The following is a 49,503-nucleotide window of genomic DNA, read 5'->3' as shown; positions in this document are numbered from 1 at the left end:
TTTGCACGGTACACGCCGGAGGAAAGGCGCATTTCGTGCGCCAGCGCGGCACTGCCTGCGCCTCCGGCACTGAAGACGAAAATATCGTCCCAGGTGCCCGACCAGGTCTGTACGTTTTTTTGCAGCACAACGGTCAAACGTACACTTTGCACAGCATTATACAGCTTGACGTGGGCGGTGATGGTATACTGTGCGGCGGCAAGGCGCGCGATGGGCACGCGGAAGGGGGAGCAGCTCACATAGTCCAAGCCCACGCGGTGGCAGAACTCGACGCTCGTCGGGTCGCCGCCGTGCTCGCCGCAGATGCCGAGGCCCAGCTCCGGACGGGTCTGGCGGCCCAGCTTCGCAGCCATCTCCACCAGTTTGCCTACGCCGTTTTGGTCCAGGTGCGCGAACGGGTCGCTCTCGTAGACCTTGTTGTCGTAGTAATAGCTGAGGAACTTGCCCGCGTCGTCGCGGCTGAAGCCGAAAGTCATCTGCGTCAGGTCATTGGTGCCGAAGGAGAAGAATTCGGCTTCCTTGGCGATCTCGTCGGCCGTCAGGGCGGCGCGCGGGATCTCGATCATGGTGCCGACCTCATATTTCATGTCCACACCGGCCTCAGCAATCAGCTTGTCCGCGGTTGCAACAACAACGTCTTTCACGAACTTCAGCTCTTTCACTTCGCCAACCAGCGGGATCATGATGTGGGGCACGATGTTGTAGCCGCACTCCTTGATGACGTTGATGGCCGCGTTGATGACGGCGGTCGTCTGCATCTCGGCAATTTCCGGATAAGAAACGGCCAGGCGGCAGCCGCGGTGACCCATCATCGGGTTGAACTCATGCAGGCTGTCGATGACATTGCGCAGATGCTCCACGGTGATGCCCAGATCCTTTGCCAGCTCAACGATGTCCTCTTCCTTGGTGGGCAGGAACTCGTGGAGGGGCGGGTCCAGGTAGCGGATGGTCATCGGGCGCTCACCCATGACCTTGTACATGGCCTCGAAATCGCTCTGCTGATACGGCAGAACCTTGGCCAAAGCGGCCTTGCGGGCCTCTACGTCGCGGGCTACGATCATCTCGCGCACAGCCTTGATGCGGTCGGCTTCAAAGAACATATGCTCGGTGCGGCACAGGCCGATGCCTTCCGCGCCGAACTCGACGGCCTGCTTGGCATCGCGGGGGTTGTCCGCGTTGGCAAACACTTCCAGCTTGCGCGCGGCGTCGGCCCAGCCCATGAAGCGGCCAAAATCGCCGGAGATGGAGGCTTCCACCGTGGGCACGGCCTCGCCGTAGATGTTGCCCGTGGAGCCGTCGATGGAGATCCAGTCGCCCTCGTTGTAGGTCTTGCCGGAAAGCGTGAAGCATTTTTTGTCGTAATCTACGACGATGTCGCCGCAGCCGGACACGCAGCAGGTACCCATACCGCGGGCCACAACGGCCGCGTGGCTGGTCATGCCGCCGCGCACCGTCAGGATGCCCTGCGCCACGGCCATGCCTTCGATGTCCTCGGGGCTGGTCTCCAGACGGACCAGAACGACCTTCTTCATCTTGCCGCTTTCAACAGCCTCTTTGGCTTCGTCGGCGGTGAACACCACCTGGCCGCAGGCGGCGCCCGGAGAGGCGGCCAGGCCCTTGCCGATGACGGCGGCGGCCTTCAGCGCGGCCGGGTCAAACTGCGGATGCAACAGGCTGTCCAGCTGCTTGGGCTCCACGCGCAGCACGGCTTCCTTTTCGGTGATCATGCCCTCGTCCACCAGGTCCACGGCGATCTTCAGCGCGGCGGCGGCGGTGCGCTTGCCGTTGCGCGTCTGCAGCATATACAGCTTGCCATCCTCAATGGTGAACTCCATGTCCTGCATGTCGCGATAGTGGTTCTCAAGCTTGGTGGCGATGGTCACGAACTGGTCGTAGACCTCAGGCATCTGGTCTTTCAGGTGGCTGATGGGGGACGGCGTACGGATGCCGGCCACCACGTCCTCGCCCTGGGCGTTGATGAGGTATTCGCCGAACAGGGCCTTCTCGCCGGTGGCGGGGTTGCGGGTGAACGCCACGCCCGTGCCGGAGTTCTCGCCGGAGTTGCCGAACACCATGGCCTGTACGTTGACGGCGGTGCCCCAGTCGTAGGGAATCTCGTTCATGCGGCGGTAGGTGTTGGCGCGGGGGTTGTCCCAGCTGCGGAACACGGCCTTAACGGCCTCGATGAGCTGCGTCTTCGGGTCGGTGGGGAAGTCCGCGCCCATTTTTTCCTTGTAGAGAGATTTGAATTTGGCAACAAGAGCCTTCATGTCGTCGGCGTCCAGCTCCACGTCCTGGGTGACGCCCTTGGCTTCCTTCATCTCATCGATGATTTTTTCGAATTCGCTTTTGTTCATCTCCATGACAACGTCGCTGAACATCTGCACAAAGCGGCGATAGCTGTCATAGGCGAAGCGGGGGTTGCCCGTCTTTTTGGCCAGACCCTCAACAACTTCGTCGTTCAGGCCCAGGTTGAGGATGGTATCCATCATACCGGGCATGGAAGCGCGCGCGCCCGAACGGACGGAAACCAGCAGGGGGTTGGCGGGGTCGCCGAACTTCTTGCCGACGATCTCCTCCATCTTGCCGATATACTCGTAGATGTCGGCCATGATGCCTTCGTTGATCTGGCGGCCGTCGTTGTAATACTGGGTGCAGGCCTCGGTGCTGATGGTGAAGCCCTGGGGAACAGGCATGCCGGCATTGGTCATCTCGGCAAGGTTAGCGCCCTTGCCGCCGAGGATCTCACGCATGTCCTTGTTCCCTTCACTGAACAGGTACAGGTATTTTTTGTCACTCAAATTTCTCTACCTCCAAATTTTTTTGTGCGCGGGAAAACCCAAAACCCATTCCCGTGCACGAATGAACAAAAAACTTGTCCATTTGCACACATCATTATAACAAAAAGCGGCGGGCAATGCTACTGTTATTTCCCTGTTTTTTATTGTATTTTAACGCGCAATTTTGAATTTTTGGTGCAATTTTGCCGATGCCCTTGCAAAACGCCTGGAATATCGTAAAATAGAAGTGTATAGATAGGCGTTATCGAACTCTGCGGACGGGCCTTGCGCGCGCCGCACATCAAACCAGAAACGGGGGCGTTTGTCCATGGAGAACGAAGCAATAACAGCATACCGGCAGCGCCGGGCGGCATTTGAGGCAACGTTTGAGCGGCACCTGGCCGCGGGCGTTGTTTTTTATTCCGCCGACGGCATCCTCATCGACGACACGGTAGAGATCGCGCCGGGCGCGGTCATCCTGCCGGGCACCATCCTGCGGGGGGAGACAAAAATCGGCGCGGGCAGCGTCATCGGCCCGAACAGCCTGCTGGAAAACGTGACGGTGGGCGAGAACGTGAAATTCAACGCCAGCCAGGGTTATGACAGCGTCATCGAGAGCGGCGCGGCTATCGGCCCGTTTGCACATATTCGGCCGGACAGCCGTGTGTGCGAAAATGTGCACATCGGCGATTTTGTGGAGATCAAGAATTCCACTGTGGGCAAGGGCACCAGCGTTTCGCACCTGACCTATGTGGGCGATTCCGACGTGGGCAAATACTGCAATTTCGGCTGCGGCGTGGTCACCGTCAATTACGACGGCGCGGCCAAGCACCGCAACACCATCGGGGATTATGCGTTCATCGGCTGCAATACGAACCTGGTGGCGCCCGTGAGCGTGGGCGACGGCGCGTACACCGCGGCGGGCAGCACCATTACCGACGACGTGCCCGCGGGCGCGCTGGGCATTGCCCGGGCGCGGCAGGTGAACAAGCCGCAGTGGGCGAAGGGCAAGCTGGAAAAGTTCATCGCAAAGCAGCAGGCAAAGGAAGAAGCCGGCTCGAAATAAACTTTGAAAACAGAATAAGGACAGAATGACGGATGATGCGGAAAGGACGTGCGCGGGTATGAATCTTCACGGCAAGGATATCAAGATCTTCGCGGGGAATTCCAACAAGCCACTGGCGGCGGCAATGGCGGAGTGCCTCGGCATCACGCTGGGACGCAGCGAAGTGGGACGCTTCAGCGACGGCGAGATACAGGTCTCCATCCAGGAATCGGTGCGCGGCAGCGACGTTTATGTGGTGCAGAGCACCTCAAGCCCTGTCAACTGCAACCTGATGGAGCTGCTCATCATGATGGACGCTTTCCGGCGCGCGTCGGCCGGGCGCATCACAGCCGTCATTCCGTATTACGGCTACGCCCGGCAGGATCGGAAATCCCGCGCGCGGGACCCCATTACGGCCAAGCTGGTGGCGGACCTGATCGTAACGGCGGGAGCCGACCGCGTGCTGACCATGGACCTGCACGCGTCGCAGATCCAGGGCTTTTTCGACGTACCGGTGGACCATATGTACGGCGCGCCCATTCTGACGCCCTATTTCGCACGCAAAACGGAGCCTTACCATGACAACGTGACGGTCGTCAGCCCGGACCTGGGCAGCGTGGCCCGCGCCCGTGCCTTTGCCGAACGGCTGGACGTTCCTCTGGCCATTGTGGATAAGCGGCGTCCAAGGGCAAATGTTTCTGAGGTGATGAACATCATCGGCGAGGTGGAAGGCCGGGACGTGGTCATCGTGGACGATATGATCGACACCGCGGGCACGCTGTGCAATGCGGCCGGCGCCATTAAGGCGCGCGGAGCCAAGAGCGTGACGGCCTGCGCCACCCACGGCGTGCTCTCCGGTCCGGCCATCGGGCGCATCCGGGACAGCGCGCTGGATGAGGTCGTGCTGCTGGACACCATCGCCCTGCCGCCGGAAAAACAAATTGAAAAGATCAAGGTGCTCAGCGTCGCGCCCGTGCTGGCCGAGGCAGTGGCGCGCATCTATTCCGACAAGCCCGTCTCCACGCTGTTTGTGTGAGCGGCGCGGCTGAAATAATACAATACAAATGCAGCGGCACGGCGCGGTGCGCCGTGCCGCCGTGTTGTGCATTCCACAGGAGAGACCATGTTTTTCAAAAAGCAGACAAGCATTGATGCGATCATCGTGGGCCTGGGCAACCCGGGCAAAAAATATGAAGGCACGCGCCATAACGCGGGCTTCGCCGCGCTGGACCATGTGGCGGAAAAATGGGGCGTGAGGGTGACGAAGGCGAAGTTCGACGCGCTGACGGGCACGGGCACGGCGGCGGGCGTGAAGGTGCTGCTGATGAAGCCGCAGACCTTTATGAACCTTTCCGGCGATGCCGTGCGCAAGGCGGCGGATTTTTACAAGGTCCCGCCGGAGCGCATCATCGTTCTGTTCGACGATATCTCGCTGGCGCCGGGACGCCTGCGCATCCGGAAAACGGGCTCGGCGGGCGGGCACAACGGCATCAAAAGCATCATTGGGAACATCGGGCAGGATTTCCCGCGGGTAAAGATCGGCGTGGGGGAAAAGCCGCGTCCGGAGTATGACCTGGCGGACTGGGTGCTGAGCCGACTGACGCAGGCTGAGAAAAAGGCCGTGGAGGCGCGTTACGACGATATCTGCGGCGCGCTGGAGCTTATGATGAAAGGGCAGTTTGACACTGCGATGTCGAGGTACAATGGATAAGAAAAAAGAGAAAATGACGCCGGAGCGCCGGTATGAGCTTGCTTGCCTGATTTTGGGCGGCGTGGTGCTGGGTGGTGCGCTGGGCTGCATTTTGCGGCCCAACGAATGGACGTTTGCCGTTATCCCGCTGCTGGGCGTGTGCCTGACGGCGCTTTTGTGGTGCGCGGCGGCGCGGTTGTGGCTGTGCCGCGACAAGCAGCGCCTGCTGGCAAAAAGCTTTACGCGGCCCGTGCGGTTCGCGCTGGCGGTGCCTGCCTGGGCAGGCGCTACATGGCTTTTGTATCTGCTGCCGGGCAATGTGACGGGTCTGGACGACGTGCTGGCGGAGAGCGTTATCATCTTGACGCTTCTGGCCGGCACCGTGTTCGTGCCCGCGGCTGCGCTGGGCCTGGGTGTGGCTTCCGTTCTGGCGGCCGTGGTGCATCTGCGCCGTACGCCTGCCGCTGAGACGCGGGCCTACCGCGAGGGGCCGTTGGCGCTGGCACTCGTTTTGTGCGTGGGCGTGGCGGCGCTGTGCGTATGTTTTTTTCTTTATTTGACGATATAGCCGCCTTTGGCGCAGAGAGGTTTTTTCATGCTGACTGCTCTCCTGAAACAAACACCTGAATACAAACGGCTGCTGGCGGGCATGGCGGGCGCGAAGCCCGCTGTGGTGGCCCTGTTCGGTATGCCGCCCACGGCCCGCGCCCAGATGCTGGCCGCACTGTGCGAGGATACGGGCCGTTCCGCGCTGGTGGTGTGCGCGGGCGAGGCCGATGCCACGCGCTTTGCGGAGGACGCCGCCGTGTTCGGCCGGCGGGCCGAGGTATTCCCCGCACGGGATTATGTGCTGCGCCCCGTGGAAGGCCAGAGCCATGAATACGAGTACCGGCGCCTTGCCGTGCTGGGCAACCTGGTGGGCGGCCGCACGAGCGTCGCGTGCGCGCCCGTGGAGGCCGTGCTGCAATATACAACGCCCAAACAGGAATTCTGCGGCAACACTCTCACGGTGAAGCAGGGAATGGCTATCTCCATGGACGTGCTCATCGAGCGGCTGTTCGGCGCGGGGTATCTGCGCCGCTTCCAGGTGGACGGCCCGGGCCAGTTTTCGGTGCGCGGCGGTATTGTGGATATTTACGCGCCCGACATGCAGAAGCCCCACCGCCTGGAGTTTTGGGGCGACGAGGTGGACAGCATCCACAGCTTTGACCTTGTTTCCCAGCGGCGGGAAGGGGCGGTGAAAAAAATTTATCTTTCCCCGGCCCGGGAAGTGCTGTTCGGAGACACCGAGGCCGCCGCAAGGCTGCTGCGCACGGCGCTTTCCAAGGCAAAGCCCGCCTACGCGGAAGCTTTGGCCGACGCCATGGACGGCGACCTCAAGGCGCTGGACGCGGGTACGATGCCCGCCGCCATGGACAAATATCTGGCGCTGCGGTACGAAAAGCCGGCGACGATCTTTGAATATTTCGACGCGCCCATCGTGTTCCTCAACGAGCCAAGCGCCGTGCGCGAGGCCGCCAAAGGCGTGGAGTTCCGCTTCGGAGAGGCGTTCAAGGGCCTGTTGGAAGAGGGTGTGCTGGCCCCCGGGCTGGACCGTTTCTACGAGGACACCGCGTATCTGCTGCACGAGACGGAGAAGCGGCATGCCGTGGTGTGTGAAAATTTTGCCCGCACCATCCCGGACCTGAAACTGGCGGATACCGTCAACGCCCAGACCCACAGCCTGCCGCCCTGGGGCGGCGAGGTGAGCGCGCTGGCCGACGACCTGCGCCCGCTCACGGCACAAAAGTATGCCGTGGCAGTGCTGGCGGGCACGCAGCGCGCGGCCGCCGCGCTTGCGCGGGACCTTGCCGCCGCGGGCTTTTCCGCCCAGGCGTATCATAAGGAACCGCCGTCCCTTGCGCCGGGCAGCGTGGGTGTGTTTGAAGGCCACCTGAACGCGGGCGCGGATTACCCCTTCGCCAAGTTCGCCGTGTTCACCAGCCGCCGCCACAACGCGGCCGCGCCGCAGAAGGCCAGGGCAAAGAGCAAGGGCCTTTCCAGCCTGTCGGACATCACGCCCGGCGATTATGTGGTGCACCAGAACCACGGCATCGGGGTATATGCGGGCATCCAGAGGCTGGACCTGCAGGGCGTGGTGAAGGATTACATCAAAATCAACTACGACAAAGCGGACACGCTGTATGTGCCCGTTACCCAACTGGACCTTATCAGCCGCTATACAGCTCCCGGCGACGGCGAGCGCGTCAAGCTCTCGAAGCTGGGCGGCGACGCGTGGAACAAAACCAAAAGCCGCGTGCGCAAGGCCACGCAGGAGATGGCAAAAGAGCTGATCGCTTTGTATGCCCGGCGCCAGCAGGCCCAGGGCTATGCGTTCCCCGAGGACAACGAGTGGCAGCGGGATTTTGAAACGCGTTTTGAATACGACGAAACGGCCGACCAGCTCACCAGCGCGGCCGAAATAAAAAAAGACATGGAAAAGCCCCACCCGATGGACCGCCTGCTGTGCGGCGACGTGGGCGTGGGCAAAACGGAGGTGGCGCTGCGCGCCGCGTTCAAGTGCATCATGGGCGGCAAGCAGGTGGCCGTGCTGGTGCCTACCACGATCCTGGCGTGGCAGCACTACACCACCATTCTCTCCCGCATGGAGGCGTTCCCCGTCAAAGCGGGGCTGCTCTCCCGCTTTGCCAGCGCCCGCCAGCAGAAAGAGACCATTAAGGGCCTTGCCGCGGGTACTGTGGATGTGGTGGTGGGCACCCACCGTATGCTGCAGAAGGATGTGAAATTTCACGATCTGGGCCTTGTCATCATCGACGAGGAGCAGCGCTTCGGCGTCAAGCACAAGGAAAAGCTGAAGGAAAATTTCATCGGCGTGGACATGCTGACGCTTTCGGCTACGCCCATCCCGCGCACGCTGAACATGGCGATGAGCGGCCTGCGGGACATGAGCGCCATCGAAGAGCCGCCCTTTGAGCGCCGCCCCATCGAGACCTATGTGATGGAATACGACGCGGGCGTGGTGGCCGAGGCCCTGCGGCGCGAGCTGGACCGCGGCGGCCAGGCGTATTATATCCACAACCGCATCGATACCATCGACCAGTGTGCGGCAAAGCTGGCGGAGCTTTTGCCCGGCGCGCGCATCGCCACGGCCCACGGCCGTATGGACGAGGCCACGCTTTCGGGGGTATGGCAGAAGCTGCTGGACGGCGAGATCGATGTCCTGGTGTGCACCACGCTCATCGAGACAGGTGTGGACGTGCGCAACTGCAACACGCTCATCATAGAGGACGCGGACCGCATGGGTCTTGCCCAGCTGTACCAGATCCGCGGCCGCGTGGGCCGCTCGGGCCGCAAGGCCTACGCCTATTTCACGTTCCGGCGGGATAAAGTGCTCACGGACATTGCAGCCAAGCGTCTTTCCGCCATCCGGGAGTTCACAAGCTTCGGCTCCGGCTTCCGCATCGCCATGCGCGATCTGCAGATCCGCGGCGCGGGCAACCTGTTGGGGCAGAGCCAGCACGGCCACATGGAGGCTGTGGGCTATGAGATGTATGTCAAGCTGCTGAACCAGGCCATCGCCGCCGAAAAGGGAGAGGCTGTTCAGGCGGATAAGAGCGATTGCCTCATTGACATCACCGTGGACGCCTACATCCCTGAAAAATACATCCCGGACGCCGCCGGACGCATTGAGGCGTACAAGCGCATTGCCGCCATCGACGACCGCCCCGGCGCGGACGACGTGCTGGACGAGCTGGCGGACCGTTACGGTCCTGTGCCCAAAAGCGTGCAGGGGCTTATCGACATCAGCCTGGTGCGGGTGGTGGCTGCAAAGCTTGGCATCTACGAGATCACACAAAACCGGGATACGCTCATTCTGTATTCCGATAAGCTGGACCTCGCCACGCTCAAGCCCCTGCTCAAGGATATGGGCCGCCGCCTGCTGGTGAACGCTTCCGGCAAGCCGTACCTTTCGGTGCGCATCCTGCCCGGCGAAAAGCCGCTGGACGTGATGAATGCCGTGTTCGACAAAATGGCGGAGCTGGAGCGGCCGCAGTAACGCGCTCCGGGGCCGAAAGTTTTGCCCGGCACTTGCCAACGGCCGCGCAACGCGGTATAATTTGTTGTATCATTGCGGGTGAAGGCCGCGGCCGAAGCGGCGCCCGCGCGGAGGGAAACACATTGAAGCTGAAAAAATTCACCGGCCTGCTGCTGTGCGCGGCGTTGGCCCTTTCCATGGCTGCCTGTAAGTTCACCACGCCCGCCGTCGTGATGACGGTGGAGGGCGAGGATATCCCCGCGGGCCTGTACCTGATGTACCAGTATCAGGCGTATTCCAGCGCAAAAAGCAAGCTGGAGGATAAAAGCGCCAAGGTACTGAAAAGCGAGATCGAGGGCGTGAAAGCTGAGGAATGGATCCACAACGAGACGGTGGCCTCCGCAAAACGTTATGTCTGGGTGGAAAAAGCCTTTGCGGAAGCGGGCCTTACCTTCACCGAGGAGGAGCAGGCGTCCATCGACAGCCAGCTCGATGCCATCTGGGCCAACAACGAAGCCCTGCTGGCGGCCAACGGCATTGGGCGGGAAAACTACCGCCGCTTCTATGAATGCGAAGCGAAGTATGAAAAGCTGCTGGCTGAGTATCAGGACGGCGAATCGGACAAGATCACCGACGCCGAGGCCAAAAAGTACATGGACGAGACCTATTCCCGCATCCAGACGCTGGTGCTGCCAACTACGGATGCGGATTCCGCCGCGCTGCCTGACGAAAAGCTGGAAGAGCTGAACGCACTGGCGGCCCAGCTTGCCGACGACCTGAACGCGGGCGGTTCCATGGATGAGCTTGGCCCCGAAACGCTGGAAAAGGCGTTTGAGATCTGCGGCCGCGAGTATGCCGAGGACACCGCTTCGTCGTATATGTCCAAAAGCTTCCTCACCGCGGAATCCACCAGCTATTCCGAGGAATTCGTGCAGGGGGTCGTCGCCGCTGAGGTGGGCGCCGCCGGCGTGTACGACGGTTACAGTGTTCCGATGATCTATCAGAAAATCGCCAACTACGAGGACAATGACGATTTCACCGCGAATTACAAAACGACCATCCTCAGCGAGATCACTTCGGCCGCGTTCTCGGACAAAGTGGAGGAGGAGACTGCGGCCTATGCCGTGACGGAGGATGCCTCCGCCGTCAAGACATACAGCCCGTCCAAGATTCGGGAATCCGTTTAAACCGCGTTTATCAGCAAAGCCTGTGCGAAGAAGCCGGCGGCAGCCGGCTTCTTTTTTGCGCATATATGTTTTACCACCCCAACGAAACAGGAGGACAAAAACCTATGGCACAATTTAGCATCCGCCCCGCCCGGCCCGAGGACTGCGGCACCATTCTGGAGCTGATCCGCGGCATTGCGGAATACGAAAAGATGAGCGACGAAGTCGTTGCTACCGAAGAGACCATCCGGCATGCGATGTTCGACGAACACGTCACCCGCTGCCTGCTGGCAGAGCTGGACGGCAAGGTCATTGGATACGCGCTGTACTTTTACAACTATTCCACGTTTATCGGTACAAAAGGCCTCTATCTGGAGGATCTTTTCCTGTATCCCGAATACCGTAAGGCCGGTTACGGCAAGCGGCTCATCCGCGAGCTGTTCAAGATCGCCGCGGCGGAAAACTGCGGCCGCATGGAGTGGTGCTGCCTGAACTGGAACACCCCCAGCCAGGAGTTCTATAAGAGCCTTGGCGCAAAGCCGATGGATGAATGGACAACATGGAGACTGACGAAAGAGGACCTTGCCCGTCTGGCGGCGGAGTAAGGCCGTTCGTCCAAAGCGTAAAGCAAAGCGGCCCGCACCGGTACACCCCGGCGCGGGCCGCTGCATTTCAGCTGTTATGGACGTACATCGTTGGGGTCGTAGGGCGGCTCCGGCATAATGAGCGCGGCTACGATATAGGCCAGCAGGCCCGAGCCCCAGCCGAAGCACAGCAGCACGAACGCCAGCCGTACGATGGTTGGGTCTACGCCGAAATATTCCGCGATGCCGCCGCACACGCCGCATACCATACGGTGGCCGCGGGCTTTATACAAACGTTTCTGGTCCATCAGTCATTTCCTCCTGTTATCAGTTGAATGTGATCGTTACTTCGCCCATGCCGCATTCGATGTCATAAAATGTGGCCGCGCTGCGGTTTACTTCCAGCTCGACGCCCATGCCGGAATGAGAATAGTCGTCGATGGTCACGGAACCCATGCCGCTCTCCAGCGCGTAGCCGTAGTCCGCCGGCCGGGAGACGGCCACCTCGGCGACGCCCATGCCGCAGGATACCTCGTTTTTGCCGTCCAGGCTGCCGCCGTCGATGGTCAGCTTACCCATGCCGACATCCAGGCTGCTCTCCTGTGTGCAGGTGAGATTTTTTACGGTCATCTCGCCCGCGCCCACCTCAAGGTCGGCTGTGCGGCAGGCCAAGCCGTCCGCCTTCAGCGTGCCCGCGCCGATGGAAAGCTCCACCTCGTCAAACACGGTGTCCCGGGGAACCGTGATGAAAAATTTTACGTTTTCCCAGTTGCGCAGCTGCCAGTCGCCAGTCGTCTTAATCGTCCACACCCCGCCTGAGACCCTGGACTCATAACGCGGGCTGCCGGAGACCTGCAGGTCATACGCGTCACCCGGCTGAATGACGACCTCTGCCGTGGAGATATCGATTTCCAGTTCCCGCACGCTGCCGGTGGGGACGGAGCCGGAGCTGGAGGGGGAGGGCGCACCAGGGGCGGAGGGAGCGCCGGAGGCGTCTGCCCGGAACATGCCGAATTCACCGTCGGTAAAAGCGTCGGTGTAATAGACACGGGGGCCGTTGTCCCAGCCGACGCGGATACTGGTAAGCCGTCCGCCCAGGCACAGGCCCACGATAGAGAGTATGATGCCCAATACAAGGCAGCCGCCCGCAATGCTCAGCAGTGTTTTTATGAATTTTGTCATTGCCGTCTTACCTCACTTTCCCAAACAGGGTGCGGCACAGCGAACCGACGGCACGGAAGAGCGCCGGACCGGCCTTGGCCACGACCCATACCGTACCCGCGCCCAGCAGCGCGCCGATGGAGATGCACAGCAGGCTGAGACCCATCGTCAGGATACCACTGGGAACGGATGTGAACAGCAGCCCAACGCCGCCGCCGAAAGCCGCCACGCCCGCGATCATTGTGGCAAAGCCCGCGAACGCAATGCCGCACAGCCCGCCGACGATGCCCACTACGCCGCCGAACAGGCCGCCGATGAGGCCGATCCAGATGGGACAGGTGAGAATGAGCAGGATGACCCAGAGCGTGCGGTTGGAGGCGGAGCGTCCGCCGTTTTCGCGTTGCGCGCCGTCTTGGCGATAGCTGTATGCATAGGCAGGGCCGTGCTGCGCGCCGTCCGCCGCCTGCGCATTCGGGAAACCGTCCGGAGCTTCCTCGTCCGCGCGCTGGCCTTCGGCCCAAGAGCGTTCTGTTTCCTGCGCCGAGACCTGGGACGCCTGCCAGTCCGGGCCGTCCAGTGTAAGCTCCGGAACGGGCGCCTGTTCCGGCTTTTCCGGAGCGGTGCTTTTTTCCGCTGCATCACGCACGGCGGGTACGCCGAAGCCGCAGTTTGCGCGAATGATGCAGGCCACCTTTTGGGGGCTGCCCAGCTCGGCCAGCACAGCGGCCTCGTTCTCCGGGCCTGCTTCATCCAGATATTCGTTGTAGAATTTCAGCGCTTCGTCGCGCTCCTCTGTGGTGATATCGCGCAGTTGGGCTTCCAGGGCCGCCATAAACTCCGCTCTATTCATTACTGATTCCTCCGAACAATACGTTGTCGATCTTCGCTTTATACTCCGTCCACTCACGGCGGTACGTTTCCAACTGCTCGCACCCCTTTTCCGTGATGCTGTAATAGCGGCGGTTACGGCCTGCAAATTCACGGTCGTAGGTCTCCAGGCACTCGCTCTTCTGCAGACGCCGCAGCACCGGGTAGAGGGTGCTCTCGGACACCTCCATCACACTGCGCACATCCTGCGTGATCTTGTAGCCGTATGTGCTTTCACTGGCCACGACGCTCAGCACCAGGGCATCCATCAGGGCTGCTCCTGTGTTAAAAGCCATATCGTCTTTCACTCCGTTTCTGTTGCGTGGGCGGCCGGGGTTGCACGGCCCCGGCCGCCCGGCATTCCGGATGATTTATTCCGTTGACAATATTATATTGTGTATAATATTGTTTGTCAACACATTATTGAAAATAAATAATTATTATTGGGTGAATTGTTTGAAAAGCGGACGTGCGTTTTGGCTGCATGATAAAAAACACCGGTCTTTGCGACCGGTGTTTTTTTGAATGTATAGAAGGGCGCCGCGCCCTGCGGCAAATTCAGATTTTTTCGCTGCTGCGGTGCGTCGGGCTTTGCCCGGTGGAACTGCGTACGATGAGCTGCGGCGTGTATTCGATTTTATTCACGAAGGGAGTGGGGATGCGCGAAGGCGTGCTCTGTGTGATGACCATATCCACCGCCGCCTGGCAGCGGGTGCGAAGATGATGGTCAATGGTGGTGAGGCCCGGCGTGGTGATGCTGGAAGAAAAAATGTTGTCGAAGCCACACACCGAAAAATCACGCGGTACGCGCAGACCTTGGGCTGCAAGCTCGCTCAGAATGCCGAGCGCCGTCATATCATTCACGCCGATGAGGGCTGTGGCCATGCTCTCACGCCGGATCAGCTCCGCCGTGAGCTGCCGCCCAACCGAATATTCGTAGGGCAGGCCGTCATCCTGGCTGTCTGCCTCGGCCTGGCGGTCGGCCACCAGCACCTCCAGTCCATCCGTCACACCGTGCAGCTCCAACTGCTTGCGGATTCCCTCCAGGCGCTGCTCACGCGCCAGTGTCAGTTGGTTGAACGGCGTGGAGATGAACACCAGCTTGCGGTGGCCCAGCTGATACAAATGCTCGGCCAGCATGGCGCCTGCGTTCACGTTGCTCAGCTCGATGGAGCAGATGGACAGGTCGTCCAGCTTTTCCCCGATGATGACCGTGGGTGTGGACGAGGAGATCTGCTCCACCAGGCGCGGGAAGCTGGGCAGAAAAGTATAGATGATACCGTCCACATGCGCGCCGACAAAAGTGTCGAGATAGAACTTTTCCAGATCCGGCTTGCGGAAGGTGTTGCAGACGATGACGCGGTAATCCAGCGTGTCGGCATAGTCCTCGATGGCCTGGATCAGCTCGGCATAGTACTGGTTGGTGAGCGTGGGCGTCAGAACGAGAAGCATGTTGCTGGCCTTTTTTTCGCGCTGTTTTTTGCGCTGAGGCAGGCGGTAGTTCAGCTTTTGAGCTGCTGCGAGCACGCGCTCCTTGGTCTCGTTGCTGAAGGTGATCTTATCGCTGTTGTTTAAAATAAGAGACACGGTCGCCTGCGAAACGCCCGCAAGTTCCGCAACATCCTGCGAGGTGGCCTTTTTCATGGTCCAGACGCTCCTTTTTAATAATATCTTACTAATATTATAGCAGAAAAATTCTTCAAGTCAAACATAGTGACCAAAAGCAGGGAAAATCTTTTGGCGCTTTGAGGGCTTGATATCTCTTGACATTGGACTGCAGGTCGGATATACTGAAAGTGCAAAATATTATTTATATTGAAATATTATTACTAATATTTTACACAGGCAAAAGAAAGCGGTGCAGTAGGAATGGAAAAGGGCGGAAACAGCGGAAATATAGGAGCGCGCAAGCCGATCCTGGCTTTGGGGGAGCTGCTTGTGGACCTTGTACCCGGGCGTGAGGGCATGCGCATCGAGGACGCGGGCCCTGTTGTAAAAACGGCCAGCGGCTCGGCGGGCATTTTCGCCTGCGCCGCCACGCTGCTGGGCGGACGGGGCGGCTTCATCGGCAAAGTGGGGCGCGACAGCCTCAGCCGGATGGTAGCAGGCACACTGCGCGGCCAGGGGGTGGATCTCTCCCGTCTCATCGTCTCGGACGAGGGACAGATGGGCCTTGCGTTTTTGGAATATCTGCCGGAAGGGCGGAATTATCAGTATTACCGTAAAAATTCAGTGGGCAGCCTGCTGCGGGCCAGTGAGCTGGACGCGGAGTACATCAGCGGCGCCTATGCGGTGCATTTCCCCGGCATGCTGCTGGAGCTGACGGAAGAAATGCGCGGTGCATGTGAACGTCTGGTGGAAATCGCGCGGGAGAAGGGGATTCTGGTTTCGTTCGACCCAAACATCCGCCGCGAGCTTTCAGCGGATGCGGCCGCACGGGCGCGCCTGCTGTGGGCGGTGCGCCATGCGGACGTAGTGGCGCCCACATTGAGCGAGGGGCAGATGATTACGGGTGAAACGAGTATCGGCGACGTGCTGCGCGCGCTGCATGCAATGGGGCCGCGGGTCGTGGCGCTCACGCGTGACAAAGACGGCGCCGTGCTGAGCCGCGGCGGTGAGGTGGCTGTTGCGGCGGGCATCGACGAAGAGCCGGTCGACCCCACGGGCGCGGGCGATACGCTTGCCGCGGCACTGTGCGTAGGCCTGCAGGAGGATATGTCCCTGGCACGGCTGGCGGCGTTCTGCAACTGTGCGGGCACGCTGGTCATCAAGAAAAAAGGCGCCATCGGGATGGCGCTGCCCGAACGCGGACAGGTGGACGCGATGGTGGCCTCCGGCGTGTGCCGTGTGGAATGCATGCCGCTGGAAAGCCTGGTATGACGGCAAGGGAATCTGAGCCCGCCGCGTACCGGCGAAAGGCATACCGCGCCCGCGGCGGGGGCGGCGGGCGCGGTATGCCGGTGCGCTGAACGGAGGCCCCGCATAGGAGAGAACGCGCGCCGCACGGCGCGCTGCTGAAAAAAGGAGAAGAGAGACATGGCATTGTTAAAAGAACGCCTGAAAAACGGCGAGCAGGTACTGGGGACCATGGTGACGACATTTGCAAGCCCGGATATTGCGAAAATACTGCAGAGCTGTGGGTTTGACTTCTTCATCGTGGACTGCGAGCACGGCGCGTTCACCACGCGCGAGGCGGCGAACATCATTGCGGTGGCGCGCGGCATCGGTATGCCCGCGTTGGTGCGTATCCCGGAGATGCGCCGGGAGCACGCGCTCAAATTCATGGAGATGGGGGCGTCCGGGCTGCTTCTGCCCAATACGGAAACAGCCGAACAGGCGCGTATGCTGGTGGACTGCACCAAATACGCGCCCATGGGACACCGGGGCGTTTCGCTTTCGCGTCCGCATACGGATTTTAAAAGAGTAGACGGACGGGAATATATGCGCCGGGCCAATGAAGAAACCATCCTGATGTGCCAGATCGAATCCCGCAAGGGCGTGGAGAACATCGGCGAGATCATGGCGGTGGAAGGTATCGACGTGGGCTTCATCGGCCCGAACGATATGACGCAGGATTACGGTATCCTGAACCAGTTCGGCCATCCTGATATCGTGGCGGCGTTTGAAAAGGTCATCGCGGCGGCCGAGGAAAACGGAAAGTGGGCCGGCGTACATTTCGGCGCGGCGGAGCCGCTGAAACCGTGGCTTGCCCGCGGGATGCAGATGAATATGTGGAACAGCGACAATGGGCTTTTGGCCCTGGGCGCCTCGGAAATAGCCGGGCTGCGCGGGAAGGAGCAGGCATGAAAATCGTAATTCTGGACGGATACACGGAAAACCCCGGAGATTTGAGCTGGAACGGCTTTGAGGCGCTGGGAGAGGTAACGGTATACGACCGCACACCCTTTGCCGACGGCAGCGGCGAGATCGTGCGGCGGGCGAAGGGGGCGGATATCCTCATCGTGAACAAAACGCCGCTTTCCGCTGAAACGCTGGCGGAACTTGCGCCGGAACTGCGGTATATCGGCGTACTGGCCACAGGCTACAATGTGGTGGATACCGCCGCGGCCAAAGCGCAGGGCGTGCCCGTGTGCAATATCCCAACCTACGGCACTGCGGCGGTGGCCCAGTTTGTGATGGCGTTGCTGCTGGAGCTGTGCCACCATGTGGGGGACCACAGCCGCTCGGTAAAAGAGGGCGGCTGGAGCAGCTGTCCGGACTTTTGCTACTGGAATACGCCTCTCATCGAGCTGGCGGGCAAGACGTTCGGCGTTATCGGCTACGGGCGCATCGGCAGGGCGGCGGCGAAGCTGGCCGCGGCCTTCGGCATGGAGGTGCTTGCTTTCGATAAGTTCGCGCAGGACGACGGCGTGGCGCGCATGGTGACACTGGACGAACTGCTGGCGCAAAGCGATGTGATCAGCCTGCACTGCCCGCTGTTTCCGGACACGCAGGGCATCATCAACCGGGAGAGCATTGCAAAGATGAAGGATGGCGTACTGCTCATCAATACCTCCCGCGGGCCCCTGATCGTGGAGGAGGACCTGGCTGCGGCGCTGCAAAGCGGCAAGGTGGCGGGCGCGGGCCTGGATGTTCTGGCTGTGGAGCCTGCGCGCATGGATAACCCGCTGCTGAAGGAAGAAAACTGCCTGGTGACGCCGCACATTGCCTGGGCACCGAAGGAAAGCCGCCAGCGGCTGATGGACATTGCGGTGGAAAACCTGAAAGCTTTTTTGGCGGGCGCGCCGCAGAATGTGGTGAATGCCTGAATCGTAGACATCATAAGAAAAGCGGGAACCCGCCTGTTGCGGGTTCCCGCTTTCTGCCTATTTGCTGGAATTGCCGCGGCTTTCTTTTTGCGCCTCGATGTGGAGGTGCAAATCGGCATAACAGTCTGCGCCGCATAGAATTTTTGTATCGAATTTCAGTGCGGGGCAGGCGCCGCAAAAAGCGCGAGTCTTTTGGTATTCTTTGAAAATTAGCTGTCTGTCCTGCCAATGCACAAACGATAAAGAACCGGCGTCAAAGCCGGGGATTTTACATATTTCTTTGGGAATCACAATGCGTCCTGGAGAATCCGCTTTACGAATAAATCCAACATTTTTCATTTGCACACCTGCTGTATTTTCATTATGCGTCATATTGACGCGCATGACGATGCGTCGATATGAAACAATTTATAACGGAAAGGGTGGTGATGCCAATGGAATATCCGAATGTTTGCGCGTTGTGTGAGGAGGGGGGATTTAAGCCGGCAGGAACTTGCGGGCTATCTGCAAATTTCGCGCGGCAGCTATACAAACTATGAAATTGGAGCACGCGGCATCCCGGCTGAAGTTTTTATCAAGCTGGCGGACTATTATAACGTTAGCGTTGATTATTTGATGGGAAGAACAAAAAATCCAAAAAAGGAATAAGTAAAACCGGACAGGGGTAAAACCTGTCCGGTTTAGGCTATCGAAAAAGTAGAAACGCAAAAGATATCGCCAGGAAAAGCTTGAAAAAGGGGTGGTGAACTCCTTTTTTCATTTAAAATAACCCCGCGACACCCCGCAGGGCTAGTGCCGAGGCGTGTAGAGCGAAGCGCCCGCCGAAGGCCGCCGTGCGTGGCGACCAGGGCCTTGGCACTGGTCGTAAGCAGCTTGTCGAAAAAGCTGTGCTTTTCCGACAAGCTGAACCGGACAGGAGTAAAATCTGTCCGGTCTTTGTTTTATTCCAGCGTCACCACGCGCTTTTGCGTGTAGGATTCCAGGGCTGCCGTGAGCACGCGATGGCTCAGATGCGCCTCGGCCGGGGTGAAGCAGCCGAAGGAGCAGGGAAGGCCGCGCAGCTCGCTGACGAACGCCGCGAACATTTGCAGCAGGGAATCGGAAAAGCCGAATTCAAAAATAGAGCCGGTGATAACGGGATACAGCGTTTTCTGGCCGATGACCAGCCGCGCCCATGCCTGTTCACGGCCAACGGCCTGTGTATAATGGATGGCGTTGGGATCGTCGGTGGTGAACCGGGCCGACAGGTTGAGACCGTAAATTTCATACTCCACGGTGTTGGTGCAGCCGGGGGCCATACGCTTCATTTCAAGCTGCATGGGGAACGTATCCCCCGCTGTGTTTTGCGCTTCGCACATCAGGATGGCGTTGTCCCAGGTTTCACAGGGAACGGGCACGCCGTTTTCGTCCGGCCGTGTTTTGGCGATATTGGCAAGCTGCGCGCTGACGGTGCGGGGCGAAAAACCAAGCCGGAAGGGCAGGTGCTGCGTGTGGATGCCCAGGTCTCCCATACAGCCGTATTCTCCGTTGGCTGCACGCATGCGCTTCCAGTTGATGGGTTTTGCCAGATCCATGTCGGAGGAATGCTTGATGGCGAAGCGTGCCTCGATGATCTGCCCGAATGCGCCCTCGCGGTACCATTTTACCATCTGCTGTACGGCGGGATAGAATGGAAATTCGCTGGCGCACCGCACAAATACCTCGGGGCGACCGGCCATGGCGGCCTCCACCTCCTCGCAGGCCGCAAGGTCCATGCCGAAAGGTTTTTCCCCGATGAGGTGTTTTCCCGCGCGGATGACGTCGCCGTACACCTGTGCGTGCAGGTGGTGGGGCACCGCGCAGTATACGGCCTCCACCTCGGGATTGGCCAGCAGCTCGTGGTAATCGCTGTAAAAGTACTTTGTGTCCGGCACCTGGCGGAACCAGTCGAGATTTTTTGGCGAGAGGTCGCACGCAGCAACAATGACGGGGCGGGGCAGCTCGCATGCCAGATGCAGCCAGCGCATGGAGACGCTGGCGAATTCGCGGCCCATCAGGCCGCAGCCGATCACACCGAAGCGCACGGGTTCCATATTCATAGGGCCGCTCCCTTCTGCGCGGCTGTCTCGGCCAGCGCGCTGTCAAACAGGGCGACGAGCCTTCCGGCCATCGTCTCTGTGGTAATGAGCGGCAGCTTTGTAAGAGCTACCGGCGGACAATTGGGCTTATAGGTCTGTGCACTGATGTCCACGCAGCGGTCCCGGTTCATGCGGGTACAGAAATCCACCGCATCGTCCACGCTGTCGAAGCACAGCGCCGTCATGTGGGCGTCACCTTCCACGCCTGTGCATACCTGCGGGTATTTTTGCGCCAGTGCACGTACCTGTTCGTGGTAATACCGGCCCGCGGCTTCGATGTGCGCGCCGTTGGCCCCGATGAATTCCATTGTCACAAGATAAGCCAGGCTGGCCAGTTCTTCCTGTCCGTTGGTCACAAGCGCACCGAACTGGCTCAGGCTGTCGAAAGCGGCGCTCGTCAGGATCTTGCTGGCGGGGTAAACGCCCCCGGGGAAGCCCTTGCCTACGGAGACAAAGTCCGGCGTAAGGCCGTATTTGCGGAACAGGAACAGTCCGTCATACCATGCACAGGACTGGATCTCGTCGCACAGTACGGGCGTGTCGGTGGCGCGGCACACTTTGTACGCTGCCTGCAGATATTCCTCGGAAAGGCGGATGCCGCCGTAATTCATGAGGACGATCTCGTGACAGAAGCCCGCCGTTTTGTATTTGCCCTCGTTCCAGCGGCGCATGGTCTCGGCAAAGGCGCCGGAGTCGTTGATGGGGACGGACACCACCTTGTACAGCTCGTTTTTCTGCGCGGCTGTGTAGAAGTCCGGCCACAGGCCGCGCAGCGTCTGCGCCAGCACCGTAGTGCCGTGATAGTTTCCGGTCACGCCGCCGGCATTGTCTGCCATGACAACGAACACGGGTACGCGGCCTGCATACTGTGCGGGCGCGCCGTCGATGGTGTAAAAGCGGGAGAGCATCATTTTGAGCGCGGCCTCCACGGCCAGGGAGCCGGTCTCCAGATTGATGACGGTATTCAGCACGCCCGGCTCCTTTTGGGACAGAATGCGGTCCAGCGCCGGGTCTGTGGGCTGGAGGCCGTTGGCGGCGGCGATGAGGCGGCGCTCCAGCGTGCGGGTGATAAAGCCGCGGGTGTTGTTGTGCGTAGCATTGGGGATTCCGAGACGCTTGGCGTTTTCAATAAGCGAGTAGCCTGGAAAGTCGTGTCCCAGGGGAATCTGGTAATGCTCGCTTTTGCCCGCGAAATACAGGCGGCCGTCCTCGCCGATGCGGAATGCGCCCAGCCCGCCCAGCGGAGCTGCAAAGCTGTGCTGGGCGGCACGGTATGAATGGGTGGGCGCGCCGTTCTCAGTGTCTGCAAAAGCGGGCGCAAGGGAGTGGCCGATGTTGCCCATCAGCTCCTCCTGGCGGCGGGCAAAAGCCTCGGGATAAAAATCGACCTTCTCATCGGCCACGGCGCGCAGAGCTTCGGGGCTTTCGCCTGTGAGTGCCGCGCGCGCGCGGCACACGGCCGCGGTGTATTCCGCGCCAAGCAAGTCGGTAAGGGAACGCCGGATGTTCTGGATCATATCAATTCTCCTTTTCTGCCATTGCGGCGTATTGTTTATACTTCGACGAACTCAATGCCCAGCAGGCGGCACAGCAGACGGACGCGCGCAGCATAGTCGCCGGGGACGATGACCTCATGGTGAGTGCCGCCCTGCTCCAGCCATGCCTTGATGCAGGCGCGTACGCCGGATGCGGGCCGGAAGAACATATACGGCATGTCGATCTTGCGCAGGCTGCATTCGTCCAGTATCTCGCCCGGGGCATATACGAGGCGGAAGCGTTCGCCGCCCACATGCACCAGGCTCATCACGCCTGCGGGGCCGGGTTCCGGCGTGAAGATGGGTGTGGGCGGGTTGGAAAGGCCGCCTTCATTGAATACCCGGTCCATCAGGAAAGGCTTTTTGTCCCTGCGGCACATGGCCCAGTTGCCCTCGCCCGCGTGGCACAGCAGGATGGCCTCCCGCGCAAAATCCATCATATACATCTCGCTGAAACCGGCCTGCCCGCACAGGCGCAACATAGCCGCCATGAGCATGGCGGCAGTGGCGTCGCCCTCGGCTGCATAGCCGTAGCCGTCGGCCATCAGGCTGGAGGCGGCCAGGAAGGGAAGATGCTCGAACCGTCCGTCTGCTCCGAATTCCTCGAAGTGAACGGTATACCCCGCATATCCGTTTTCCTCCAGATAACGCTTGAGGCCCAGATACATGCGCACGGACTCCGCATGGCGTTCGGGCGGCAGCTTGGGGTCGATCTCAAAAACAGTGTGCTCGTACGCCACGCGCGCGGAGATATCCTCCGGCGTGACCCCGGCGCAGGCACGCTGCACGGCGCCGATGGAATCGTATACGAATTCCGGCCCCAGCTTGCGGTAAACGGCCATATCATCGGTGATAACGTCGCCCATGCCGGCCAGCTTTCCGATGATTCCGATCTTCATCCGCCGCAGCGCGCATGCCGTGTGCGCCGCCGCGCCGAAATCCGCTGCAAAGGCTGCAAGCTCGCCGTTTTTGCGGCTGCCCGCGAAGAATGCGCAGGGGATGCCGGCCCGCATCAGGCAGTTGGCGTTGTCCTGTGAGCCGTGGATGCCCTGATTCACTGTGAGCTCCCATTCCTCGAAATCGTCGCCCACGGTCTCATCCGGCTGCACCAGTGCCAGCGCCAACGGAAGCGTATTGCGCTGCATGGCGTGTACCAGGTACTGCCCCTGAGAATAGCTGAGCATCAGGATGAGGATGCCGTCCAGTCCCTCGGCGTTGTATTGTGCGGTGAGGGCTTCTATGGCCTCCCGGCTGGCGGCGATTCGCGGAAAGACAAAATCGGCTGTACCGGAGAGTGAGGCGATGACCTCCTCGACATATTTGTGCTGGCTGGCCATGATGCCCGGAAACAAAGGCTCGTAGCCCTCCAGCATCAGCGCCAGGATACCCAGACGCGGCTTGTGTTGTAACTCCATATCCTTTTCCTCCTTTTTGACAATGGGAAGGTTTTTCGTGCGGCAAACGCCGTGAATCTGTGGACGATGCCGGGCTCGCGGCGGCGTACGGTACGTCGTATTCGCGGGCCGCCCGGGCGCGCGTCGCTTTCGGCAAGGTGCCAAAAGCGGCGCGCGGTGCGGTTTGTTCACGGGCAGCCCCTTTAAAACGCGTTGTACAGCGGTTTGACGGCGGCATAAAGCTTTTTGTACAGGCTGTATGCCGTGTCATAAGCGGGCGCGCGGGCGTTGTCTGGAAGATAGACGGCGCTTTCACCGCGGCAAGGGAAAACGCCGGGGGCGATGAGTCCGCTGCCCCACCCGGCCAAAAGGGCGGCACCCATGGCGGTGGCCTCGCTGCACGCGGGCACGCGGAACGTGCGCCCGCAGGCATCGGCTTTGATCTGCTGCCACACAGCGCTGCGTGCGCCGCCGCCCAGCGAGTACACGGTGTCGGCGGGACAACCCAGAGCGTTCAGCATGCCGAAAAAGTCCCGCAGCAGAAACGCGACGGATTCCATCACGCTGCGGGCGAAATGGGCCCGCGTGGTGGAAAGCCGCGCGCCGAAGAATACGGCGCGGGCTTCGGGACAGGCGTCGGGATCCACGCTGCCGGATAAAAACGGCAGGAACGCCAGCCCGTCGCACCCGCAGGGGACGCTTTGCACCAGCGCGTCCAGCGCTGCATATCCCGCTGCTCCTGCGGGAAGGTCGCGGCAGAATTCGTCCCGGAACCAGCGCAACGCCATGCCCGCCGTGTTGCCGATGGGCAGGTACAGGTACTTGCCCGGCAATGCGTGGCGGTAGACGGTTACGTGGTGCCCGCTGCGAAACATGGGAGCGTCTGTGCAGGCGGCCATTACCAGCGCGGTACCCGTGGTTTCGGTGACGGTGCCCGGGCGCGTGCAGCCTGCGGCAAGCGCGGCGGCGGTCTGGTCCATTGCGCCCGCAACGACGGGGATGTTCGGTGGCAGGCCCAGCTCGGCGGCAGGGCCGGGCAGCAGAGAGCCTGCGGGCGCGCCGCATTCCAGCAGTTCGGGCAGCAGTTCCGCAGACGCGCCGGCGGCGGCAAGGCCGCTGTGCCACAACCCGTCGCTGTGCAGGTCGAACCAGCCGGTGGAGGTCTGCAGGGATTTTTCACTTACGAACCGGCCGGTCAGCCAATGGAGCAGATAGTCCTCCAGCAGCAGAAGCTTATGCGCGCGGGCAAAGGTATCCGGTTCGTGTTTGCGCAGCCAAAGCAGCTTTGCCAGCGGAAGCGCGCCGGTGACCTCCGGCAGGCCGGTGGTTTTGTAAAATGTCTCGTTGTCCAGCACACTGCGCAGAGCCTGGGCCTCATTTTCCGCGCGGCTGTCCAGCCACACCAGAAAGGGGCGAAGCGGCTCGCCCGAACGGTCCGCGAGCGTGAGTGTTTCGCCTTGTGTGGTGATGCTTACGGCTGCGGGAATACAGCCGGGCGCCTGGGACAGCGCGTCGGCAAGCCCGGCCCGCGCGGCGGCTTTGTACTGCGCCGCGTCGGCCTCCACGCGTTCGCCCTGTGTGCGCAGGGCATATTCCTGCACGCTGCACGCCAGAAGTTCCAGCGAGGGGGAGAAAAGGCAAGCTTTCACGGCGGTGGTGCCCACGTCCAGCACCGCGATACAGCGGCTGACGGCTTCGTGTGCCTGTATCTGTGTGCCGCCCATCTCTTACGCCTTTCCGTCGCTGCCGAATACGCGCATATGATGCATCGTTTCGTGCTTGACGGCCTCGGTGATGAACGGCATCAGTTCAAATGCACCAACAGATTCCGTGAAATGGGTGTGAGCGGCACGGGCGGCTGTCAGGTTATTGTGAGTGAAAATGTTGATTTTGGAGATGCCTCCCGCAACACAGGCGCGGAAATCGTCGTCCGAAAGCCCGCTGCCCCCATGCAGCACCAGCGGCGTTGAGCATGCTCCCGCAATACTGGCGAGGCAGTCCAGATTAAGCACGGGCTTTTCCGCGTATACGCCGTGGGCCGTACCAATGGCAACAGCCAGCGCGTCGCAGCCGCTTTCGGCAGCAAAGCGCAGCGCGTCCTGCGGCTGGGTATAAATGGTTTTGGCGACGGCTTCTTCGGCGGAGCCGTTGGAACCGACATGACCGATCTCTGCTTCCAGTGAGCAGCCCGCGGCGTGCGCCTTGGCGGTCATTTCACGGGTGCGGCGCACATTTTCTTCAAAGGGCAGCATGCTGCAGTCGTACATAACGGAGGAAAAGCCCAGGCGGATGGCTTCTTCCACCAGCTCCGGCGTGAAGCCGTGGTCAAAGTGCAGCGCAACGGGCACACCGGCACGGCGGGCCATGCCCAGCATCATGTCGGCATATTCCGCAAGCGAAGCGCCGGGCAAAAGGCTTTCGGCGGGCCCGATGATGACGGGGGAGTGCAATTCCTCCGCTGCCGCAAGGATGCCTTTCGTCATTTCCAGTGTGACGCAGTTGAACAGCCCAACGGCATAGTGCTTTTCACGGGTGTCCGCGAGAATGGTTTTCAAATCGACTAACATAGCAGTCGTCCTCCTTTTTTAACAATGGGAAACTTGGCCGGATGCCGGCCGCCTCGAATCTCCCTGCGCGGCCGGTATAACAAAGAGCTTTTGACAATGAAGAATCCGGCCCGATGCCGTCCGTGGCTCTCCCTGCGCGGCAGGCGTGCCGGCCCGGGCGGGATGCCGGTGAAAAAGCTTTCCTGTGCGGAGCTTTTGCAGGTGAAAGGGGATGGATATTTGCGCGGTCCGCGTCAATACTCGATGGAAAGGAAGCGCCCCTCTGCGTCCGCCTGCCGGGCGGCGAGGCAGCTTGCGGCGCTCACAAGCCCGGCTGAAAGGTCGGAGCGTGCTTCTCCGCCGTCCAGCACGCGCAGAAAATCCAGTGCCAGCATCTCGTCTCCGCCGAAATGCATGCCTGCGGGAAAGTTGAATTTGTGGGTGACTGTCTGGGGGGATAAGTAACGGTCCACACGGATCTCGGCGGTGTAAAAATCAAATTCCGCGCTGCCCTCGGTACCGATAAGCCGTGCGCCGCGCCGCCCGGCGCTCTTTTTTACAACAAAATTCTGGTTGTAGCTGATCAGCATGCCGCTTTCCGTTGTGAAAATGACGCTGGCGCCGTCCTCGTTGCCGGTGTCTGAGGCAAAGCAGCAGGCGTCGCCCTGGACATCTTCCTTCAAAATGTTTTTTACCACGTAGCTGCTTTCGGGGCAGGTGCGGTAATCCGGGCAATCCGGACAGTGCAGGCCCGCCGGACGGTCCCCTTTGAAATGCAGCTTGGCGGTCTTAGCGCACACGGAAACGGGGCGCTCGCCTGTGAGGAAGTGGATGTAGTCGATATCATGGGTGGCCTTTTGCAGGAACAGGCCGCCGGTCTCGGCCGGGTCGCGGTACCAGCTGTGATAATAAACGCTGCCGTAGGGGACATTGTTGACGGCCTGCACCATCGTAAGCCTGCCCAGCACGCCGCTATCCACAATGCGCTTCATCTCCAATGTGATGGAGGAAAGGCGCAGCGGGAATGAAACGACCACTTGCTTCTCCTTGCCTGCGGCCGCGCGGCGCAGCTGCTCATACTGGGGGCGTGTGATGCACACGGGCTTTTCCAAAAACAGGGGCAATCCCATATCCAGCACCCGGCAGGCGTAGGGGGTGTGCAGCGAGCAGCGTGTGCCGATGAACACCCCGTCCAGCGCTTCCCCGGCAAGCAGCTCGTCCGCGTCTGCATACCAGCGGGTATGGGCGAAATAAGGGTCGCCTGCCAGACCGGGGGCGATCTCGGCATGGCGCGGGTCTGCTACGGCGGCTACGGTGATGTCTGCCTCCAGCGAACGGAAGGATTTCATCATTGTTTCCGAGCGCAGGCCATATCCGATGAACCCGATGCGTTTCATAATTCCATTCCTCCATTTTTTGTGCGGGGCCGCTTTTCTTTATATTACATATAAAAGGCGGGCAAATGGCTTTGCAGTGCGCCTGCGCCGCTTTTTATACGCTTGCCGTGCTAATAATTATTTGATTATTAGCAAATTTTAAGAGAAAATATTGTAGATTTTTACTAAAGAAAGGCCCTACTTTTTGAAAGGTGATTTGCTTGACAACCCCGATAAATGCTGATATAGTTTAATTGAAATCAAGGATTGCAAGGTTATTGTGCCACAGGTGACATCTAAAAGTCAAGTAGGTGAAAGCAAATAACTTTGCACAGAAAAGACAAAATTATTAAAAATTTATTACTAATAATTTTGAATCATCCGGGAGGTTTTCAAATGTCCGAGGAATCAAGGGCCATGCGGGCCCCCAATGCGCTGCGGCGGCCAAACAAATTTATTGCGTATATGCGCAAATACTGGTTTGTTTACATGCTGGTGCTTCCGGGGCTTGTCTTCATGCTTGTGTTCGATTACGGTCCCATGTACGGTATTCTGCTTGCATTCAAGGATTATTCCCCCCGCTTGGGCGTGTGGGGCAGCCCGTGGGCGGGCCTGTCTCATTTCCGGGAAATGCTGGTAGACCCAAACTTCATCCGCGCATTTAAAAACACGGTGCTCATCAACCTGTATAATCTGGCGTTCGGCTTTACATTCAACGTGTTTCTGGCGCTGATGATCAACGAGCTGAAGATCAAGAAGGTTAAACCCGTGGTGCAGACCTGTGTGTATCTGCCGTACTTCCTCTCATGGGTCATCTTTGCCGGCCTGGTGCAGGTGTTTCTGGAGTATCCGTCCTCGGCCGATATCGGCGGAGTGGTGAACCAGGTCATCTCTGCATTGGGCGGCCAGCCGGTGGACTTTTTGAAAAACCCGGCCATGTTCCGCACCATCCTTGTCATCACGAATATCATCAAAACGGCGGGCTATTCCACCATCGTGTATCTGGCGGCGATCTCGGGCATCGACCCTGCTTTGTACGAAAGCGCCGCCATCGACGGCGCCAACCGTAAGGATATGCTGCTGCACATCACCATTCCGCGCATCCTTCCCAGCGTGATGATCATGCTGATCCTGCAATTGGCGAGCCTGTTCATCTCCAACTTTGACCAGGTATACAACCTGTACAACAACTATGTGCTCAGCACCGGCGACGTGCTTTCCACATATATCTACCGCATCAGCCTGGGCGGCTCCGGCACGAATTTCGAGCTTTCCACAGCCATGAACCTTGTGCTCAATACCATGGGCCTTATCGTGGTGCTGGGTGCGAACAAATTTGTGGAAAAGCTGGATGTCCAGGGCATATTCTAAGCCGGAAGGAGGGCCTTATCGATGCGTTCAAACAACAGCTTGCGCAGAAACGGCAAATATCGCCGCAGCATGCGCCAGATACTGGGATTTAACTTCTACGATGTATTCGTATTTCTTTTCTGCATCGTCTTTGCGCTGGTATGCGTGTATCCGATGTGGTATGTTCTGGTGGCGTCCGTCACGCCGTATGAGGAGTATATCAAGGGCGGGCTGATGCTGTGGCCCACCGGCGGTGTGGACCTGCAGTATTACAAAGCAATCTTCAGTACCAAAAGCTTTACCAACAGCATGTGGATCTCAGTGAGCAAGACGGTCATCGCCACTGTGCTCAGCGTGCTCGTCACGGCCAGCATGGCTTACGGCGTCAGCAAGGTGCACGTAAAGGGCATGAAGGTCATCAACGCGCTGGTTGTGTTCAACCTGTTCTTTACGGGCGGCCTGATCCCTCAGTATATCCTCTATCAGAACCTGGGGCTTCTGCGCAATTACTGGGTCATGGTCATTCCCGGAGCGCTGAATATCACTTATTTCATCATCATGCGCAACTATTATTCTTATTCTGTGCCAAAGTCTTTGGAGGAAGCGGCACTGCTGGACGGCTGTACGGATATCGGCGTGTTCTTCCGCATCGTCATCCCTGTGAGCCGCAGCATGCTGGCGGCCATTGCGCTGTTCATCGCAGTCATCAACTGGAACGATTATTACAACTACATGATGTTTATTTCCAATAAGACGAATCTGCAGCCTTTCGCCTGGATTCTGCGCCGCATGCTGGTGGACCAGACCATGATGAACCAGGTGCGCAACGGGGCCGTGGGCATGGGCCTGCAGCTTCCGCCGCCCATGGCGCTGCGCATGGCGACCATTATCTGCGCCATGGTGCCCATCATGTGCGTGTATCCGTTCCTGCAGAAATATTTTACCAGCGGCATCACGCTGGGAGCCGTTAAGGAATGATGTTATTGCCCCACGCTGCGGGGTAGAACATATAGAACCATAATCAACAAGGAGGATTAACCATGAAAAAGCATTTACACGTTTTGGCACTGCTTCTGGTGGCCGTGATGCTTGTGTCCGCGCTGGCGGGCTGCGGCGGCTCAGGCAGTTCCACCCCCGCGAGCGGGTCTGGCTCTACCTCGGCGGGCGAGCCTGCCGACGCTAACCCCAACGCCGGCCGCGAGACGGTCAACATCCGCTTCGCTCAGTTCGGCAACAGCGTCGACGACGTGGACGGCATGGAGAACGACCCTATTAAAAAAGCGATTGAAGAAGCCGTGAACGTCACGCTGGAGTACGATACCGGCACAGATGGGTTTGACGAGCGCATGCAGACCGAGCTGTTCACGGGCGGCGCCGCCGACCTGTTCCCCACCTGGGGCGAGAGCGAGAAGATCAGCAAATGGGCTGAAGAGGACCTCGTTGTCAATATCGCCGAGATCGTCAATGCTGAGCCTGACCGCTACCCCACGCTGTACAAAATCATCAACAGCGACGAGTACAAGGCTTACAACAAGCTGTACACAGGCGATGAAAACGCCGCCTATGCCATTTATTCCGTGGCCGCGTTTGCGGACCCCAGCTTTGCCGGTGTGCCCGTGTACAATACTGCGATTCTGAACGAAGTGAACGAGGGAAAAACGCCCGCTACCGTGGAGGAATTCATTGATTTCACCAAGGCGTGCGGCGCGGCCGGTTATGTTGGCTGGTGGCCCCGCAACGACAAACTGACCAACTGGCAGCAGATTGACAAGACTCTGGCTGCCCCGCAGGGTACGAGCATTCTGCCTCCGACGGGCGACGTCTGGAGCGGGTTTGTGCCCAGCGGCGAAATCGGTACCGACAGCGAGCACTGGACGCTGGCCACTGTCAGCGATGAAGCAAAGGAAGTTGTGAAACAGCTTGCCGAAATGTATGCGGCGGGCGGCCTGGATTCCGGTATCGGCGTCAAGGGCGATTTCGATGACGCATACTCTGATTTCGGCGCGGGCAAGATCGCTTCTGCGGACTTCGGCTTTGGTTATCCGGGCCAGTTCCGCGACTTTTATAAAACAGCCTGGGCCGCTGCCAATGACGGCGCGCAGATGAGCGACCTGACGCTGGGCACGTCTCTCACGTCCGACGGAAATTATGGTAAAACATATACCACAGGCACGTGGATCGGTGCGCATTACTTTATTCCCACTACCTGCGAAAACCCTGACCGCGTGCTCGACCTGGTGGAGTATCTGGCAAGCACAGAGGGACAGGACCTGCTGCACAACACCACAAATTACGAGTTCCGCAACGATCAGGGCTCTGATTTCTGGCAGCCCATCAACAAAGCTTACGGTTATGACGACAACCGCTGCAAATATGTCTGGTTCAGCTACCTGCTCAGCGGCACGGAATATGAAGTGAACTTTGCAGACAACGATTGGTGGACGGCCGTGTCCCACCCCATCGACAACAGCAACGAGTGGGCCACTGAAGAGGACGCCGCGCTTGTGGATTATGCCAAGGGGATCGTCTCCGGCTTCGTGGATGAAGCCGTGGAGTATCTGCCGGCGTACTACAATCTGATCAGCCTGCCCTCTGAGGCCGCTGATATCCGCACGAAGCTGCAGGATATCTCCAACCAGTATCTGACGCAGATGATCGGCGGCCAGATGGACGTCGAGACGGCATGGCCGAATTATGTGGCCGAGTATGAGGCTGCCGGTGCAGCCGAACTGGAAACGATGGTCAACGAGGCCATTGCCACAGCCCGCGCCGCCGCGTAAACTTTATTCGGCACTGCCCGCAGCAGCCGCGCCCCTTTGGGGCGCGGCACCATGTCCGGAGCCCCGGCATGACGGGATTCCGGGCCAAACAGAAAAATATGAGCCGCGCGCCGCGCGGCGCAGAACAAAACGATTCAGGAGGGTATGAATATGCCACAGGCAAAGCTGTCCGATCCTTCCGGCCGCGGCAAGGCCGAGGGGTTTAAGGTGATTTTTCCCATGATGCAGCACCCGTACACAGAGGCCGAGATCCAGGCTGTTGTAGATGTGATGCGCAATGCGGAGGGCCAGACGCAGGGCAAATATCTTGAAAAGTTCGAGAAGGACTTCGCCGCATTCGTGGGTGCGAAGTATGCCTTCGGCGTAAACAACTGTACCAACGCGCTGAAGCTGGCGGCTATCTTCTGCCACATTCAGCCCGGCGACGAGGTCATCGTGCCCGCGTATACTTACTGTGCGTCGGCCATTCCCTTCGGCGATCTTGGCGCACATATCGTCTGGGCAGACATCAATAAGGATACCTGGACCATCGACCCCGATGATTTCGAGCGTAAGATCACGCCCAAGACCAAGGCTGTGGTGGCCGTTCACCTGCTGGGCATCCCCTGCGACATGAAGCGCATCGTGGCCATCGCCCGGCGTCACGGGATCAAGGTGGTGGAGGACTGCGCACAGGCGTTGGACTGCCGCATCGACGGCCAGCATGTGGGGACCTTCGGAGATTTTGGCTGCTTCAGCTTCCATGCGGCCAAGACGATGACGACTCTGGGCGAGGGCGGCATGTTTGTGTGCAGTGACGACCAGGTGGCTCACAACGTGCCGGGCATCCGTCACAACGGCCTGTGCGCGTTCCAGGGGGAACGTGAGCGCTACTGGGTTCCCGCCATGAGCAACGTGGACGAATTCCTGGAAGACCGCTGGCCGCAGAACTTCTGCCTGGGCGAAGCGCAATGTGCGCTTGGCTCCGAGCAGCTCAAGAGCGTGATCGCCAATAACGAGATCCTCATCGAACAGGACCGCAAGATCCGCGAATGGCTCAAGGATGTGCCGGAGATCACTTTCCCCGGCATCGTTGAGGGAGGGCGCTATGTCGTCCACCAGTACATCATGCACTACGACGGAAGCAAATACGGAAAAAACCGCAACGACCTGCTGGACCTGCTGACACAGAAATACGGCGTACGCGCCATCGTGCAGTATTATCCGCTGTATCGCTACCCGCTGTTCCAGAAAAAGGGCTGCGGCGCGTACGACTGCCCGGTGCTGGACGCCTGGTGGGACAACAGTTTCTCGTTCCCGTGGTGGTGCGGTATCGACGACGAGAGCATGCGCATCATGTGCGAAGGCCTCATCCATGCGGTGAAGGACCTGCGCGGTTGAGCGCGGGCAAAAACGGAACGGTACCCTGACAAGCGAAAATGAACAGGGAAACGGCCGAAAAGGCAGCGGGCCCGATGGCGTCCTCGGCGGAGCATCGGACGCCGGCCTTTTCGGTTTCGTTTTGCCATTACGGCGGAGAGGATAAAGAATATGGCATTCGACAAGACACGTTTCGGGGGCGTGGTGGCTCCCATCGTGAACCCCTGCGGTGAGGACGACAGCCTGGACCGCGGCGCACTGGAGGCAAACCTCACCCGGCTGCTGGCAACGGATGTTGCAGGGCTGTACATCAACGGCGGCACGGGCGACGCGGCCAATCTGACGCAGGACGAGCGGCTGGAAACGGCGGCGCTTCTGGTGCCGCGCCTGCTTGCCGCGGGCAAGCTGGCCATTGTGCATGTAGGCCAGACAAACCAGCGCCAGGCCGTGGAGCTGGCGCGGCAGGCCGCTGCGCTGGGCGCGCATGCGGTGGCGAGCATCCCCCCGAAAAAACCGTGGCCGCAGATCGTAGAATATTACAAGGCGCTGGCCGCCGCCGGTGCGCCGGTGATCGTGTATTATATCCCCGGCGTCACAGGCATGACGGCAGGCATGCCGGAGCTGCGCATGCTGCTGGACATCCCGGGCGTGGCGGGCATCAAAATGAGCGACTGGAATATTTTCCTTCTGCGCAGTGTGGTGCTGGAATATCCGGAAAAAGTGGTGTATTCTGGATTTGACGAGATGCTGGTGCCAGGCCTTTTGTACGGCGCGGACGGATGCATCGGCACCTGGGCGAATCTGCTGCCCGATTTATATGCAAAGGTATACGCGCGCGTGCGCGCGGGCGGGGCGGACGCCGTGAAGCCGGTGATGGATGAGTTCACCGCATTTCTGGCCGTGGGCTGGAACTACGGCATTATCGATACATTTGAAGAGCTGATGCGGGCCAGGGGCTATGCCGGGCGGTGCTTCCGCAGGCCCAGCGCATGGGAGCCGGGCAAGGTGGAGCCGGCCGTATTGGCCGACCTGCTGGCGCGGCTGCAAAGGCTGGAGGATATGGCGGCGGCGTTATGAGCCGCGGAAAGGAGCGACCCTATGCAGTATACGACGATTCCCGGCACAGACATGCAGGCAAGCAGGATATGCCTGGGCACCATGACTTTCGGCAGCCCGGTGGCCGGACCTGACGCGGCGCGGCTGGTGCGGTACGCGCTGGAGGAGCATGGCGTCAATTTCATCGATACGGCCAATATGTACGAGGGCTACAACCGTTATGCGGGCAGCGCAGGCGGCGTGGCGGAGGAGATCGTGGGCGAGGCCGTGGCGCACCGCCGCGGGGATTATATCCTGGCCACAAAGGTGGGCATGAAGGTGGGGGAGGCCCCGGAGGACGAAAATACCAGCCCCGAGGCCATCCGCATTCAGCTGCGCCGCAGCCTGACGCGTATGCGCACAGACTATGTGGATGTTTATTACCTGCACCGGTACGACCCCGATACGGAGCCGCATGCCGTCGCCCGCGCAATGGGGGAAGAGCTGCGCGCGGGCACCATACGCGCCTGGGGCGTCAGCAATTACACAGCGGCTCAGCTGGCCGCGCTGCTGGCGGCGGCGGCGGACGAGGGCGTTCCGGCTCCGGCTTTGTGCCAGCCTGCCCTGAGTATGCTGAATACCGGCGCGCTGGAGGAGCTGCTGCCGCTGTGTGAAAAAGAGGGCGTGGGCGTGGTGCCGTACCAGCTCCTGCAGGGCGGGATGCTGACGGGCAAATACCGCCGGGGACAGGAAGCGCCCGCGGGCAGCCGCCTGGCGGAAAAGCCGGAGTGGATGAAGCCTTTCACCGACGAAACCTATGATGTGATAGAGCGCTGCGCGGCCGAAGCCGCGGCAGAGGGTGTGACGATGACACAGCACGCGCTGCGCTGGGCGCTGGCACAGCCCGGCGTGGTGAGCGCTCTGGTGGGCGTCAAGCGTGAAGAACAGATCGACGAGGCGGCGGGCGCGGTGCGGTGACGCCGGCCCCCAAAAAAATGCGGCGCGCACAGGCGCGCAAAAGGAGAGTGTGAGAGATGGCGTGTTTGACCGACAGCATCCCCTGGCGCGGGGACTTTGAGCAAAAGCTCGTTTATGCGCCGGAAAAACGGCCCGGGTTTGTGGCTTGGGTGACGGCGTTTCCCTACGGAGACGGTTCCATCGGTATTTCGTTCGACGAAACGCTGGAAGCTGAAAATCCGGATTTCATCCCGCCCCGGCTGGAATTTGCCGAGGCGGCGGGCGTGCCGGTTTCTTATTGCTCCGTGGAGGGCGGCAGCGCGCGGCAGCGCTCGTACCGGGTGTATATGCGTTCTGCGGACGGTGTGAATTTTACCGAAACGGGCCGCTGCGGGCGGCGGGAGGGTTCGCTGTGCAACGCAGGCTTTCCCGATGGGCGCATCGTGGGCTTCGACGTGCCGCGATACAACGATGAGCGCACGGGCTGGAGCGACTGCATCCGCGTGCGGGAGAGCCGGGACGGCGGCAGCACATGGACGGATGTGCGCCGGCTGCTGGAAGGCACTGCGCCCTACCTGTGGCGCGTGCGCTGTCTGCGGGACGGTACGCTCGTGGTGCTGGCCAGCCTGTACGGAACGCCCTGGGGCCCGGGCAGGGAGCGCGCCACACGCAACACCATGCTGCCCGGCGAGACCTACCAGAGCAAGATACAGCCGTTTTTTCTCACCAGCAGGGATGGCCGCGAGTTCAGCGCGCCGAATTACATCCTGCCCGGTATCGGCGCCCATGAATTTGATTTTGTGGAACTGCCCGACGGACGGCTTCTCTTCATCGCGGGAGACGTGCAGGGCACGCCTGTGGGGCGCCAGTTCGTCACGCCCTCTCCGGACGGCTGGCTGAACGGCACGCTGTACCCCATCTGCACGGGCGCGCCCGGGGACCCGGTGCGTGACCCCCAGGGGGGGTATGTGCCCGAGACCATTGCATGGGACGCACAGCGGGGCTGCATCGTGGGTTACCGGCGCAACAAATGCTTTTCACTCTCCAACGATTACGGTGAAAATTGGACGCGCATCGAGCCGGACGTCCCGTTCGATTTCCTCTACCAGCCCTATCTGCTGGCGCTGGACGGCGGGCGGCTTGGCCTGTATGGCCATGTGGGCGGCGACAACGCTTTTGGCGAGAATGACATGACCATCCAGGCGCAGGTGTTTGCACCGGAGTGCGCCCGCGATATGCCGCGCGCCGCGCAGCTCTCGCTGGAGCGGATGCTTGCGCCGGACGGGAGCGGATATATCAATTCGTTCCGCGCACGCCTGACGGCGGGCGGCCGCCCGCTGGCCGGGCAGGAGGTGGAGTTCCGCTTCAACACCTATTGGAACGAAGACGGCAGTGTAAACACCACGGCGCAGGAGGATGCGCCGGATAAAGAACAGGTATGCACGGACGCGGAAGGCTGGGCTGTTGCTTCGGCAGTGCGCTACAACGGCATTGGAGACATACACCTGGCCTACAATGTGGACGTAGTGTGCCATGGCTCGCAGGATGTGCGCGCCTGCACAGGCCCGATGATGACGATCCTGGCGCTGACGCCGAGGCGTGAGGCTGGTTATCCCTACGACGCTTACTTTGCGGGCGGAACACTGTACCTTGCGCCGCAGTTTCTGCGGGATTTCCCGCAGGCGGAGGAGGCCCTGCGCGGGGCGGCGGACGGCTCCGGCGTTCTGCCGCAAGGCGCGCTGTGTGAAGAAGCCGTGGAACGGCTTCTGGGGTGCGGCGTGCTGCGGCGCGGGCAGGACGGGGCGCTGCGGTGGATCCACAGCGTGCATGCGCCGCGCCCGCTGGACGACGTGCGGCCCATGGCGAGCGCGGACTGGTATGTCTGACGGCAGAGCCGGTGACTTGGATAAAAAGAAAAAGAGGGGATACAGGATGGACTATGGCGTGACCATTACGCGGGGCGCGGCCCCGTGGCAGATCTTTCAGCAGGGGCCGGACGGTACGGCGTGCATTCGGCTGGAGGGAAAATATCATCTGGTGCATCTGTCGCAGGAGCTGCCGCTGCAATTTTCGGCCGTGCCGCATGCGAAAACGACCGTGAAGGCCCGTGTAGCGCTGGAGAGCACAGGGGAATCCGTCGTTCCGTGGACGGAATGTACGGTGCTGGACAGCGAAAACTGGACGATAACCTTTCCGCGGGTACCGGCGGGCGGGCTGTACCGCATTGAGACGTATATGGATTACGAGGGCTGGGACGGCCTCTCCTGCACACGCGGCGATATGGTGCACAATGTGGGCGTGGGCGATGTGTTCGTCATCGCGGGGCAGAGCAATGCGGCGGGCCGCGCAAAAAACCCGGTAGCGGACGACCCTGAGCTGGGCGTGCACGTGCTGCGCACGAGCGCCCGGTGGGAGCTTGCAACTCATCCGCTGGGCGAGACGACGAACGCCCTGCACGTCGGCCATTATGAGAACCACAACCCGGGCCACAGCCCGTGGCTGCATTTCGCAAAGCGGCTCAAGCGAGAGCTGGGGTATCCCATCGGCCTTGTTCCATGCGCTTACGGCGGCGCGCCGCTGCGCTGGTGGAACCCGGAGGAAAACGGCGCGCTTTTCACCAATATGCTGGAGATGCTGGCAGATTACGACATCCATCCCAGGGCGGTGCTGTGGTATCAGGGCGAGGCCGAGGGCTACGAGGACAGCGCGCAGACATATCTGGAGCGGTTTGCGGCTTTCGTGCGGCACACACGCGCGGCGCTGGGCCAGCCGGAGCTGCCGTTCCTCACTGTGCAGCTCAACCGCTGCATGGAGGGCCCGAGTGAAAAGCTGGACCGCCAGTGGGGCATGGTGCGTGAGGCGCAGCGCCAGGCGTGGCACACGCTGGAGCATGTGACCGTGGTGCCGGCCGCGGACCTTGCGCTGTATGACTTCATCCACAATGCTTCAGAGGGCAATCTTGTGGTGGGGGAACGGTGCGCCCGCGCCGCGCTGGCCGAATGCTACGGGCGCGATGTGGACTGGATGGCGCCGGAGCCGGAATCCGTGGTTCAGACTGCCCCGGACACGGTGACGGTTCGCTTTTCGCGTATCCGCAACTGGCTCAATCCCTTTGGCGTGCCCGCGGCCCTGCTGCCCTTTGAAGCCGAGGACGCGCAGGGCCTTGCCGCCCCGAAAGCGTATGAGACGGGCGCGGACAGCCTGACCATCACTTTTGAACGCCCGCTTGGCGCGGATGCGCGCCTGCATGGCGCATGGCGCATGAACCCGGGCGCGGCCATCCCAAGCGATTGCATGCGCATGCCCATGCTCTCGTTCTACGGCGTGCCCGTAGAACAGGGCTGACTCTTTTTGCCGCGCGCGGCGCGGCCGCATTTCACAGACAGGAGGGCTGCCGCCCTATGAAAAAAGATCCATTTCAATATATTTTCCGCTTCTGCTGCGACCCCGGCTTCAACGATGCCGAGGAGATCCCGGCGCTGCTGCGCTATGTGGACGAGGCGGATATCGACGACGTGGCTGTATTCGCCAACGTGGAGGAGATCAACACCGGCCATATGAGCTTTGACGAGCAGGACGTGTATCTTGCAATGATGCGCAAAATCAGCGCGCTGCTGGCTGAAAAAGGTGTTACGATGTCTGTTAACCAGTGGCACAGCGTCATGCACGCGGACCTTGGCAAAACGCTGCGGCCGGAGCAGAACTTTCGCCCCATGGTGGATGTGGAGGGAAATGAAGCGAAGCTGTGCGTCTGCCCGCTGTGCGGCGAATGGCAGAAATACATCGCCCGGCTGTACGCGCGCTATGCGGAGCTGGAGCCCTCCATCCTTTGGGTGGAGGACGACTTCCGTCTGCATAACCACGAGCCTCTTGCGTGGGGAGGCTGCTTTTGTGACGAGCATATGAAGCTGTACAGCGCCCGCGCGGGCAAGCCGCTGACGCGGGAAGAATTTCTGGCAGGCGTGCTGCGTCCCGGCGAGCCGCATCCTTATCGGAAGATATGGCTGGATGTAAGCCGCGAGACGATGCTCAGCGCCGCCGGCGCCATCGGACAGGCGGTGCGCGCTGCGTCAAAGCAGGCGAAGGTGGGCCTCATGAGCTCGGCTCCGCACATCCACGCCGCCGAGGGGCGCGACTGGCATGCGTTGCTGCACACGCTTGCGGCTGGACGCCCGCCTGTGGACCGTGTGCATCTGCCCGGATATCAGGAAAATTCCCCGTCGAACTATCTGCACGGATTCAATATGGTGTCTATGCTCACCCGTGCAATGCTCCCATCGGAGACCGAGGTATACCCGGAGCTGGAAAACTTTCCGTTCTCATTGTTTTCGAAATCCCGCCGGTTCACGCGTTTCCAGCTGCTGAGCGCACTGCCGCTGGATCTGGCGGGCATCACCATCGACTTGTATGACCTCAACGGCAACGGCATCGTTTGGGAGGATGGCTATCAGCAGATGCTGCACCGTACAAAGCCCTATCTGAATGCCCTGACCCGCAGCGGTGTGTTCAAAGAGGAGCGCTTGGGGGTGCACGTACTGTACAGCCCCTGTTCTTCGTACACGCTGCACACGCGGGAAGGTTCTTCCATGGAGGAGCTGTATCCGCAGGAGGCGTTTTTTGCCGGCTTGCTGCCCGCCATGGGCGTGCCCTATGCTTACACCGGCAGCCCCGAACTGACGGGTCAGATAGTGGCGGCATCCGGCCAGGTGCTGCGCAATTGGGATGCGGGAACGCTGGCGCGGCTGTTCGCTAATAATTTCGTTATTTTGAACGGAGACGCGGCCTGGACATTGTGCGAAATGGGACTTGGCCGCCTTGCGGGCATTGAGAGCGTGCGCTGGCTGCGCCAAAACGACGGCGGCTACGCCTATGAGCAGGTGACGAACGGCAAGACCTACTGCGGGCGTAAAAACGCACGGGCCTCGGCCATCGTCTCGTGCAGCGACGCGCTGGATGTGACCTATGCGCAGGGCGCACAGGTGAACGAATATACTGCGCTGTACGATTCCTTCCGCCGCCGTACCGCCCACGGCCAGGCGGTGGTGGACGGCCGCGTACTCGTCTATCCCTTCGGGAATTTTGAAAGCTCTGTATCCATCCCGCCCATGCTGCTGAACAGCATGCGCCAGGCTGTGCTTCACGACGTGCTGCGCACAGCGGGCGCGCCGTTTCCGCTGGTGTGCGGCGCGCCGTATCTGGAGCCGTACTGCTTTGTACAGGACGGGGGATTGGATGTCTACCTTGTAAACGGCAGCACGGATGATGCCGACGCTGTGGAGCTGGCGTTTTCTGCGGGAACTGCGCCGGAAAGCGCGGAGGTCTGGCGTTCGTACGTGGAACAGGCCGCGCCGCAGGCCGCTGTGTGTGAAGCGGTGGGAACAGGCGTTCGGGTGCCGGTAGATGTGCCCAGCATGGAAGCTGTTCTGCTGCGCATGCCCGCGCCGGGGGCGGAAGGGGAGACCCCGGCATGAGCAAAAAAATAAGGGCATTTATTGGCTATCTGAAGGTGCTGGTGAACGGCGAGACGCTGGGCGGCGGATTTTACCGTTTTTTGTCGGTGCATGCGTGTTTTCTGGTGTTTTACGGCCTGCCCCATGTATTTATCAATACGATGCTGTTGGGGCAGACGGGCGACGTAAAGGTCGTGGTGATGTATAACGCTACGTTTTTCCTGGGCAGCGCGGCGGCCATGCTGCTGGCGGCAGGGCTTTTGCAGCGCACGGATTCCGGCGTGACAGCGGTGCTGGGTATTTTGGGCTACAATGTGCTGTATCTGCTGCTGATCGTGCTGGGGGACAACGCCTCGCGCTGGCACTTGTGGCTTGGGCTTCTGGCGGGTCTTGCGGACGGCTGCTACTGGCTGAGCTACGGCCATCTGCTGTCGGATTCCACAGACCTTTCCAACCGGGACAGCGGCCTTGCCATTGTAAACATCTGTGCCAACGTCGTCAACCTCACCATCCCGCTGCTGGCGGGTTTCATCATCGACGCAGTGGGTGGTACGCGGGGCTATATGGCGGTGTTCGGGCTGTCGTTTGCTGTGTCCGCCGTCACCTGTGCGCTGGCGCTGCGGCTGCCCAAGCGCCGTATGGCGGGCGCGCATAAGGTGGACTATCCCCGCACGCTGCGCGCCATTGGACGCAACCGGCATCTGCTGTACAGCCTGGCTGCGCAGGGCTGCAAAGGGGTGAGAGAAGGTGCGTTCACGTTCATCCTCAGTATCGTTTTGTACCAGATGGTGAAAAATGAGCTGCTGGTGGGCTTCAATACCTTCCTTTCAGCCGCGGCGGCCATCGCTTCCTACGTCATCGCCAGCCGCATCCTTTCACTGGCGAACCGGGTGCGGTATATGGGTATCGCGGTAGCGGTGCTCACAGGCATTGCCGCACTTTGCATCTTGCATCTCAGCCCGATGACGGTTATTCTATATACAGTGGTCAATTCGTTTTTTGCGGGCTTTCTGGAGAATTCCACATACAGCACTTTTCTGGATATGATGCAGCTGGTGCCCGAGATGGACGACCACCGGCCCGAGCTGCTGGCTGTCAACGATACCGTTCTGGAGCTTGGGCGCTGTGTGGGGCTTTCCATCATCATCGTTATGAACGTATATGTGGGCGAGGATGTGGGCGTGCAGGTGTGGAGCCTGCTTGTGCTGACGCTCACCCAGGTGGGCACGGTGCTGCTGTGCCGCGGGGCCATGCGCTCCGCGAAGCAGGCCGCGCCGGGGGCTTGAACGCGGGTGTTTTTCCGCATAAACAAAAATATATTTGCCAAAAACGGAAGAGCCGTTGGCCGCAAAGCACTTTCCGTTGTTAAAAAACTGCGGAAAGAAAACCCTGCCGGCCCGGCAACGCAAAGAAATTCAGGGCGGCTGCTGCCCCAGCAAGCTTCCCATTGTTAAAAAAGGAGAAATATGATGCAGGCAAAGATCATAGACAGAAAGTGGGTCGTCGAGTGGTTCGACGAGCGCCAGTGCTATCATATGCCCAGCCTGACGCTGGCGGACAACGGCAATCTGCTGGCCGTATGGAACGGTGGCTTTTTGCAGTGGAACGGCGACCCCATGGGCCGCGACGCCAAAGACTGGGTGTCTGTGCTGGAGCCGGGCGCAAAAGAATGGTCGAACCCGGACGCCGTGGGCTGTGACATCCGTTATTGCTGCCATGACCCGGTGTTTCTCAAAAACAAAAAGGGGGAGATCATTCTCCTGTTCGCAAAATTTTTGGACACCGAGGTGAACTTCACCACCTGGTGCAACGGCCGGGACGAGCTGTGGACACGCAAAACGAAGGACGGCGGCCGCACATGGGAGCCGGCGCAGCCCGCAGGCATCCAGAGCGGCCACGCCTCCAACGACAGCGTCCTGCTGGATGACGGCACCATCGTGTTCGCCTCCACAAGCAGTGAGCTTCCGGATAAATACTTCGGCGCAGTTCGCATCTATCTTTCCCACGACGACGGCGAGACATGGGAAAAAGGCCCCATCCTCTCTGCGGACGACGGCAATCTCATCCGGGAGCCGGCGCTTTGCCTTCGGCCGGACGGCACCATCCGTATGTTCACGCGTACCTGTCCGGGCAGTACGGGCTGGGGCGCGGGCGTGAAATCACTGGTGTCGTATACAGCCGAAAGCCGGGACGGCGGCAAAACCTGGACGCAGCCTGTGCCCACCACCATCCTCAATAACGAATCGAAGATCGATGTCATCAGCTGGGACAAAGACACCATCCTGATGGCCTACAACGACACGCCTGTGGCAGACTGGCACGAGCGCAGCCCGCTGACGCTGGCCTATTCGAAGGATGAGGGAAAAACCTGGAAAAACCTTATCGAACTGGCCGCCGCGCCGGGAAATAAATGCCAGCCCGCCATGTGCAGGGACAGGGACGGCCGTCTGAATGTGGTATATATGAACCGGCATACGGCCATTGAACACCTGGTGCTGGAGATCACGGAGTAAAAACAGAAAGCGCGGCACGCTGTGCCGCGCTTTGTGTGGTTCACGCGGGCCCCGCGCCCGCGGATGCCGCCGGAAAAATTGTGGATTTTGCGGAGGGGAAACGCATGGCACAGGGACAGGCCGCCGCGCCGCCGGGCGCGGCGGAAACGCAGGACGGCGCGCTTTTGGCGTGCATTCTGGACATGGGTGAACTGCTCTTGACCAGCGGTGCCGAGGTGATGCGCGTGGAGGATACCCTCACCCGATTGTGTATGGTGTATGGTTTTGCGCAGGCGGACGTTTTTACCATCACGTCCAGCATCGTGCTGACGGTGCGCACACCGGAGGGGCGCGCACTTACACAAACGCGGCGCATCCGCGCGCGGGATACGGACCTGGGCCGTGTGGAACGGGTGAACGCGCTCTCGCGCAGACTGTGTGCAGGCCCGCTGCCGCCGGAAAAATTCCGGCAGGCGGTGGAGGAGGTACGCAATGCCCCGGCTTACCCGGACGCCGCCCAGTGCGCCATGTACGCCGTTATCTCAGCGGCGTTCTCCGCCTTTTTCGGCGGCACGTTACGCGACGCTGCGACGGCGGCCGTTTCGGGCATGCTGCTGTTCGGCGCGCTGCGCTTTTGCCAGCGGCTGCGGCTCAACGGTATTTTGCAGAGTATGCTGGCCAGCGCGCTGGCAGCACTGGCCGTCATGCTGATGGTGGGCTTCGGCCTGGGCCAGAACCCGGATAAGATCATCATCGGCAACATCATGCTGCTCATTCCGGGCATTGCGCTGACGACCTCGCTGCGGGACATGATTAACGGCGATACCATTTCCGGCCTTCTGGGACTCAGCGAGGCCGTGCTCAAGGCTCTGGCCATTGCCATCGGCTTTGCAGCCGTGCTGATGCGGATGGGGGGATGAAAATGGCTTGGTATTTTGTACAGACGCTTATGGGCTGCATCGGCTCGGTTGGGTTTGCCGTGCTGTTCAATATCCGCGGGCGCAAGCTGCTGCTGGCCGCCGGAGGCGGCGCGTTGGCGTGGGCGGTGTATCTGGCCTGCACCTGTAACGGCCTGGATATTTTTGCGGGCCTGTTTTTCGCCACGCTGGCGGCGGCGTTGGCCAGCGAGCTGCTGGCGCGCGCCGTCAAGGCGCCGGTCATCATGCTGCTGGTTCCCATGCTCATTCCGCTGATTCCAGGCGGCGACCTATATTATATGATGAGCTTTCTTGTGCGCGGGCAGTATGAGGCGTTCGGCCAGTATGCCCAGCGGGTGCTCACCGAGGCCGGTGCAATTGCGTTGGGCATTATCTGTGTGGCGTCGCTCATGAATATCATCGCGGGCCTGCGTGTGCGGGCGCGGGGCGGCAAATAGAGCGCTTCAGGGTGTGCCGCAGCTTGAAAAAACCATCCGTATCCTGTATGATAAAAGGTATATTCCGCATGAGATACAAGCATGCAGGAAGGGAGAATGCAATGAAGATCATGGCAGTGGATTACGGCGATGCCCGAACGGGCCTTGCTGTGTGTGACCGCACCGAGTTCCTGGCCAGTCCCATCGGCATCATCGAGGAGAAGAGTCTGGCCAAGGTGGCGGAAAAAATCGTGTACGCCAGCCGCGAATATGAGGTGGGGATGATCGTCATCGGCCTGCCGAAAAACATGGACGGCAGTGAGGGCCCGCGCGCCCAGAAGAGCCATAAGCTGGCCGATACGCTGCGGGCCATTGTGCCCATTCCCGTGGAGCTGTGGGACGAGCGGCAGACGACCGTAAGCGCGGCGAACATCCTTTCGGAAAACGGCACTTACGGCAAAAGGCGTAAGGATGTGCTGGACGCGGTGGCGGCGACGGTGATTTTGGAAAGTTACATGGCATACCGCCGCAATACGGGAAAAAGCTGAACAGACGGATACAGGCAGGGCCGCCGCATTTGCGGCGGCCCTGCCTGTTTTCCAGCCGGAGCAGCATGAAGCCATAGGTGAGAAAGAAGGGGAAAGGATGGAGCCCGCCGGGTTATCTTCGAGGTATGGCGCCAGAAGGCTGTGTGACAGCGATGTCGGCGCAGTGTACCGCCTTTCGGCGGGAAATCCCATATTTTACAAATATTGTCCGCCGTGTGTAACGTTGGAAAGCATCCGGGAGGATATGAAAGTTCTGCCGCCGGGGAAAAGCGGAGAAGATAAATTTTACGTTGGATTTTTTGACGGCAGTATGCTGACAGCCGTTATGGACCTGATCCTCAAATATCCCAATGATGAGACTGCGTTCATCGGCCTTTTCATGGTGGATTCCGCCAGCCAGGGAAAAGGGACGGGAACGGCGATCATCGAAGAGTGCCTCTGCTTTTTGAAACGGCAGGGTCTGAGGCGTGCCAGGCTGGGCTTTGCCAAAGGAAACTGCCAAAGCGAGGCATTCTGGACCAAGAATGGTTTTGTGCGCACAGGCGAGGAAGTGAACAACGGAAGCTATACGGCTGTGGTGATGGAAAGGGTGCTGTAACGCGGGCGAAGGCTGGCGGGTATAAAAAAACGGAGCGCACGGCCGGAAAGTGGAAAAATAAAATCGGGGATGTATCATACATCCCCGATTTTCAATTCAAAGCGGACAGACGGTCATTCAGGCCTGTCCGCAGATCCCGCGGCCGGTCGGGCCGGAGCCTCATTGTATAGGATGTCGTGTGTGCGCTCATCCACATGGTCCAGTTCATAATAGGCCTGTGTTTCCTCCGGCATGCCCCTGCGGCGCAGCGAATGGCACACCAGCCCGGAGAGGATGCTGTACAGCACCGCAAACAGCGGCACGCCGACGACCATGCCGACAAACCCGAACAGCCCGCCGGCCAGCAGAATGGCGAACATCACCCAAAAGCTGGAAAGGCCGGTGGAATCGCCCAGAATTTTTGGGCCCAGGATATTGCCGTCGAATTGCTGCAGCGCAAGGATAAAAAGCACGAAGTAAAGCGCCTTGAGCGGGTCGATGAGAAGGATAAGCAGCCCGCTGGGAATGGCACCGATAAACGGCCCGAAAAACGGGATGATGTTCGTTACGCCCACCACCACGCTGATGAGCATCGCATACGGCATGCGCAGCGCTGTCATCCCGACAAAACACAGGATGCCGATGATGAGGGAATCCAGCAGCTTGCCGTTGATGAAGCCGCCGAATACCCGGTGAGTAAAACGTGCGTTATCCAGCACGATATTGGCGCGGCGGGTGCTCAGGCAGCCGTACAGCAATTTTTTGGCCTGTGCGGCAAAAAGCTGTTTGCTGTTGAGCACATAAATGGCGATGATGATGCCGATGAATACATTCTTGAAAAAGGTCAGGGTGCCCAGCAGCCCGCTCATCAGGTTCGTCAGCTGGGGCAGCATGTCCGTTTTTACCCATGCGGTGAGAGCTGCCACGGCTTCGGCATATACCCGCTGTGCGGCAGCTTCGAACTGCGGGTTGTTCTGAAGCGTGTCCTCGATCCAGCCCGTCACGTTCTGGATGCTGTTCGTCAGCAGATTGGATTCCACCAGCCCGACGATGCTGGAGATCACCTGCGGCAGCACCATCCACAGCAGCGCGGCTACAAGCAGCAGCGCCAGCAGCACCGAAAGCGTCGTGGAAAGAAATTTTGCGGCGCGGGCAGTACGGCGTGGATTTTTTACGTGTTTTTGCAGCGCGGGCGCAAAGCGAGCGTGCAGCCAGTTGAACACCGGAGTCAGCAGATAAGCCATGGCCAGCCCGTACACAAACGGCATTAAAATGCCCAGCAGCGTTTGGAAAAAATGCACCAGCGCGCCCACCTTGAACAGAGAGAAAAAGAACAGGATGCTCAACGCGACAACGCCGAAGGCAGTGAGCCCCCAGTGCAGATAAGTTTTAAAGGAATCGTGCTTCACGGCAGCCTCCGTCGTTTGAAAATAAGCGTCGGGTTATTTGCTTTTTGCGGGTGCGCCGCCGTCGGGCAGCAGCGTTTTGCGCTTGATGAGGAACAGGGACAACGTGGTAAAGCTGGCGATCACGTCGGCCACAGGCTCGGCAATATAGATTCCCAGCACATTGCCGCCCATGACAACAGGCAGCAGCAATGCCAGGGGCACCAACAGCACCACTTTGCGCAGCAGCGCCAGGAACAGGCTGATCTTGGCCTGGCCAAGCGCCATAAAGGTGGTCTGGCAGGCCATTTGCGCGCCGAAGGCCCAAATGCCGCCGAAGAAAATGGGCATCATCTTTTTAACGATTTCTATCAGCTCCGCGTCCTGAGTGAACATGCGCGCCAGCACGCCGGGAAGGAGCGCGGCCAGGGCAAAGCCCGAGACGGTAACGAGCAGCATTACCTTGAGCAGCAGGCTGAAAGTTTTGCGCACGCGGCTGTAATTCTTGGCGCCGTAGTTGTAGCTCATAATAGGCTGCGCGCCCTGTGTGATGCCCTGGATGGGCATGACGAGCATCTGCATCACGCTCTGCATAATGGTCATGCTGCCCACGTACAGGTCGCCGCCGTAGCGCTGCAGTCCGGCGTTCAGCGTGATATTCACAAGGCTCTCGGTGCTTTGCATGATGAAAGGAGCGATGCCCAGCCCGATGACCTTGCCAACCACACGTTTTTCGAACTTCATGTTCCCGCGCCGGATGCGTATGCCGCTTTTTGCGCTGAACAAAAAGCGCAGCACCCACGCGGCGCTGACGGCTTGAGAAAGGATGGTAGCCAGCGCCGCGCCGGAAACGCCCATGCCGAACACGAAAATAAACACCGGGTCCAGCACGATGTTAATGACCGCGCCGATGAGCACGCTGAGCATTGCAACGGTGGCGTGGCCCTGTGCGCTGATGAAAGTGTTGAGGCCCAGAGCAAGCTGTACGAAAATAGTACCCGCCAGGTAAATGGAGATATAGTCCTCCGCATAGCCGATGATGGCGTCGGAGGCGCCGAACATATACAACAGCGGCGTTTTGAAGATGCTGAAAATGACTGTCAGTGTAACAGACAGCACCAGAAGCATGGAAAAGCAGTTGCCCAGAATTTTTTCCGCACCTTCACGGTTGCCGGCGCCCAGCTGGATGGAAGCCAGCGGCGCGCCGCCCATTCCGGCGAATGCGGCAAAGGCCGAGACCAGCAGGATGATGGGGAACGTAACGCCCACACCTGTCAGCGCAAGTGCGCCTGTACCGGGGATGTTGCCGATATAGATCCGGTCCACGATATTGTACAGCATGTTGATGAACTGCGCGGCAACGGCCGGCAGGGCAAGACTGAGCATCAGCTTGCCAATGGGTTGTGTGCCCAGCGCTTCGTCCTTGTTCTGCAAAAAAACCTCTCCTTTTTGACCTTGTGGAGCAACCCCGCTTCGGGCCGCTCCGGCTCTTTTGTAAATTTTCAATACATTTTTATTATAGCATGCGCAGCAAAAGAAAGAAACCGCATGGTGCCCTTTCCGCACCTTTTACAACCCGCCCGCGCAAGAGTTGCACAGTGCTGATGCGGCGGGCGGGAGGCACGTTCCACAATGCAAAACCTTCTCGCAAGGCGCGGAGTTTTATGCTATACTGAAATTGAAAATAACCGTATGGAGGGCTTTCCTATGGAAAAAAAGGCGTTCGACCTCATTACCTTCGGCGAGATCATGCTGCGGCTTTCGCCGCCGCGTCATGCCCGCATCGTGGATGGGGACATTTTTGAAAAGCGCGCCGGCGGCGCGGAGCTGAACGTAGCCTCCGGCGTAGCGCTCATGGGCCTGCGAACGGGCATCATCTCTCGCTTGCCGCAGAACGAGCTGGGGACCTTCATCAAAAACCGCATCCGCTTTGTCGGCGTGTCGGATGATTTTTTAACGTATGACGACGACCCGCGCGCACGCCTCGGCATCTATTATTATGAGATGGGCGCCGCGCCGCGCAAGCCGACCATCGTGTATGACCGATTCAACGCTTCCGTCTGCGGCCTTACGATGGACGATATTCCGGCCGAGGCGTTTTCTTCCGCGCGGATGTTCCATCTAAGCGGGATCAGCCTGGCGCTGGGCACGCGCGACGTGGCCATTCAGGTGCTGAAAAAATTCAAGGAAAACGGCGCGCTCATCTCCTTTGACGTGAACTACCGTGCGAACCTGTGGGGTGAAGACGAAGCACGAGAGACCATCAAAGGCATCCTGCCGCTGGTGGATGTATTGTTCGTTTCTGAAGAGACCAGCCGCCGTATGTTCCAAAAAACCGGAGAGCTGCAGGACATCATGAAAAGTTACGCGCAGGAGTACGGCGTGAAAATTGTCGCCACCACCCAGCGCACGGTCCTCAGCCCGCGTAAGCACAATTTCACCTCGGTGCTGTATTCCGCCCAGCAGGACGCGTTTTACACGGAGCCGCCCTATACCAACATCGACGTCATTGACCGCATCGGTTCCGGCGACGCCTATGTGGCGGGTGTGCTGTTCGGCCTGTTAAAATACGGCGATCCACAGAAAGCCATGCAGTTCGGTAACGCCACATCCAGCGTCAAAAACACAGTGCCGGGCGATCTGCCTTCTTCCGATTTCAAGGAGATCGACCGCATCATCCGGGAGCACAACGCCACGGGCCCGGTGAGCGAGATGAACCGCTGACCGCACTCCCCGCTTGTTTTGCGGGCCGCGCCACGGCGCGGCCCTTTTTGCTTTGTGAAGAGCAGAAAAAGCACACGCAACCTGCGGTTGACAAATTGCAAGGCGCAGGTTGGTGGCGCACAGAAAGGGGAACAGGCTATGATAAGTCCATCAAAAACAAAAGGAGAGATCAATATGATCTTTGCGGATAACCTTGTGCGGCTGCGGCGGGAAAAAGGCTTTTCCCAGGAACAGCTTGCAGACTTGATGGATGTTTCCCGTCAGGCGGTGAGCAAATGGGAGGCGGGAGTTTCCCAAAGTTAAAGATACCACATCAATCCCACGCGGACTTTTGCTCAACCGATACAGCCGGAGGGCTGGATAACAAGAAAAGGCGGTATGCGCCCCGTGGAGGGGTAGCGTACCGCCTTTTCTTGTGGGGGTTTC

At 60.0% G+C, this 49,503-nt stretch carries 43 protein-coding genes; 28 read left to right on the top strand and 15 right to left on the bottom strand.

Translation table 11 applies throughout. The features are described from left to right. A partial coding sequence (gene ppdK, locus IIY41_RS05700; protein WP_287400107.1) for a pyruvate, phosphate dikinase occupies nucleotides 1-2,753 on the bottom strand: 2,753 nt, incomplete at its 3' end. 355 nt (nucleotides 2,754-3,108) lie between these two features. Between ppdK and IIY41_RS05695 the strand changes: the two genes are divergently transcribed. The 7 genes from IIY41_RS05695 to IIY41_RS05665 all read left to right on the top strand — a co-directional run bounded on the left by IIY41_RS05695 (nucleotide 3,109) and on the right by IIY41_RS05665 (nucleotide 11,322). After that, entirely contained in the window at nucleotides 3,109-3,846 is a 738-nt protein-coding gene (locus IIY41_RS05695) for a UDP-N-acetylglucosamine diphosphorylase (protein WP_009324850.1), read from the top strand. Nucleotides 3,847-3,904: 58 nt separating this feature from the next. Continuing rightward, nucleotides 3,905-4,861: a ribose-phosphate pyrophosphokinase gene (locus tag IIY41_RS05690; protein WP_287400106.1), complete on the top strand. Its 957-nt coding sequence runs from the start codon at nucleotides 3,905-3,907 to the stop codon at nucleotides 4,859-4,861. 87 nt (nucleotides 4,862-4,948) lie between these two features. Beyond that, nucleotides 4,949-5,536 (top strand): aminoacyl-tRNA hydrolase, encoded by a 588-nt coding sequence (pth, locus tag IIY41_RS05685; RefSeq protein ID WP_050005006.1) that lies wholly within the window; start codon nucleotides 4,949-4,951, stop codon nucleotides 5,534-5,536. Further along, nucleotides 5,529-6,083, top strand: a complete 555-nt coding sequence (locus tag IIY41_RS05680; RefSeq protein WP_009324844.1) for a hypothetical protein — start codon at nucleotides 5,529-5,531, stop codon at nucleotides 6,081-6,083. The genes pth and IIY41_RS05680 overlap by 8 nt, the downstream gene beginning before the upstream one ends. A 27-nt stretch (nucleotides 6,084-6,110) precedes the next feature. Continuing rightward, nucleotides 6,111-9,572, top strand: a complete 3,462-nt coding sequence (gene mfd, locus IIY41_RS05675) for a transcription-repair coupling factor (protein WP_287400105.1) — start codon at nucleotides 6,111-6,113, stop codon at nucleotides 9,570-9,572. Nucleotides 9,573-9,694: 122 nt separating this feature from the next. Beyond that, on the top strand, nucleotides 9,695-10,738 hold the full coding sequence (locus tag IIY41_RS05670) for a hypothetical protein (RefSeq protein ID WP_205488351.1): 1,044 nt from the start codon (nucleotides 9,695-9,697) through the stop codon (nucleotides 10,736-10,738). 104 nt (nucleotides 10,739-10,842) lie between these two features. After that, on the top strand, nucleotides 10,843-11,322 hold the full coding sequence (locus IIY41_RS05665; protein ID WP_009324837.1) for a GNAT family N-acetyltransferase: 480 nt from the start codon (nucleotides 10,843-10,845) through the stop codon (nucleotides 11,320-11,322). Between the two features lie 74 nt (nucleotides 11,323-11,396). On the opposite strand, the gene IIY41_RS05660 is transcribed toward IIY41_RS05665, so the two are convergent. The 5 genes from IIY41_RS05660 to IIY41_RS05640 all read right to left on the bottom strand — a co-directional run bounded on the left by IIY41_RS05660 (nucleotide 11,397) and on the right by IIY41_RS05640 (nucleotide 14,973). Next, nucleotides 11,397-11,609 (bottom strand): PspC domain-containing protein, encoded by a 213-nt coding sequence (locus IIY41_RS05660; protein WP_009324835.1) that lies wholly within the window; start codon nucleotides 11,607-11,609, stop codon nucleotides 11,397-11,399. A 19-nt stretch (nucleotides 11,610-11,628) separates the two neighbouring features. Beyond that, the gene (locus IIY41_RS05655) at nucleotides 11,629-12,483 is read right to left on the bottom strand and encodes a DUF4097 family beta strand repeat-containing protein (RefSeq protein ID WP_009324833.1); all 855 of its coding nucleotides are present in this window, start codon (nucleotides 12,481-12,483) and stop codon (nucleotides 11,629-11,631) included. 7 nt (nucleotides 12,484-12,490) lie between these two features. Further along, entirely contained in the window at nucleotides 12,491-13,312 is an 822-nt protein-coding gene (locus IIY41_RS05650) for a DUF1700 domain-containing protein (RefSeq protein ID WP_287400104.1), read from the bottom strand. After that, nucleotides 13,305-13,625 (bottom strand): PadR family transcriptional regulator, encoded by a 321-nt coding sequence (locus IIY41_RS05645; protein ID WP_040910218.1) that lies wholly within the window; start codon nucleotides 13,623-13,625, stop codon nucleotides 13,305-13,307. Before IIY41_RS05645 ends, IIY41_RS05650 begins: the two co-directional genes overlap by 8 nt. 262 nt (nucleotides 13,626-13,887) lie before the next feature. Further along, nucleotides 13,888-14,973 carry a LacI family DNA-binding transcriptional regulator gene (locus tag IIY41_RS05640; protein ID WP_009324824.1) on the bottom strand — a complete coding sequence of 362 codons (1,086 nt, stop codon included), beginning with the start codon at nucleotides 14,971-14,973 and terminating at the stop codon, nucleotides 13,888-13,890. Nucleotides 14,974-15,198: 225 nt separating this feature from the next. On the opposite strand from IIY41_RS05640, the gene IIY41_RS05635 reads away from it, so the two are divergent. From IIY41_RS05635 to IIY41_RS05625, 3 genes are all read left to right on the top strand, one after another. Then, nucleotides 15,199-16,209: a sugar kinase gene (locus tag IIY41_RS05635; protein ID WP_009324822.1), complete on the top strand. Its 1,011-nt coding sequence runs from the start codon at nucleotides 15,199-15,201 to the stop codon at nucleotides 16,207-16,209. Between the two features lie 156 nt (nucleotides 16,210-16,365). Then, nucleotides 16,366-17,136: an HpcH/HpaI aldolase family protein gene (locus IIY41_RS05630; RefSeq protein WP_009324820.1), complete on the top strand. Its 771-nt coding sequence runs from the start codon at nucleotides 16,366-16,368 to the stop codon at nucleotides 17,134-17,136. Continuing rightward, entirely contained in the window at nucleotides 17,133-18,098 is a 966-nt protein-coding gene (locus IIY41_RS05625; RefSeq protein ID WP_134109098.1) for a D-2-hydroxyacid dehydrogenase, read from the top strand. Before IIY41_RS05630 ends, IIY41_RS05625 begins: the two co-directional genes overlap by 4 nt. Nucleotides 18,099-18,155: 57 nt before the next feature. Here IIY41_RS05625 and IIY41_RS05620 read toward each other — a convergent pair whose 3' ends face one another. Next, nucleotides 18,156-18,470, bottom strand: a complete 315-nt coding sequence (locus tag IIY41_RS05620) for an AbrB/MazE/SpoVT family DNA-binding domain-containing protein (protein ID WP_154521139.1) — start codon at nucleotides 18,468-18,470, stop codon at nucleotides 18,156-18,158. Between the two features lie 75 nt (nucleotides 18,471-18,545). Here IIY41_RS05620 and IIY41_RS05615 point away from each other — a divergent pair, with 75 nt between their 5' ends. Beyond that, nucleotides 18,546-18,746: a helix-turn-helix domain-containing protein gene (locus IIY41_RS05615; RefSeq protein ID WP_009324815.1), complete on the top strand. Its 201-nt coding sequence runs from the start codon at nucleotides 18,546-18,548 to the stop codon at nucleotides 18,744-18,746. Nucleotides 18,747-19,039: 293 nt separating this feature from the next. On the opposite strand, the gene IIY41_RS05610 is transcribed toward IIY41_RS05615, so the two are convergent. The 6 genes from IIY41_RS05610 to IIY41_RS05585 all read right to left on the bottom strand — a co-directional run bounded on the left by IIY41_RS05610 (nucleotide 19,040) and on the right by IIY41_RS05585 (nucleotide 27,087). Continuing rightward, a complete protein-coding gene (locus IIY41_RS05610; RefSeq protein ID WP_009324814.1) occupies nucleotides 19,040-20,176 on the bottom strand; it encodes a Gfo/Idh/MocA family protein in 1,137 nt (378 codons plus the stop codon). Continuing rightward, nucleotides 20,173-21,732: an aminotransferase class III-fold pyridoxal phosphate-dependent enzyme gene (locus IIY41_RS05605; RefSeq protein WP_287400103.1), complete on the bottom strand. Its 1,560-nt coding sequence runs from the start codon at nucleotides 21,730-21,732 to the stop codon at nucleotides 20,173-20,175. Before IIY41_RS05605 ends, IIY41_RS05610 begins: the two co-directional genes overlap by 4 nt. 35 nt (nucleotides 21,733-21,767) lie before the next feature. Further along, on the bottom strand, nucleotides 21,768-23,165 hold the full coding sequence (locus tag IIY41_RS05600) for an L-arabinose isomerase family protein (protein ID WP_050004996.1): 1,398 nt from the start codon (nucleotides 23,163-23,165) through the stop codon (nucleotides 21,768-21,770). Between the two features lie 182 nt (nucleotides 23,166-23,347). Continuing rightward, the gene (locus tag IIY41_RS05595) at nucleotides 23,348-24,868 is read right to left on the bottom strand and encodes a xylulokinase (protein ID WP_282146906.1); all 1,521 of its coding nucleotides are present in this window, start codon (nucleotides 24,866-24,868) and stop codon (nucleotides 23,348-23,350) included. Between the two features lie 3 nt (nucleotides 24,869-24,871). Next, complete coding sequence (locus tag IIY41_RS05590; RefSeq protein WP_009324810.1) at nucleotides 24,872-25,711, bottom strand: class II fructose-bisphosphate aldolase; 840 nt, start codon at nucleotides 25,709-25,711, stop codon at nucleotides 24,872-24,874. Nucleotides 25,712-25,944: 233 nt separating this feature from the next. Then, nucleotides 25,945-27,087: a Gfo/Idh/MocA family protein gene (locus tag IIY41_RS05585; RefSeq protein WP_055081234.1), complete on the bottom strand. Its 1,143-nt coding sequence runs from the start codon at nucleotides 27,085-27,087 to the stop codon at nucleotides 25,945-25,947. Between the two features lie 375 nt (nucleotides 27,088-27,462). Between IIY41_RS05585 and IIY41_RS05580 the strand changes: the two genes are divergently transcribed. From IIY41_RS05580 to IIY41_RS05510, 15 genes are all read left to right on the top strand, one after another. Further along, on the top strand, nucleotides 27,463-28,437 hold the full coding sequence (locus IIY41_RS05580) for an ABC transporter permease (protein WP_009324808.1): 975 nt from the start codon (nucleotides 27,463-27,465) through the stop codon (nucleotides 28,435-28,437). A 21-nt stretch (nucleotides 28,438-28,458) separates the two neighbouring features. Beyond that, complete coding sequence (locus IIY41_RS05575; RefSeq protein WP_009324807.1) at nucleotides 28,459-29,394, top strand: carbohydrate ABC transporter permease; 936 nt, start codon at nucleotides 28,459-28,461, stop codon at nucleotides 29,392-29,394. 62 nt (nucleotides 29,395-29,456) lie between these two features. Further along, nucleotides 29,457-31,196, top strand: a complete 1,740-nt coding sequence (locus IIY41_RS05570; RefSeq protein ID WP_009324806.1) for a type 2 periplasmic-binding domain-containing protein — start codon at nucleotides 29,457-29,459, stop codon at nucleotides 31,194-31,196. Between the two features lie 150 nt (nucleotides 31,197-31,346). Further along, nucleotides 31,347-32,576: a DegT/DnrJ/EryC1/StrS family aminotransferase gene (locus IIY41_RS05565; protein WP_050004991.1), complete on the top strand. Its 1,230-nt coding sequence runs from the start codon at nucleotides 31,347-31,349 to the stop codon at nucleotides 32,574-32,576. A gap of 150 nt (nucleotides 32,577-32,726) precedes the next feature. Next, the gene (locus IIY41_RS05560; protein WP_278658495.1) at nucleotides 32,727-33,632 is read left to right on the top strand and encodes a dihydrodipicolinate synthase family protein; all 906 of its coding nucleotides are present in this window, start codon (nucleotides 32,727-32,729) and stop codon (nucleotides 33,630-33,632) included. A 21-nt stretch (nucleotides 33,633-33,653) separates the two neighbouring features. Continuing rightward, nucleotides 33,654-34,568: an aldo/keto reductase gene (locus tag IIY41_RS05555; protein WP_270247856.1), complete on the top strand. Its 915-nt coding sequence runs from the start codon at nucleotides 33,654-33,656 to the stop codon at nucleotides 34,566-34,568. Nucleotides 34,569-34,624: 56 nt separating this feature from the next. After that, nucleotides 34,625-36,433, top strand: a complete 1,809-nt coding sequence (locus IIY41_RS05550) for a sialidase family protein (RefSeq protein WP_287400102.1) — start codon at nucleotides 34,625-34,627, stop codon at nucleotides 36,431-36,433. A gap of 46 nt (nucleotides 36,434-36,479) precedes the next feature. Then, complete coding sequence (locus tag IIY41_RS05545; RefSeq protein WP_165858838.1) at nucleotides 36,480-37,892, top strand: sialate O-acetylesterase; 1,413 nt, start codon at nucleotides 36,480-36,482, stop codon at nucleotides 37,890-37,892. 56 nt (nucleotides 37,893-37,948) lie between these two features. Then, a complete protein-coding gene (locus IIY41_RS05540) occupies nucleotides 37,949-40,018 on the top strand; it encodes a hypothetical protein (protein WP_119980582.1) in 2,070 nt (689 codons plus the stop codon). Further along, nucleotides 40,015-41,283, top strand: coding sequence for an MFS transporter (locus IIY41_RS05535; protein ID WP_117472425.1), 1,269 nt, complete (start codon nucleotides 40,015-40,017; stop codon nucleotides 41,281-41,283). The genes IIY41_RS05540 and IIY41_RS05535 overlap by 4 nt, the downstream gene beginning before the upstream one ends. 183 nt (nucleotides 41,284-41,466) lie before the next feature. Further along, entirely contained in the window at nucleotides 41,467-42,510 is a 1,044-nt protein-coding gene (locus IIY41_RS05530) for an exo-alpha-sialidase (RefSeq protein ID WP_055081229.1), read from the top strand. A 104-nt stretch (nucleotides 42,511-42,614) separates the two neighbouring features. Beyond that, entirely contained in the window at nucleotides 42,615-43,409 is a 795-nt protein-coding gene (locus tag IIY41_RS05525; RefSeq protein WP_147324268.1) for a threonine/serine exporter family protein, read from the top strand. A 2-nt stretch (nucleotides 43,410-43,411) separates the two neighbouring features. After that, nucleotides 43,412-43,864, top strand: a complete 453-nt coding sequence (locus IIY41_RS05520) for a threonine/serine exporter family protein (RefSeq protein WP_050004984.1) — start codon at nucleotides 43,412-43,414, stop codon at nucleotides 43,862-43,864. 101 nt (nucleotides 43,865-43,965) lie between these two features. Next, nucleotides 43,966-44,391: a Holliday junction resolvase RuvX gene (gene ruvX / locus IIY41_RS05515; RefSeq protein WP_050004983.1), complete on the top strand. Its 426-nt coding sequence runs from the start codon at nucleotides 43,966-43,968 to the stop codon at nucleotides 44,389-44,391. A 244-nt stretch (nucleotides 44,392-44,635) separates the two neighbouring features. Continuing rightward, entirely contained in the window at nucleotides 44,636-44,989 is a 354-nt protein-coding gene (locus IIY41_RS05510; protein WP_242853460.1) for a GNAT family N-acetyltransferase, read from the top strand. A 113-nt stretch (nucleotides 44,990-45,102) separates the two neighbouring features. On the opposite strand, the gene IIY41_RS05505 is transcribed toward IIY41_RS05510, so the two are convergent. Continuing rightward, complete coding sequence (locus tag IIY41_RS05505) at nucleotides 45,103-46,377, bottom strand: AI-2E family transporter (protein WP_287400101.1); 1,275 nt, start codon at nucleotides 46,375-46,377, stop codon at nucleotides 45,103-45,105. Between the two features lie 33 nt (nucleotides 46,378-46,410). Continuing rightward, nucleotides 46,411-47,787 (bottom strand): MATE family efflux transporter, encoded by a 1,377-nt coding sequence (locus IIY41_RS05500; protein ID WP_243126180.1) that lies wholly within the window; start codon nucleotides 47,785-47,787, stop codon nucleotides 46,411-46,413. A gap of 273 nt (nucleotides 47,788-48,060) precedes the next feature. Here IIY41_RS05500 and IIY41_RS05495 point away from each other — a divergent pair, with 273 nt between their 5' ends. Next, nucleotides 48,061-49,077, top strand: coding sequence for a sugar kinase (locus IIY41_RS05495; RefSeq protein ID WP_009324791.1), 1,017 nt, complete (start codon nucleotides 48,061-48,063; stop codon nucleotides 49,075-49,077). Between the two features lie 174 nt (nucleotides 49,078-49,251). Further along, a complete protein-coding gene (locus tag IIY41_RS05490) occupies nucleotides 49,252-49,380 on the top strand; it encodes a helix-turn-helix domain-containing protein (RefSeq protein WP_287400100.1) in 129 nt (42 codons plus the stop codon). The last annotated feature ends 123 nt before the right edge of the window (nucleotides 49,381-49,503 follow it).

The sequence above is a fragment of the Ruthenibacterium sp. genome (genome assembly GCF_017421385.1).
In the GTDB taxonomy this organism is placed as follows: Bacteria; Bacillota; Clostridia; order Oscillospirales; family Ruminococcaceae; genus Ruthenibacterium; species Ruthenibacterium lactatiformans.
The sequence above is the reverse complement of the archived record's forward strand: the minus strand, read 5'-3'. Positions and strand labels throughout refer to the sequence as shown.

Excerpts from the sequence above, each read along its gene's own strand:
- IIY41_RS05695 (WP_009324850.1), top strand. The coding sequence starts at position 3,109 with ATGGAGAACGAAGCAATAACAGCATACCGGCAGCGCCGGGCGGCATTT.
- IIY41_RS05690 (WP_287400106.1), top strand. The coding sequence starts at position 3,905 with ATGAATCTTCACGGCAAGGATATCAAGATCTTCGCGGGGAATTCCAAC.
- pth (WP_050005006.1), top strand. The coding sequence starts at position 4,949 with ATGTTTTTCAAAAAGCAGACAAGCATTGATGCGATCATCGTGGGCCTG.
- IIY41_RS05680 (WP_009324844.1), top strand. The coding sequence starts at position 5,529 with ATGGATAAGAAAAAAGAGAAAATGACGCCGGAGCGCCGGTATGAGCTT.
- mfd (WP_287400105.1), top strand. The coding sequence starts at position 6,111 with ATGCTGACTGCTCTCCTGAAACAAACACCTGAATACAAACGGCTGCTG.
- IIY41_RS05665 (WP_009324837.1), top strand. The coding sequence starts at position 10,843 with ATGGCACAATTTAGCATCCGCCCCGCCCGGCCCGAGGACTGCGGCACC.
- IIY41_RS05660 (WP_009324835.1), bottom strand. The coding sequence starts at position 11,609 with ATGGACCAGAAACGTTTGTATAAAGCCCGCGGCCACCGTATGGTATGC.
- IIY41_RS05655 (WP_009324833.1), bottom strand. The coding sequence starts at position 12,483 with ATGACAAAATTCATAAAAACACTGCTGAGCATTGCGGGCGGCTGCCTT.
- IIY41_RS05650 (WP_287400104.1), bottom strand. The coding sequence starts at position 13,312 with ATGAATAGAGCGGAGTTTATGGCGGCCCTGGAAGCCCAACTGCGCGAT.
- IIY41_RS05645 (WP_040910218.1), bottom strand. The coding sequence starts at position 13,625 with ATGGCTTTTAACACAGGAGCAGCCCTGATGGATGCCCTGGTGCTGAGC.
- IIY41_RS05640 (WP_009324824.1), bottom strand. The coding sequence starts at position 14,973 with ATGAAAAAGGCCACCTCGCAGGATGTTGCGGAACTTGCGGGCGTTTCG.
- IIY41_RS05635 (WP_009324822.1), top strand. The coding sequence starts at position 15,199 with ATGGAAAAGGGCGGAAACAGCGGAAATATAGGAGCGCGCAAGCCGATC.
- IIY41_RS05630 (WP_009324820.1), top strand. The coding sequence starts at position 16,366 with ATGGCATTGTTAAAAGAACGCCTGAAAAACGGCGAGCAGGTACTGGGG.
- IIY41_RS05625 (WP_134109098.1), top strand. The coding sequence starts at position 17,133 with ATGAAAATCGTAATTCTGGACGGATACACGGAAAACCCCGGAGATTTG.
- IIY41_RS05620 (WP_154521139.1), bottom strand. The coding sequence starts at position 18,470 with ATGACGCATAATGAAAATACAGCAGGTGTGCAAATGAAAAATGTTGGA.
- IIY41_RS05615 (WP_009324815.1), top strand. The coding sequence starts at position 18,546 with ATGTTTGCGCGTTGTGTGAGGAGGGGGGATTTAAGCCGGCAGGAACTT.
- IIY41_RS05610 (WP_009324814.1), bottom strand. The coding sequence starts at position 20,176 with ATGAATATGGAACCCGTGCGCTTCGGTGTGATCGGCTGCGGCCTGATG.
- IIY41_RS05605 (WP_287400103.1), bottom strand. The coding sequence starts at position 21,732 with ATGATCCAGAACATCCGGCGTTCCCTTACCGACTTGCTTGGCGCGGAA.
- IIY41_RS05600 (WP_050004996.1), bottom strand. The coding sequence starts at position 23,165 with ATGGAGTTACAACACAAGCCGCGTCTGGGTATCCTGGCGCTGATGCTG.
- IIY41_RS05595 (WP_282146906.1), bottom strand. The coding sequence starts at position 24,868 with ATGGGCGGCACACAGATACAGGCACACGAAGCCGTCAGCCGCTGTATC.
- IIY41_RS05590 (WP_009324810.1), bottom strand. The coding sequence starts at position 25,711 with ATGTTAGTCGATTTGAAAACCATTCTCGCGGACACCCGTGAAAAGCAC.
- IIY41_RS05585 (WP_055081234.1), bottom strand. The coding sequence starts at position 27,087 with ATGAAACGCATCGGGTTCATCGGATATGGCCTGCGCTCGGAAACAATG.
- IIY41_RS05580 (WP_009324808.1), top strand. The coding sequence starts at position 27,463 with ATGTCCGAGGAATCAAGGGCCATGCGGGCCCCCAATGCGCTGCGGCGG.
- IIY41_RS05575 (WP_009324807.1), top strand. The coding sequence starts at position 28,459 with ATGCGTTCAAACAACAGCTTGCGCAGAAACGGCAAATATCGCCGCAGC.
- IIY41_RS05570 (WP_009324806.1), top strand. The coding sequence starts at position 29,457 with ATGAAAAAGCATTTACACGTTTTGGCACTGCTTCTGGTGGCCGTGATG.
- IIY41_RS05565 (WP_050004991.1), top strand. The coding sequence starts at position 31,347 with ATGCCACAGGCAAAGCTGTCCGATCCTTCCGGCCGCGGCAAGGCCGAG.
- IIY41_RS05560 (WP_278658495.1), top strand. The coding sequence starts at position 32,727 with ATGGCATTCGACAAGACACGTTTCGGGGGCGTGGTGGCTCCCATCGTG.
- IIY41_RS05555 (WP_270247856.1), top strand. The coding sequence starts at position 33,654 with ATGCAGTATACGACGATTCCCGGCACAGACATGCAGGCAAGCAGGATA.
- IIY41_RS05550 (WP_287400102.1), top strand. The coding sequence starts at position 34,625 with ATGGCGTGTTTGACCGACAGCATCCCCTGGCGCGGGGACTTTGAGCAA.
- IIY41_RS05545 (WP_165858838.1), top strand. The coding sequence starts at position 36,480 with ATGGACTATGGCGTGACCATTACGCGGGGCGCGGCCCCGTGGCAGATC.
- IIY41_RS05540 (WP_119980582.1), top strand. The coding sequence starts at position 37,949 with ATGAAAAAAGATCCATTTCAATATATTTTCCGCTTCTGCTGCGACCCC.
- IIY41_RS05535 (WP_117472425.1), top strand. The coding sequence starts at position 40,015 with ATGAGCAAAAAAATAAGGGCATTTATTGGCTATCTGAAGGTGCTGGTG.
- IIY41_RS05530 (WP_055081229.1), top strand. The coding sequence starts at position 41,467 with ATGCAGGCAAAGATCATAGACAGAAAGTGGGTCGTCGAGTGGTTCGAC.
- IIY41_RS05525 (WP_147324268.1), top strand. The coding sequence starts at position 42,615 with ATGGCACAGGGACAGGCCGCCGCGCCGCCGGGCGCGGCGGAAACGCAG.
- IIY41_RS05520 (WP_050004984.1), top strand. The coding sequence starts at position 43,412 with ATGGCTTGGTATTTTGTACAGACGCTTATGGGCTGCATCGGCTCGGTT.
- ruvX (WP_050004983.1), top strand. The coding sequence starts at position 43,966 with ATGAAGATCATGGCAGTGGATTACGGCGATGCCCGAACGGGCCTTGCT.
- IIY41_RS05510 (WP_242853460.1), top strand. The coding sequence starts at position 44,636 with ATGAAAGTTCTGCCGCCGGGGAAAAGCGGAGAAGATAAATTTTACGTT.
- IIY41_RS05495 (WP_009324791.1), top strand. The coding sequence starts at position 48,061 with ATGGAAAAAAAGGCGTTCGACCTCATTACCTTCGGCGAGATCATGCTG.
- IIY41_RS05490 (WP_287400100.1), top strand. The coding sequence starts at position 49,252 with ATGATCTTTGCGGATAACCTTGTGCGGCTGCGGCGGGAAAAAGGCTTT.